Origin of the sequence: Cellulosilyticum sp. WCF-2, from assembly GCF_003990395.1 — a bacterium.
Taxonomy (GTDB): Bacteria; Bacillota; Clostridia; order Lachnospirales; family Cellulosilyticaceae; genus Cellulosilyticum; species Cellulosilyticum lentocellum.
Genome location: NZ_CP034675.1, coordinates 2,750,999 through 2,808,669, shown reverse-complemented (window position 1 = coordinate 2,808,669; position 57,671 = coordinate 2,750,999). Strand labels below are relative to the sequence as shown.

The window sequence follows — 57,671 nt, the reverse complement described above, 5'->3', positions numbered from 1 at the left end:
GGACAAATAGAATGCTTTTAATTATTTACGCAAAAAAATAGGACCCTAGGGCCCTATTTTTTGTGGACTTATCAACTATTTTGCAGCGTTAAATGCATCCATTTGTTTTTGCATTTCAGCTAAGATATCTTGCATACCAGCAGCATTAAATGCTTCAACAGCTTTTGGTAATGCTTCGTCTGGATTTGAAGAACCTACTTGAAGACCAGGTACAAATTCATTCCATACGTTTGTACATTGAGCAATTTGTGTTGTTACAGGAGCTGGATCAAATACAAATCCAAGAGATTGTGTTTTTACACCTGCAGCATTAAATGCTTCAAATTGATCCCATTTATCTGTAGGATCTAACTCTGTTAAGTAGTTAATTAATTGGTTACCAAATGCCCAACCTAGACCTGGATTGTATTTAGCTTGGTTTTCAGTACCTTTAATTTGGTTATCACTAATTTTTGTATAGTGAGTACCTTCGATACCAAAGTTAATTAAGTTGTTAACTACTGGATCTGTGTTGAATAATTCTAAGAACATCATAGCTCTTTCTGGATTTTTAGATGTTGCAGAAATAGCTTGCATTGAACCTGTTGTTTCACGGTTAGAAATAATAGGTGATGTTAATTCAATTTGCATATATGATTGTTGTTGAGAATTTGATTCTTCTTCAGCTTTTGTTGGTTTTAAAGAACGAACAGCACAGAAGATTTTACCAGCTTTTTGGTCTGCATTGTAGTCTGTTACAGATGCAGCATCTTCACGGATGTAACCTTTTTGCATAAAGCTATTCATTAATTTGAAGTGTTCAAGTGTTTCTGGTTGCTCTAATTGGTCAAATACTTTGCTATTATCATCATTGTATACAGCACCTGGTGTTGTATCATTATTAACGATATCAAAGTCTAATATTCTCATTGCAGATTCATTTGGTGTACCTTCTAAAGCATACATATTTGGTTCTTTTTCTTTAATGATTTGGAAAAATGGTTCCATATCAGCAAGTGTTTTAACCCCTGATAAATCCATATTGTATTTTTCAACAATATCTTTACGAACTAAAAGACCCCAAGAGTGAGCTTTTTCTTTGTTAGCAGGAATAGCATAGTTCACGCCATTGATACGAGAACCACTTAAGAAGTCCTCTCCTAAAATTTCTTTTGTTTTTGGAGCGTATTTATCCATTAAATCATTAAGTGGTACAAATGCACCTTTAGCAGATTGTGTATAGTAGTTATTTGACCAGTTTGCTGTAAAGCAAATATCAAATGTTTCACCAGCAGCAATCATTTGTGTGATTCTGTCATTATATGTTCCCCAATCGTAGCATTGAAGTTTAATTGTACAGTTAAGTTTTGTATTCTCAGCAATGTACTTATTAACTTCTGCTTCAACAAGTGCTGTGTCTTCTTGTTGTTGGTTACCTACGAAGTACCATGTAAGTTCAACTGGTGCTAAAGCTTCTTCTGTTGCAGCTGGCGTATCACTAGCTTCTGTTGATGTGCTTGCAGATGGTGATGGTGATGCAGGATCTGTTGATGCTGGTTTATTACAACCAGTTAAAGCCATACTAAGTACACATGCTGTTCCTACAAATACTGTAAGAGTTTTCTTTAATAATTTCATTTAATCTCCTCCTAAAATTGTTTTTAAACTAAATGATATTTATATCAAACCTACTATTCTTTAGTTGCTCCCAAAGTAATACCTTTTTCAAAGTAACGTTGGAAGAATGGATAAGCAAGAACAATAGGTCCAATAGCAACTAGAGCCATAGCCATACGAGCCGTTTCAGATGGTACATTTTTAACAAGTTCTGGATTACCAGCCATCTTCGCTAAATTGGCAATCTTAGATTCGAGTTGGTAAATTAAGTATTGTAAGTTGTATAGTTTTTCACTATCAATGTAAAGCATTGGACCATACCAGTCATTCCAATAAACCAACATGACCATCATAAGCATAGTTGCAATTACTGGTTTTGATAGTGGCAAAACAATTTTAAAGTAAGTCTTAAACTCCCCAGCCCCATCAATTTGAGCTGCTTCAATCAGAGACTTAGAAATACTTGTACGATAATACGTACGAATAATCATAACGTTAAAAGCACTAAATAGGTTCATGAGTACTAAAGCCCCTATTGTATCTTTTAAGTGAAGGATTTTTACATATACCATATAAGTAGGAACAAGTCCACCGGAAAATAACATGGTAATAACCGCAATTAAATTAAATAGTCGACGGTATTTAAAATCATCTCTAGCAAGTGGATATGCATAAAGCGCCATAATAGCTACACCTAAGAGCCCGCCAAATACAGTACAAAAGATGGAAACACCATAAGCATTTAAGATTGCTTTACCATTGGTAAAAATATAGTTAAGTGCTGCCATACTATATTTACTTGGCAGAAGCTTATAGCCTTCTAAAGCAATAGTTGTTTCATCTGTAATGGTAACCATTAAAACAAGTAACATAGGATAAATACATATAATAGATAAGATAATAAAGACGATATGCCAAATTGCATTACTTGTTCTTGTAATCTGAATACTTGAATCTTCATTAACATGTAAATTATTTTTCTTCATCTTTTCCCCCCCTATATAATGCCGGCATTCTTATCATATTTTCTAGCAAGTGCATTAAATGAGAGAACAATGACGAGACCTAGTACAGCCTGGTAAAAACCTGCTGCAGATGCAAGCCCCAAATCACCTGTTTGTCTAAATGCACGGAAAACATAGGTATCAATGGTATTCGTTACATTTTGCAAAGCACCTGTATTCTTTGGTACAGTATAGAAAAGACCCATATCTGTATAGAACATTCTACCTAAACGGATAAGAACTAAGGTAATCATAAGAGGTATCAAACTTGGAATTGTAATATGCCAAATTTGTTGGAAACGAGAAGCGCCATCAACTGCTGCTGCTTCATAAAGTTCTTTATTTATACCAACAATCGTTGCTAGATACATGATGCTATCATATCCAGTCCATTTCCATGTATTAACAATTACTAAAATGTAAGGCCAATACTGTGGTGACTCATACCAGTTCACACGATCTAAGCCCATAGATGTGAGTAATTGGTTAACAACCCCTAACTTACCACTAAGTAAACCAAATACCAAATATTGGATAACTACCCATGATAAGAAATATGGTAAGAAGAATATACTCTGATAAATCTTAGCCCCACGTTTCTGTCTTAACTCATTTAAACCAATTGCAAGCAAGATAGGTAATGTTATACCAATGATGATAAAAATAACATTATAGCCTATCGTGTTTCTTGTCACTTCCCAAGCCTTACTTGTGCCAAATAAGTACTCGAAGTTTTTGAAACCGTTCCAGCCTGATCCAAAAAGTTTAGTATAAGTATCCATCTTTCTAAAAGCAAATACTAAACCAAACATAGGAAGATAATTGTTAAATAGCATAACAATTAATCCAGGTAGCAACATAATGAATAGTGCAATATTCTTTTTAAACTCTTCCAAAACAGTTGAATTTTGTTTTGTTTTTGCTTTATTACTCATTCGCTTCACTCTCCTTACACACATACTATAACTTTTTACTATTTTTATTAATAGAATATGTTGCATTTTTGTATATTTTTGATTAATACAACATTTATAAAATATTACAACAATTATTTGCTAGTTTAATTTTTCTTATCCGCAGTTATTGTGTATATTTTCTTTCTATTTAATTAATTAAAGAAGTAAGTGTGTATTTTTAGCAAAAAAATGACCCCTAAATTTAGGGGTCATTTTTAAGAGGTGTCAAAGTTGACTATCTTTATATTCTGTAGGTGTCATATTCACATATTTCTTAAAAATCTTAGAGAAATAATGGGGATCCTGAATACCTACTAACTCAGCAACTTCATAGGTTTTATACTTATTATCCTTTAGCAATTCTTTAGCTCTATCAATACGTACTTCATTTAAATATTCTACAAAATTCTTACCTAGTTCTTTTTTAAACATACGGCTTAAATAATAAGTGCTCACATAAGTATGTTCAGCTAATTCATTAAGAGTAATCGACATGGTATAATTTTCGCAAATATAGTCCATTGCCTTTTGCAAAATTTGATTAATATTCTTTTTATTATAACGATTAATACGATGCACAACACTCATGGCTACATCTTCTAAAAGGTCTTGTAACTCTTTTACCTGTGTTGCATTATCAATAAGCTTGTACAAACTTGAAATGTCATGGCTTAAATCTTTATCCTGTACTTCTAAGTTTTTAATTGAAATGCGAATCATATTAATCTCATAAATGAGATTCCAATAAAAGGTTTTGATATATTCCGGATCTAGATTGGTTTGTATCACTTTATCATTAATTTTTCCTAATATATGTACTACATCTTCTTCATTTCCGGTTTTAATGGTATTACATAAGACTTTATCAATGCCATCGAAAGCAAGATTATCTTGTCCTTTATAAAATCCAGAAAGGTCACGATATAAAATAATGGAGCTATTTCCCATATAAAAGCGATAAGCTAAGGCATTTTTACACTCCATCATCTTATCATGAAGCTCGTCTACATCCTTTCCTTTGGTACTAATAGCAATGCTTACCGTGAAATCAAAACAACTTTCTACAAGCTGCTGTATACTATGTACTTTTTTATAAACATCTTCTTCTAAAAGTTCTACTGTTTCATGTGTTCCTATTATAAAAGCTATCTGTTTATTATTAAGTACAATTTTTTCCACTTTAAATTCTTCTGCAAACATTTCCTCTACTGTATTGACAATGCCAAACTGGTAAAGCTGTCTTTGATAAGGCTCCTTCTTTTTAGAATCACCATCAATTTCAATCATAATCATTACAAATTCATTGATTTCAATGCCGTATAGTTCAAACCCTTCTTTAATTTCTTCTTCATTAATATTAATTTGAAAAATAATATCGTAAAGAAGTTTCTCCTTTAAAATAGGAATACTTTCTTCAAAACATTTTCTTAGTTTTTTGGCTTCTAACTGATCATCTCGCTGATACTTAAGCTCTATGACAGCACGTTTAACCACTTCACAAATATCTTCAATACTTGAAGGTTTTAAAATATAGTCAAAAGCACCAATTTTAATAGCTTCTTGCATATAACTAAACTCTCTATAACCAGACAAAATGATAAATTTACTGTGGGGAACGATTTGTTTAGCGGATTTAATCATCTCCAAGCCATTAATCTCTGGCATATTAATATCTGCAAAAACTAAGTCTGGCTTGTATGCCTCTATTTTCTCTAACCCTTCAACACCATCACTAGCTTCTCCACAAATTTCACATTGAAACTTCTTCCAGTTAATGATATTAATAAGTCCTTTACGAATGGTTGGTTCATCATCAATAATAAGCACCTTAAACATTATGTTTCCTCCCTTAGTCTCTAATCGGTAAATATAGTTTCATTTTAGTATAAGTTTCATATTCACTTTCTATTTGCAAGCCGTAATCTTTACCAAAGAACAACTTTACCCTTCCGTTGACATTAGCTAACCCAATACTCTTTCGATTATCTCCTAGTATATAATCGTCTCGGTCCTCTTTAAACTTTTGATTTAAGTCCTCAACTTCCTCAGGAAGCATACCTTTTCCGTTATCCATAATTTCTATGTAAATTGTTTCATCTTCTCTACGAATAGTTAACTTAATAGTTCCTTTCTTTCTCATTTTATCTATGCCATGATAAATTGCATTTTCTATAAGTGGTTGCAAAATCAACTTTGGGACCTCTTGTCCCAATAAACTTGTATCAATATCACTTTCATAGCTTAAGCGTTCACCATAGCGATTTTTCATAATCAATAAATAACTGTCAATATACTTTAGTTCTTTACTTAAAGGTACCATAGGACTTCCCTTACCGATACTTGCTTCAATCAGTGCCCCTAGAGAGGTAACCATATCTCTAATTTCTGGTACATTATTGAGCTGAGCCATCCAGTTAATCGATTCTAGTGTATTAAATAAAAAGTGTGGATTAATTTGCGCTTGAAGTGCTTTGAGTTCTGCTTCTCGTCTTGTAAGTTCTTCTTTATAGACACGATTTAATAGATTATCTATCTCTTTAGACATCTTGTTAAAGCACTTACTTAAATAACCCAGCTCATCTTCTCTATCGACAATAACTTCTTGATGAATATTTTCCTCTTCTACCTTTTTAATGCTATGTACTAACCGATTGATTGGACTTAAAATATCCATGGCCATTAAAATACTAAAAATAGAGAGTAATAAAATGGTAAAGGTCATAACAATAATAAACAAAAATCTAAAGTGTCCCATTTCTTCATTAACTAATTGGTTCAAAGATCCCTCCGCAACAATCTTCCACTCTGTCCCTTCGATATTCATAAAAGCCAGTAGACGTTGTTCTTTTTTATCAATTCGATAACCCCAGTTATCTGCTTGATTAGAAATCCACTCATTTTCTTTTTCATTATACCAGTCTTCTTCTGTTCCTATTATCCATTTATTATCCTTAGACAAAATATTGATACTTTGCATAAATTCCGTAGATAAGTCATTATAAACATCCTTGAGCCTTTGCCTATTAATTTGCAAAATAATAAGTCCTCGTTCACTAAAGTCATCACTATCATAAATCATTCGAATAAGATATAAATTGCGTACCTTGTTTTCCTCATCTACCTCTGTATACCAAGTAGGCTTGTGCTGGGCTAGCCTAGCTTTTTCTAACATTGCTTTAAAAGATGCACTACTTTCAATGCTTACACCACCAGCATTTAAGTCATAGCTATATTCATATTCATTTAAAGAAGCTAATGTTATGGACTGGATCTCCTTATTACTTAAACAAATACGCCTAAGTAAATTATAACAATAGTCTCTTAAATCTTCTGTTGCTACTTCTGACTTCTTTTCATCTAAGATAGCATACATCTTGGCATCATATAAAATATCATCTGTAATACTCACTAGATTACTAGAAAAATCATTCATACGTAATTCAATCATTTTCAGCAAATCTGCTGAATAACTCACTGATTTATTTTGAATAATACTTTCTGTATTCTTATAAAACATCATACCCATAAATGCCATAGGGATAATAATCTGTACTGAGAACAGTAAAAGTAATTTCTGTTTAATAGACATCTTTTTGTAAAACCTTTTAATATAATTAAACACACTACTCCCCCTACTTGGCTTATTTCATAGCTGCATATACTTCATCAAAAACCGCTTCAGGTGTCATTGTTCCTTTTAATACATTAGGAAAGCGCTTAATGATGATATTTTCCCATATTCCCCTATTAATAAAGCTATCTACAGGCCCAACTAACTCCTTGGCATTTTCTACTAATTCTTCACCCTTTGTGCTTAATACAGTTGCCGGTGGTGCATAATCTCCCAATTCAATATTGCTTATAAAGCCTGAACCACCTGCAAGAATCCCTACGTTCTCAGGCGATGTAAGTTCCTTTAAAAGCAAGCTGCAACTTTGCCTAAGTTTGGGGTCTTCCCAAGCCTTTTGACTAATATGAAAGATGCCATTACCACATCCATAAATAATAGCTGTTGTATCTGCTTTTCCCCCTGGCATATCAGGAAAAGGAATCACATCCACTGTTGTATCGTCTCCGGACAATGTATTATAGCCTATGAGCCATGAGCCTTGTACAATCATTGCTGCTTCTTTATTAACAAATAATTCATTCCTCTTCTTATCGTCAATATACAACAAACGGTCTGGAAAAGCGCCTGCTTCATAGAGTTGCTTCATATAATACATCCCTTCAATAAAACAAGGTTTGATTTGTCCCTCTTCATCAAATGGATTTTCTATATCTTCTTTTCCACCTAATTTCATTACCATATTTTGATAAATATAACTTCCTTCTGGCGTTTCACTATAAGCAATAGGTATAATCCCTACTTCTTTAAATGCCTTAACAGCATTTAATAGTTCCTCAAAATTAGTTGGCACCTTCACATCGTATTTTTCAAATAAATCTTTATTAATGAAAAGGCCCTCGTAAATAATTTCAATAGGTAAACCATAGATTCGGTCATTAACTGTTACATAATCCCACGTTGCTTCTTTAAATTGATTATACCAAGCTTCATCCGATTTGACTAAATCTGTTAAATCTGCTACTTTATTTTGTTCTACCAACAGATTAAAATCAGAACCTGGCCATAGCCCAAACAAATCAGGTTCATTACCACTAGCAAAATCTGTTTTCAAGATAAACAGAAAATCTTCTCCAGCCATAGAAGAATCTTCAATTTCCAGATAAGGATACTTATCATATAGTTTTTTTAGAATAGATTTTAAACGTTGTGATTTACTATCATAGGCTCCCCAGCTACTAATGAAGCTTATTTTTTCTTTTTGGTTAAAAGCTTCAATTGGTGAAACCGTTACACGTTGCCGATTACTAGATAAATAGACGGCAAATAAAAAAATCAAGCATAATGTAATACTTGTCAAAGCAATAACATATTTCTTCTGCATATTATCTCTATCTGATCCCTAAGATCAGATACCCCCTCTCATTATGACAATACCGAAAAACTATAAATTTTTTTATTTTACCAATAATACATAAATATATTAACATATTTTTATGATTTTTCATATAAATACATAAAAATAATCGATATTTTTGTTATTTTTATTGAAGTAAGTGCAAGATAATTAAAATATTATTTTAAATAAGCTCCTCTTCAGTTATTACTTTTATTCCTTTGTTCATTAAGGCTTGAGCCGTTACGCCATTCCCCTCAATTAAGCACCCTTTAAAGTGCCCATCATAAATTTTCCCCTTACCACAAGAAGGAGACTTTGCTTTTAAAATTGCTTTTTCGATAGGATAATGTTCTAATAAACTCACTACCTTTTCTGCTCCTTTTAAAAAAGCTGCTGTTACATCCATTCCTGTTTTAGTATAAATTTTTGCATTACCTTGTAAAACATCCTGCGCACTGCCACCTATAATTTCAGCAGGTACTCTAGGAGTAGATAGCCCTCCTAGTACTTCTGGGCACACTTTTATATGAGGTTCTCTTTCACATAAAGTCATTACTGCTTCATTCTTGTTATCTCCACCATTATATTTACATTTTTCTCCACATAAACAGCTACTAACTAAAATCATCATGTATCCTCCTCTTTCTTTTATCTTTTTTTTATCATAACAAATTCTCCTTTCATTTGTTAGTCTTTAGTAAGGCCTTCTTTGATTAACTAAAAAGGCATGTCTTTTTAGTGAGACATGCCTTTTTATTACTTTTCTATTCTTACTTTTAATTGCTCATCTTCATAATCTACAACAAATGTAGAAAATGGTTCTACCTCTTCGGCAATTAAAGTTCTTGCAATTAGGGTTTCTACTTTACGTTGTAAGAAACGTTTCAGTGGTCTTGCACCAAATACAGGGTCAAACCCTTGCTCAGCAATATAAGCTTTTGAGGCTTCTGTTAATCTAACATGTAGTTGTTGATCCTCTAAACGTTTATTAAGATCTTTTTCTAACAAGCCAACAATGTGTACAATTTCATGTTGTTGTAGTGGTTTATAAAGTACAATTTCATCTAAACGGTTTAAAAATTCTGGTCTGAAATGCGTCTTCAAAAGATGATTAACCGTTTCTTCTGCTTCTTCTGAAATTTCACCTTGACTATTAATCCCTTCTAATATAGCTTGAGAACCTAGATTAGATGTTAAAATAATAATGGTATTTTTAAAGTCTACTGTACGCCCCTTAGAGTCTGTTATACGCCCATCATCTAAAACTTGTAAAAGAACATTAAACACATCTGGGTGTGCTTTTTCAACCTCATCAAATAAAATAACCGCATAAGGCTTACGTCTTACTGCTTCTGTAAGCTGACCACCTTCTTCATAACCTACATATCCCGGAGGTGCCCCTATTAATCTTGCCACAGCATGCTTCTCCATATATTCACTCATATCAATACGAATCATGCTGTGCTCATCATCAAATAACGCCTCCGCTAAAGCTTTAGCAAGCTCAGTTTTACCAACACCTGTAGGTCCTAAGAAAAGAAAAGAGCCAATAGGTCTTCGTGGATCTTTAATCCCTGCTCTTGAACGTAAGATAGCATCAGTGACTTTATCTACGGCTTCATTTTGACCAATCACACGTTTGTGTAAAATTTCTTCTAAACGAAGTAGTTTATGCCTTTCACCTTCCATTAATTTTGTAATAGGAATTTGAGTCCAACGCGCAATAATTTTTGCTATTTCTTCTTCATTAACCTTGTCTCGCAATAAATTACCTTCACTACCTTTGTAGGCCATGGCTTCCGCTTCTTCTAATTGCTTTTTAAGTCCTGGAATAATACCATATTTTAATTCAGCCGCTTTATTGTAATCATATTCTCTTTCAGCTTTTTGCATATTAGCTGTAGCTGTTTCAATTTCTTCTTTAATACCACGTACTTTCGTAATGACATCTTTTTCATTTTCCCATTGAGTACGCATAGCCTTAAACTTATCACGTAATTCAGCAAGTTCTTTTTGCGTATCTGCCAAGTTTTGTTTAGAAATAGGGTCATCTTCTTTCTTTAAGGCTGTTTCTGCAATCTCTAACTGAAGTACCTTTCTAGCAATCTCATCTAGTTCTGTAGGCATTGAATCAATCTCGGTACGTAGCATTGCACAAGCTTCATCTACTAAGTCGATGGCTTTATCAGGAAGGAATCTATCTGAAATATAACGATCTGATAAAGTTGCAGCTGCAATTAATGCATTATCTTGTATTTGAACCCCATGATAAATTTCATAGCGTTCTTTAATACCACGCAAAATAGCAATGGTATCTTCTACTGTGGGTTCTTCTACCATGACTGGCTGAAAACGTCTGGCTAGGGCTGCATCTTTTTCAATATATTGACGATATTCATTTAAAGTTGTGGCACCAATACAGTGGAGTTCACCACGGGCAAGCATTGGTTTCAGCAAGTTACCTGCATCCATAGACCCTTCTGTTTTACCTGCACCTACAATCGTATGAAGCTCATCAATAAATAAGATGATTTTACCTTCACTTTTCTTAATTTCTTGAAGTACAGCCTTTAGACGTTCCTCAAATTCTCCTCGATATTTAGCTCCTGCAATAAGTGAACCCATATCTAGAGCGAAAATACGACGATCTCTTAAAGTCTCGGGCACATCGCCTCTTACAATACGTTGTGCTAGGCCTTCAGCAATAGCTGTCTTTCCTACACCAGGTTCACCAATTAATACAGGATTATTTTTAGTTTTTCGTGATAAGATACGAATCACATTACGAATTTCACTATCACGTCCTATAACTGGATCAATTTTTTGTTCTTTAGCTCGTTCTACAAGATCATAACCATATTTATTAAGAACATCATAAGTACCCTCCGGCTCTTCACTTGTCACATGTGTATTTCCTCTAATTTCAGCTAATACCGCCATAAATGGCTTTTTGGCTATACCATAAGCCTTGAGTAGTTTTTCGCAATACCCACTACTTACTTCTATTAAAGCAAGCATGATATGTTCTACAGAAATATACTCATCAGACATGCTTTTAGCAATTTTTTCACTTTCACTTAATACTTTATCAACTTCACTAGACACGTACACTTTATCAAGTTCTCTACCAGGTCCACTGACACGCGGCAATTTAGCAATATCCTCACTAACTGATTGCGTCATACTACTAACACTCACATTCATCTTGGTTAAAAGATGAGGAATGAGGCCTTGTTCTTGAGTTAATAAAGCATAGAGTAAATGTAAGCTTTCTATTTGATTATTTTGATTTGAAATAGCGCTTTGCTGAGCGCTTTGAATTGCTTCAATTGATTTCTTTGTAAAATTTTGTGCATTCATTAGGCATCCTCCTTGCTTAAATTATTTTAAATAATTGTTTCATTATTTTTTAAATAAAGCTCATAATGCTTCATTAAAGTTAAGGTTTGATCTTTCTGTGTATCCAGTTGCCCAAAATACAATTTAAGCCCTCCATCTAGCACACTAATATATTCTGAGAGGGCTTCTGCTAGGGCTTCATAAGCAGTGGCATTTTTAAAATCTTTTAATTTAAGGACTCTAAGCCATTTAACCCCTTCTTCTCTTTGCCAATAAGTAGGCCCCACTCGATTTTCTATTGTAGCCCAAATTTGAAAGAACTGCTCTAAATAATGATGAAGTACTTCACTTTGTGTACGAGAGATCACTCGCAGTTCTCCTTTAACCTCTTCTCCTTGTTGATTAAGGTATAAACAATAGCGAATTGTAGGGTTATATTTATAGCGTAAAGCACTCTTGATACTATACATGTGGTCTGCAGCTTGATTTTGGATTTGAAAATGTTGATAGGGCCTTAGGTAATCTGACAGATGAGTAAAAATCGTTTGTAAACGTTGCTCAGGGGTCACAAGCGCCACCTTTTCAGCTAGGATTTGATTAATAAGATTAGATCGACTGGTCTGAAGTGAATAAGCCAGTTCATCAATGGCGGCTACGATATCATCCATCAGCACAAGACTGTAAACGCTTTTTTTCATTGCACCACCTCTTTCTTATAACATTGTATATCCGACTATATAATTTGTCAACATCATTATATAATATCAACAACAAATTATATATTCCTTCTTTGCCTAGTATGAGCTATCAACCTATTTCCTATACCTTACTTATAATTTTTCATTTATTGGTTAGACTACAACTAATCTAATCAATTAAAGGAGTTTTTTATGAAAAAGAAATGTATTACTCTCATATTGAGTCTAGGATTGATTTTAGGAAGTTTTGCTTTTTCTCGGCTAAAAGCAGCAAATGCACCCTTACTTTTACCTGTTACTCCTCCTACATCTTCTTATAAAGGATTAGTGAACGTTAATGCTTTACAAACAACTAATGCCATTTCTACTAAAGTGCTGGATCAAACCAAAATTGATTGGTGGTTAGTCCGCCCCAAAAATCACGTGGCTCCTGGCTTTAATGATAAACTAAAATTTAAGCTAAGTGATTATAGCGCCCTTTGTTTAGGAGACACCTCTAGAAAAGTGGTTTATCTAACCTTTGATGAAGGCTATGAAAATGGCTATACCCCTCAAATATTAGATGTCTTAAAGTCTAATAACGTAAAGGCTATGTTTTTCGTCACTTTACCTTATATGAAGCAAAATGAAGCCTTAATTAAACGTATGGAAGAAGAAGGACACTTAGTATGTAATCATAGTAATCACCATCTTTCTATGCCTACTTTAGTAGCAGATGAAACCAAATTTAACAAGGAACTAACAGATGTTTCAGCAGCTTATAATCAAATAACAGGTAAAACAATGCCTCCTTTTTTCAGACCCCCTATGGGACATTACTCTGAAAAAAGTCTAGCTCTTACTAAAGCCATGGGTTATCAAACTGTTTTTTGGAGCTTTGCTTACTGTGATTGGAAACCCGAAGCACAACCAGAACCTACAGGTGCAAAAAAACTTATGTTAGATGGTCTTCATAATGGAGCAGTTTATTTACTTCATGCTGTCTCTAAAACAAACGCTAACATTTTAGGGGACTTCATCAAAGAAGCTCAACATATGGGCTATACTTTTGAACTTCTACCTTACTAAACCTAAGTCACTTTTTTTATTATTTTATTCTTCTATCACAATAGCAAAAAGGGTTGTTGCCAATTGGCAACAACCCTTTTTACATTATTTATTTTCATTAAACATCCTATTTTCTTTTTCAAAATTAATCTTTTCTTTAATTAAATAAAGTGGTCTATTTTTGCTTTCATCATAAATACGTGCAATATATTCGCCTAAAAGTCCTATAGAAAATAGCTGTACACCACTAAAGAAAGTGATGGTCACCATCAATGAGGTCCATCCTGATACAACTGTTTGAAGGATATATTTTGAAACAAGTGAATATCCCAGAATCAAAATGGCTAATACAATCGTCATAAAGCCTAAACTTTGCACAAGCTTAAGCGGCTTTGTAGAAAAAGCAATAATACCATCTGTTGCAAAACGAATCATTTTTTTCAAAGGGTACTTGGTTTCGCCAGCTAGTCTTTCATCTCGTTCATATTCAATATAGGTTTGGTCAAAGCCTACCCAACTAATCATTCCTCTTACAAAGCGATTCCGTTCGGGCATTTGTTTAAACGCTTCTACTACACATCTGTCAATAAGTCTAAAATCACCTGTATCCATAGGAATCTCTATCTCTGCCATCATGTGCAAGAAGCGGTAAAAACACTTAGCAGTAACTAATTTAAACCAACTTTCGCCTTTACGTTTCTTACGCTTGGCATAAACCACATCATAGCCTTCTTGCCACTTTTCTACCATTTGCACAATAACTTCTGGTGGATCCTGCAAGTCTGCATCAATAACCACTGTAGCATCACCACTACTATGATAAATCCCTGCTGTTACTGCCACTTGATGACCAAAATTACGCGCAAAATCAATCACTTTAACACACCTATCTTTTTCAGCTATCTGTTTAAGCAATGGTAAGGTCTGATCTTTGCTTCCATCATTTACAAAAATGAATTCATACTTCCATTTGTTTTCATCCATCACTATTTTAAGTGCATCATAACAGGCTTCTATCACTGCTTCTTCAAAATAAGCAGGTATAATGACTGTTAGTAAAAATTCTGATTTCACAATTAACACATCCTTAGTATGGCTTTTTTGCTTATTATAGCACAATGCCTTTGTTATTCATAGAAGAAACCAATGTCCCAAGCTTCTATATAAGGTATAGCTCTACCTTTAGTTTCGCCATATTCGTTCAAATCTTCTATCAAATCATCTAAAGTCGCTAATAACGGGTCCAAGTCCTCATATACCTGTTTCATAATCAAATCTTCAAATGCCTTTTCTAAAATAATAGCAAAGGTCTCTTCTATTTCTTCTAAAACCACTTCCACTTCTCTTGTTTCCTTCTCTAGCGATGATACTTTGATCTCTGTACCTACCATTTCTCCTATTACCTTTGTCACCATTATCAAATTCTCACTTAAAGCAAGAAGCATACTGTAAAAAGGGGAGTTTCCCTTCTTTCTTAAAACTTCATTATGTTCTTCCATCCTTTGAGTAAACGTAGTATATTTCATCAGTTCATCCTCCTGTTATTTTTTAAGTAACTAATCCTGATATTATTATACTCATCCTCTTCTTTTTAGCAAAGGCTTAATACCCTATTTCTTCTAATAACCGACTCACTTCTAATACTAATTTCATGTCGCCATCGCTTAAAATCATACAATCACCGTTTTTTCTTATACCATAAGTTTCTAGAAATTTCGATATAGCCTTTAACAGTATGCTATCCTAGTATAAAAGAGAATGATTACTTCCAAAAGGACGATATAAAAAATAGGCTGCTGGCTAGCAACCCATTTAGAATTTACTCAAAAGTTCTTTCAAATAAACTTTGTTCTTCTGTTAAGTCTTTTAAATCTTTCATACCTACTTTTTCAAGTAAGCCTAATAACACTTCACTGTGTACTGGAATTTTAATAGCTGAATCATAAGCTGTTTTTTCTACTGCTCTTTTACCTTCTTCTGCTTTTATAATAGCTTTAGGCCCACCAACGCAGCCTCCTTTGCAACCCATTCCTTCTATAAAACTAGCACTAATCTTCCCCTCTGTTAGCTCTTCTAGTAGAGCTTTACAATCCTTCATGCCATCTACTTGTGTAGCACTAAACAAGTGACGCTTTTCAGGAAAGAGCTGATCCACAATGTCCCATACAGCTTCTGAAACGCCACCGGTTCTTGCATATAAACGACCACCTTTAGAAGCATAGTCAATAGAAGGTATGCCATCCAAATCTTGCGGCTGAATATTAAATGTATCAAAAATCACTTGTAACTCCTCAAAGGTTAATACAGCATCTACATCTCCTATTAGGTCCTTTTCCTTAGCTTCTGCTTTTTTCGCTATACAAGGCCCCACAAAAACAACTTTAACCTCAGGATCTAATAGTTTAAGTATACGTGCCATAGCAATCATAGGAGAGACCGAAGGAGAAACATTAGAAATAACTTGGTTATAAACCTTACGAAGCGCTGCCACCCACATTGGACAACAACAGGAAGTAATCATAAAATCTCCTTCTTGTTTAATATGGTGATTAAATTCTAGGGCCTCTTTTAAGCTTAGGATGTCTGCCGCTACCGCTACTTCCATCATATCAGTAAATCCAAGTTTAATAAAAGCTTCTCTTAATTGATCAAGGTTTACATTTTCACCAAATTGACCCGAAATAGCAGGTGCTACTATAGCAAATACTTTTTTCTTTTCTTGTAATAAAGAGGCAATAGGCAAAAACTGAAGAGTTTCCATATAATTTCCTGCATCACATGCACTCACACATCTGCCACAACTTATACATAAATTTTCATCAATCCACTTATCTTTCCCCTTCCTAACGATGGCATCAAAAGGACAAACACTTTGACACTTACTCTTACCTTCCTTATTTTCACAGTCTTTAGGACATACGCTTACCTTCTGAACAATTTTTTCTCTTACACGTTGTTTAGTCATAGCATCAATCAGTGTTTGAACAAACATGTAATCATCTTCACATTCACCTATCTCTACACCACATAAAGCTCCTAAAATTTCTCTTGCTTCATGAGTATCTGTAAAATCCTCTTTTAGCATTTTTTCAAAAGTCTTTTCAAACTCCTGGTTGTAATAAGCTCTTACTAATTTCCCATACAAAGTTCGATATCTCTCGTTCATTTTAGTCTCCTTTAATACCTTGTGCTTTAGGCTTATTGTAAATAAATCGTCCTATTTTTATACAAAAGCTTAAACATAATATCCCGTCACAGACATTCTAGCTACCTTGGTCCCCCATTCATCTTCTATATCCACTTGGTAAAAACAAATTTTATAGGTTGAAGAAATCACAGAAGCAGTAGCAATCAATTTATCCCCTTGTACCTTTCGCATAAAAGCAATTTGATTATCTAAAGAAACTGCTTTTTTTTCGCCACTATTAGCGGCTACAGCAAAAGCAAAGTCTCCTAATGTAAAAATAGCACCTCCTTGTACCTGTCCTCCAGCATTTCTATGTTTTGCAGTAAGCTCCATACTGCAAATAGCTTGATTTTCTTCTATATGATCAATTCGGATGCCACAATGTTTGGCAAATAAATCCTCTTCAAAAAATGCGCGTACTTCCTCTTCACACATCTTCATTTCTCCCTTCTTAAGAGCCTTTCATCACCTTTTATTGTTTATTGATAATAAATATCTTATGTATTTATAATTAGTAATTTATATTTTTATAATTTACATATTCCTTTTATTTAAAAAATATAAGTTTGATTTTTCTCTTTAAGGATATCTATTTAGAACTTTTATACTTTCTTCCTTTTAACCCACAGTAACCCACACACCCTATGTCTGTTATTTATTAATCTTTAATTTTTGCATAAACTATTTTCAATAAACTGTTGTGAGGATTTTCAACAGTATTTAATTCTATCAAATTAATTTTTTCTAGTAGAGCTGATAACTTTCGACACTTATAATTTCTTGGATCAAACCCTGGCACTCTTTTGCTAAGGTTTACTCCAAGTTCAGCTATATTGATCCATCCATTTTCTTCTGCATTTGTCGAGATAATAGAAATAACTTCTTTTTCAATGTCACTAAGCGTTGGAATACTAACTATTTCTTCAGTAGCTTCTTCAATATCTTGTGCAACCTCATGTTTCTTTTCTTGCGTTGTTACCCTTTTTGTTGTTTTATCTTTTTCTGCTATTTTATCTTCTACAACTGCTTCTGCTTCTGCCAGTGCTTCTTCTCTATACAGTATATCTAGATATTTAAATGTTTCACAAGCGGAAACAAGTGATTTAGGTGTTTTCCCTTCTCCCATTCCGATTACATTCATTCCTGCCTCTTTCAATCTCATAGCAAGTTTAGTAAAATCACTATCAGATGAGACTAAGCAAAAAGCACTTACTTTTCCAGAGTAAAGAATATCCATCGCATCAATAATTAAAGCCGAATCTGATGCACTTTTCCCCGAAGTATAATTACATTGCAATGCTGGTGTAAGTGCATATTCTTGTAAGTTTTTCATCCACGCCATGACGCTTGGATTTGAATAATCTCCATATACCCTTTTATATGTAGCAATACCATAGTTATTAACTTCATCCATAATTAATTTTATATACTTATTTGACACATTTTCTGCATCAATTAATACAGCTATTTTATCTTGTTTACTCATAAAAAATCCTCCTTTTTATTTTCATTATCCAGCCAACTATAGTACATTGTCAACGTCTTAATTTTTAGCAATTAATCTCTATTCTCAAAAATAAAATCAATTTACAAGTTATTATACGCTGCCTTATTGTAAGCATAAAACATCCCCGTGCTTGCCCTATCAACCCGCACTCAGGACTTTCACCCATTAGATTGCGCCATGCTGAGCACACACGCAAAAATAGCCAAGCGACATATATCACTTGGCTATTTTTGCTTACCAGCTCTTCATTATTCACTTTTAAAAACTTATGCTACCATCTCAAAGGGCATGACTGTAGCTCCTCAGGGCAGTATGCACTTTAAGGATAAATAGCACAAGTTATAAAAGTTTAAACGAAGAGTGAGGAGCTCCTTAAAAGTCTTAGCCGGTGCACCCTTGTGATGAGGAAGCTAAGGCTTTAAGACTCTGGTTTAAAACTTTGTTTTTGGTACTACTTCGTGTGTAAAGCCTAATTAAACAACTTATCATTTAAGCGTCTCCCTTTACAGCGCATCAGTGAACATTTTCCTTAAGTCCAGAGGTACCTATAACAATAGATTGAGACTTGGCTGACCCGGTCAGTTCCTCAGATTAAAGCTGTGGTGATTCTGCTTTGGAAAGTTATTTGTTTTATCTTTACACTATTGTATATGTGATCAAAAAGATGATTCCCTAATAAAGTTTTAAAGAATAATGTAGAGTTACAAAAAAGAATGATTAAAATTCTTTACTAACTCTTATTAAAACACAAAGAAGCAAGAACTCTTTGCAAAAAAATGCGATCAAAAAAGTTCTTGCTTTCTTATATTGTTTTTATTTTTTACAATAAAGTTTAAATAAACTATACTATTCACTATACATATTATTTCAAAAATTTAACAATCATTTTTATTATTTATTAAGTTATATAGTTCACAAAACTTATCTATAAAATATTTCCCTATTATACATATTAAAATCAATATAATTACAACTATAATTAAAATAGTTATAATCCAAACAGGTAGTTTAATGGTTTGATTTATCAATTCTTTAAAATCAAAAATCAATTCTGTTGCTTGATTTATAGCTAATCCCACCAAAGCAGCTACTATTATTCCTTCAAAAAGTATTTTTCTCATACTATCAAAAGAATTTAATTGTTCTTTCTCTTTACATTCTTTTTCATATACTCTTTTAAGCTGTTCTAATTCTTTTTGTTTTTCCAACTCTATTTTTTTAGTTATTATTCTTTCATTTAGCATATATTGCTCATCTTTTAAAGCTTTTATCAGTAAGTTTTTTTGATTTTTCGCCAAAGGCTCTTTTACATCGGGAACCCTTAAAAAGTATTCCAGCACTATCTGTTCAACAGCTTCTGTCGCCCCATTTTTTTCTCTTTTCCCCATTATTTTCTCCTCATAATACTATCAATTAACTCATCTAATACAATCCCATCCTTATTTTCTAATCTCACATCGATATTTTGTTGTAATTCTATTTCATTATGAGCAAAGTTATGTTCTTCTAATAAATTTACAACCTCATTGTAGACTGGATTATTTGAATTATGTGGATCTTTTATGGTAATAAGCACACAGAAATCTTGGTATAACTCACTTCCTATTTTTTCTGCTTTCTTTTCTGCCGCATCTCTAAATAGCCCTTCTATTTTTAAAAACCACTTTCTGTCTGCAGATAAATACTTACTTTTATTTGTAGTTGTCATCTCTTCTAAATCTAAAGCATATTTTTTTATAGGATAATACTTATCTCCATACTGGATTAATAATCTTTCTTTCCCTCCAAATTCCCCCTCATAAGACTTTAGCTTTTTCTTACTATAGCAAGATTGTTGTAATATATTTTGTCCATTTTCTTTACCTATTGGGTTCTTTATATAAGCTTTGGTTACATCTCTATAACATTTATTTTCATAGGTTCCTAAAGATACCCTTAGATCTGATTGACAATATTCTATACCTTGTGTAGGGTCTAGTATAGGATTATAAACAACTGTTACTGTAACTTGTCCATAGTAAAACCCATCTTTAATTAATGTATCTGGAAAAGGGAAATCCAAGATTTCTATAAAATCACCCTTTTCAAGCTGGTCTCTCATTATTAAAGTTACCTCATTAGGCGAATTATACAAAATATCTTTAACACTTGGTGGTAATCCAAATCCCATTTGATTAACTTTTTCACTGATTGGCAAGTCAATATTGTGTGGATATTTTGCGCTATGTACTACCAAACCTTTTAATAATAAAGAATCAAACTCCATATTTAATTCATGTTCAACTCCTGCGAGAATACTACTTACTCTAGGTGTTGAATAACTAGTTCCTACACTTTCTATTATTTCTCCATCTACATCAAAAGATCTTATTCCTGTTTGAGATACCTTACCCTCTTGATCTATCCCTACATTTCCACCATAATGCACTAAATCTGGCTTTATAATATATCCTGGCCCTCTACCTATTCGTGTAAAAGGAGATGGGTAGTTTTTTTCAACCATATCTCCTTCCTTCTTATCCTGTGCAATAGAACCTACTACTATAGCTCTTACACTATCTGCCGATTTAGATATTCTACTTTTAGGTGCTCCCTTTAAAAAAGCATTGCTATTCCCAGCAGATTTACATATTAGTACATCGTATTTGTCTTGTAAAGCATCCAATGCCATTCCAAAGTCAGAGAATTGGTCTATATCACTTTCCTCTTTTGTTCCTATAGATAAATTCCATATCTTAATTTTATTCCCATATCTTCTTAATGTAGTTTCAATATTTTGGATTAATATATCTTGATCAATAGCTTCTTTTTCACTAAATATAGCAGCATCAAACACCTTACATCCTTTAATACCAAGATAATTTTTATTTTCAAGTTCATCACCATATGCAATGATTCCTGCAACAAATGTCCCATGTTTCTTTAACAAATACTCTTCAGGAAAACAATAATTTTTCTCTTTATCAATCCACATATCAAGATATTTATTATTTTCAATTCCAGTATCCAATACACCCACAATAGGATATTGTATATTATTCTCTGGTATTTTTACACCAACTTCTGTATATTCTTCTACAAAATTACTTTCTTCAATCATATAACTTGGCATATTCTCAATAGAAAAAATAGATTCGAACTTTAATAACTTTTCTAATATATCAATATCATCCAAACTCAGCTTATATACATTGATGTCTTCTGTATATTGTGTCTTAGTTAGAGAAAGGCTATGTTCCCTGCATAATGCTTCAAATGATAATGCCACAGCACTATCTAATTCATAGTTATCATATGATAGAAGTCTTATTTTTAACGGGTGTCCTACCGGCTCACTAATATTGATGTCTGGTCTAAATAAGTCTATTTCCTCAATTGCTGAAATTGCTTGGGCATTTTTACTCAGTTTCGATAACTCACCTTCTATCTTATATAAGTCATCTAATGTATCTATCTTTATAATGAGTCTATTCTCATCTACTATTCCTATTATATTTTCTTGTTGATTTACGTTAAAGAGTTTAGAGATTTTTTTTCTATGCGATTTAGCAATAGCATCTTCATTTATTGTCGCTTCTATAGCTAATGGTATAAAATCTCGTTTTGGATTTCTTTTCTCAAAATATACTTTTCCCTTTTTAATGCCATTAGCTAATTCCCCTGCCCTTTTTTCTAATTCATCTCCTTGTAATACCCACCGAGGTAACTCTTGATTTCCCATCCCTTCTACTGAACGCTCATCAATAGTTTCCCTTTTACTGAAAATCTGAACTGGTAATTTCTTCTCCATCATTAATTCCTCCCCAATGATATTACTTTTCTAAAATTGTTTTTACTGACCTTAGTGGTATCCCTACTAACTTAAAAATACTCCTTTGTTGTACTCCATACTTATGCAAAAACTTAACTGCATCCTCTATATCTTTTAGGCTATGTTTTCTATATAAATAAATCTCATAAATAAAATTATTATATAATACTTTATCTTCCTCCCTTAAAATAGTTTTTTTAATTGTATTCATACAGATACTTTTTACATCAGCAGCAGCTAGTCCTAATAATGCCTCCGAGCTTAACTCTAACTTTTTTTGGTTATCTCTAAAATCATATTCAACGCTATCTAAATACTGCTTTATCAATACAGATGTTTGCTGTAAATCAGGTGGTAATACTTCAACTGTCATTGAAAATCTTCTCCATATAGCTGCATCTAAAAGTTCATGATGATTTGTAGCTGCTATTAACACATTATTTTTATTAAACTCATCAATGTTTTGTAATAAACTATTAATTACTCTTTTTAGTTCACCCAATTCTTTTTTATCATCTCTTGCTTTTGCTATAGCATCAAATTCATCTAAAAATAGAATACACGGTCTATTATTGGCATATTCAAATACCTTTCTAATGTTTTTAGCTGTATTCCCTAATAATGATGAAACAAGGGCATCCAATCTGACAATTACTAATGGTAGTTTTGTTTTATAAGAAATTAAGTGAGCAATACTTGTTTTTCCTGTACCTGGAATACCATATAATAATAATGACGTAGTACTATCTACTCCAATTTTATTTAACTTATCTCTCTGTTTTATTGATAAAATAAATTCCTCTATTATATTTTCTAAATAACTTGGTAAAACCAAATTTATCTCTTGATTAGGCATTATAATATCAGCAATATTCATCTTAGTTTCTTGATCAATTGGTGTAACTAAAAAATCATCTAAATACATCGGTGTAACATCTTTTTTGTTTATAATATCGACTATTTTATTGGCAAATTTATCTTCTCCATCTTTTTTGAGGTTATCTACCAATAACTTACTATAACTTAATACTTTATTTCTATCTCTATTTATTCCACCTTCTATTATTTTCAAAATTTCATTATACATATTCACCATCCTCTTATTAATTATAGCACCCCACTCCCATTTACACTATACTTTTGTGTTATTTTATTTGATTTCCGTGCTCAAAAATACATTATCGTGTATTATAACGGCTATATTGTGATTTTCATTCAATATTATTATGTTCAAACAATATTCTTATTTTATATAGTTCGTAAAAAAAATAGATTAGAGTTATTTCCCTAATCTATTTTTCTCACATGATTTTTAATTTAATTATATGCTATCCACTACCTTATTAAGTGCACTCATTTTCCTGTTATATTCACGGTGCTGAACTCCTCTACAAGTTCTACATACCCCTCTTAGATAGCCATTACTACGTATATTCCAACTAAAATATTTTTCTGTAAGAGGATATTCTTTTTTGCATTTTATACAAACTCTTTTAATTCCATTATCACAATTATATTCAACAATTTTTTCTTGGCATTTTCTGCAAAGTGTTTTTCCTCTCTCTACATCTACTAACATATCCTTAACATCTTCATACTCTCCACACTCTAAACATCTACACTTATCCTCTTTTAAACATTTACAACATATAGGTTTCTTATCATTTAAAAATTGGCCTGAATAGTTCCACTTACCACATACTGCACATTTTTTTATTCCTAATGCTTTTATAGTTTCTCGCTTGAATTTAGCATGCTCTTTAGCAGTAACTCCTGGTGGCTTCTCTCCGCAATTCAAAAAATCAATAGCTCTCTGCAACACTTCTTCTTGAGTAGAAGTAATGTGGTTTTTTCTGACCATTATCTTCTCTTCTCCTTGCCCCATATGATTTTATTTTCTTGTGATTGACGGTCATTATATACTGCATATAGGGCTAGACTTAATCCCTCTGCTGTATTTTTTGCAACCTTACTCCCTATTAAATACTGTGCAGCTGAAACTACTCCGTTTAAGCCTTTTTCTTTTAGTCGACGTACTAATATAACCTCTTTAATATTTGAATTATAATGTAATAAACGTGCTATTTCTAAAAGTAATGTATGATTAAATCTATCCTTATTAAAAGCATTCATATAAACATCCAAAGCTTTATCTAATAGCTCGCCACCATAATTTTTAAATATTTTCTCTATTGCAGTACATCCTTTTGTATCTTTACCTATCTCTAGACCATGCTTCTTACATATTCTATCGACTTCCATAATTTCTGGATTTCCTGCTACTAAAGCCACCATAAAACTATCTATCGCTTTAGGTTGCTTTCTCTCTTTATTCAGATGTAAATACTTATTAGCTTCATCTTCTAACGTCAACCCTTCATATACTTGACAAGGAATTTCCTTTACCCCTAATTTACACATAGCTAAATATCTGTGTTGTCCATCTGCTATGTAATAGAAGCCATCCTCTCTTTTGCAAACAGTTAAAACGCCTACCTCTTCTGGTTTGAATGATTTAGCGATTTTATCTACTCTACTAGACACAACTTGTCCTTGCACTCTTCTATCAATACGAAGTTTCCTCAAGTCCACTGTATCAAAATAAACTGTTATTTCTGGTTTAATTTGATCTAACAATGAAACCCTCTGTTCATCTTGCTCTGAGTGCAATTTTAATAATTCCTCTTCAAAATTCATGATACTATCTCCTTATTTTGTTTTCTTGATAAGTTAGCTTGTTTTCTTACTAAGTTAGTTTGTTTTCTTACTAAGTTATCAAAAATGGATTTTAGTCAACCTATTGCCCTAAAGAAGTTTTTTTAGTATCATTATCTTGGTTGGTATTGTAATAATACTAAAAAATCTAAGAGGTGAAATATTCCAGTATTTCATCTCTTTATATTCAGTTGACATAAGTATTCTAATTTATTTAAGCCACCTTGTCTATACGCCTCTGTTCTATTCATAATAATAAAATAATTTATATATTTCTATGCTCTCTAAGTTATTAACCAGCCTTATTCAACAACAAATTCATACATTTTTTCAACCTCTTTTTTTAAATCATTATCTAAATGTTTCTTTCTTTTTATTTCTATCTCCTCATCATAACTTAACTGTTCAATATCATACTTCTGCCAAGTCCCCGTATTTTTAATAAGTCCATACAATAATCTTATAATTACTTTTTCCCAATTTTTCTTTTTATTACTCTTTAAAATAAGTGTTGATAATGACTTCTTTTCTCTTTCTATTTCAATAACGACTCGTTCTTTTTCATCTTCCATAATAATTTTACACAAAATATATTTTCTAGGCGTTATTCCATTCTCTAGAAAAGCAAATCTTCCCATCTTAATTTCATTTAATTTATTTGTTAATACTTCAATGTTTTTTATTTTTTGCTCCTCTTTTAACAATCTCATTACTTGTATAAATACTTCACACTGCCCATCTATTTGTATCTCCTTTAAGCTCTTAAATTCTAGACCTCTAACAATATTTTCCCCTCCCTCTTCTCCAAAAGCTCTACGTCCCTTGTCATCATGAAAATACTGCTTAGTAGTACTATCAGATAACACTCTTTTAGGTTCATCTTCTATTCCTTTTTTTCTTATAGTGGGCTTGACAGTATAGCTATGTATAATACTATTGTTTGATATCATTTCAATTCCTTTTGTAGAGCCATCTACGTCTTTTTCTACCTTTAACTCTTCACTTTTAGTATAACTATATGTAATATATTCTCTCTTTTTAATCCCCTTAGTAACACACATACCACCCAACATAGGATGTTCTATTAGTAATTGCTCAATTAAAATTCTTTTCTCTTTCAAGACCAGGATTTCTCTAATAAAGACCTTAGTTCCCTTTATTTTTACACGTGCTCTTATACTAAAATCATTCAATTTAAATTCAAACTTACAAGATTCATTTTCGCCTACCCTATAATTACTGGAAATTTGACAGAACATGGATCTGACTTGATTATTTGTTATAATCCATGCTAAATGATATAACTTTTCATTGCTCAAAAGTTTTTTATTGTATTCATTGCTAAAGTAGATTTTTAAAACATTATCTTCGACCTCATACACAAAGTATTCGGACATAACATCCATAGAAAGCATTAGCCGTAATGTAAAGCTATCTATGCCTAAAACTCCACGTATAATCTCAATACTTGGTATAATATATAACTTATTATCTTTTTTAAAATTAAATGTCCTAGATATTCCTATTTCTTTTGTTCCTTGTATATCCCATGGTCGTTCATTATATTGTGCATATGTATTATCTAAGTTAACATCTATTATAAAAGTCCCTTCTTCCACTTCAGCCTGATTTATAATACCATTACTATAGACTTTCCCCATAGAAAAAAAATGAATGGTAGGCCAATCAACTACAATGCCTTTTGTTTCTTGCCTTGTAATAGATCTAAAATATACCTTAACCACCCACTTTTTATTTTCCTTGAAAGGCTCCCCAATCCATATTAGCTTTGCATTTTCATCCTGTCCAAAAGGCCATTCCTTAAGTCTTACTATTTTACTCATGCATTTATCCCCCACTCATTATGTGTTCATATATTTTTCTAATTCTACTTTTATATTATTGAAAGCAGCTGTACGTATGCCCCCTAGTCGTTGTAATTGCCACAGTTCCAGTGTTTCATTCTCTACCCTTTTTCTATCAATAATTTGCTTACATCTCCTTAACTGAAATGTCTGCACTGTCTCTGCAACCTCCTCTACATACTGTCCCACCTTTGGTAATTGATAAAGCTTACTTTCCAAAAGACTTGTTATACCTAATTCTTTGCCTATTAAAGATTGAGTTATCCTTACAGGCTTTTCTCTTCTCAGAAGCTCTTCACACTTTCGCTTTATCAAGGCTAGGAGTATAGCATCTCTTTCTCTCCAGTTGACATTTGTTCTTTCAATAGGCTTTCTTGTGTGCATAGGTAAATGTTCAAACAGCCATTCCTTATCTTTTCTGTACAAATAAATATATTCTTTTTTGATTAGTTGTCTTAGCTGGGTTCGCGTCAAACTCTTATTAGCTTCTATAGCCTGCAATACTACTAGCCTACAGTCTTCTATACACTTTCCTTGTTGATTAACCTTTGATTTACCGTTTTCTTCTAATTGGTTGCATTCCTCATTCATTGCCATGAAGGCATACAACCCCAACTCTATATCCTTTTTCAATATAGTCTTAGGGTCACAAGACATCTCTCTTGCTATTGCTCTTAATCCCCACTTATGCTGTTGCAAAACCTCCTTTAGCTTATTATCCCATTCATCACCGAAAGCTTTTATCCTCCCTATTCTAGATCGATCCCCCAGTGTCTTATCAGGTCCTTTTCTAGAATAAATAAACCCACAACTACATTTAAAGGTTCCAACTGGCATCCTTGTTTTATAATCTGGTGTTATAGTAACTGATTCAATTACTTCTTCACCATAATGTTTAGCTGATCTATTTAAGCAAGGCCATGGCCCTTTACCAAAAGGATTATATTCTTTGTACGCTTCTTGAAAAAGATTCTCTAAGTCTTCTCCTAAAAAATTAATAAATAGCAAATGTCTAATAGGGTGAACTATTCTTTTAGAATTCCTTGTCATTACCTTGAGCCAATTATATTCATCCTCTAGAACCACATTACTTTCTAATATTTCCAAGGTTTGCTTACTATAAAAGTCTACAAATTCCTTATAAAGTTCCTGTTGCCTAACCCTCCCATTTATAGCTACTAACCCTTTTTGTGCAAGCACCTTTTTATAAGCGTGCAAAAGGCTTTGTTGATTAGCTGTTGTTCTGTTGCATTGTAATAGCCTATATGCTAGCTTAGAAAGCATATAGAGTTCCTCATATACTTTTTTATTCTCTATCCTCTTATACTCCACTACTAGCTTATCTTGCTCTAGTCGTATAAAGGCTATCCTACTGGCATTACGCCTGCTTATTGTATAAGCCTGTAAATATACCCCGTGATGTGGACATACAACTACACCTTGTAGCTGATGCTCTCTATGAATATAAGGTTCTCCATATTTTTCAATATCTTCTTTTGCACAAGCATAACAGTAACATATATCATGCTTTCTACAAATCCCACCTGCCGATATCCCCAACTGAGCATATAACTTAGAGCCACCTTCCTTTTTCATTTCTTCCACTATTTCTCGTCTACGAGCTTCTGGTAAGAACGGTTCATAGAAAGGAAATAGTGTATTGGCCCGTATCAATATATCTGTACTATAACTATTTCCTAAGTGATTTACTAACGTATCTAACAAGCTACCAAAATAAAGATCTGGCACAATGCTTCTCTTCCCAAATAGTTCCTCTAATGTATCTTTATAATCTATATTTCCAACATAGTAATGATATCTTGCACAAGCTGAATATAATAATTCATTTGGGTAAGGGTCCGTAAAAAAAGTTAACATGTTCTATTCCACCTTCAAAAATTCTTCTATAGGCTTTTTAATATAGCCCTTTTTCATGAACACTTCGTAGGGATGTTGTTTATTTTTGCCAGCTTGTTCATAGAGTAACATCAATCCCTGTTGTTCTTCCCCCTGTGACTTGTTAATTGATCTATTTTCTTGGTTATCATTAAGTGCCATTGCCTTTTTTAAAGCCATAAGCTTTAATGCATTATAGTCCTCATTAATTGAGCTTTTCTCTACAACTTGTAAGGCAATTTTCTTTAAGCTACTTATATTTAATTGCGCAAAGATACCTATATCATTTAAATCCATAACCAGGTTCTCTACAAGACTCCTTTGTCGAAGCTCTATATCCTTTTTTCTCTCCTCAAAGCTCTCTTCTAGCTTACCAACTAATGCTATATCTTTTCGATAATTTACTGTCAGTTCATCTATACTGATAGAGATATCTTCATATTTCATAATTTCCTTCATATTATTTGCCTTAAGTGCCTTGAGCATTGGCTGTAACATCCTCAAGTCATTCTTAGCTGTCTGGCGAATTAATTCCACTGAAAGCAGTTCTTCTCCTTCAGCTAGAGCTTTCTCTTGTGCAAGAATAAAGAGAATAACAGCTACGGCTGTAATACCTTGTGTTTCTTCATAGAAGGCCTCCTTTATACTTAAGCTTAAACCTGTATATTCCTTAAGACACTGTAGTTCCCATAAGGTCTCTAAGAAAAAGTCCCATTCATCTTCCTTTTTGTCCATACGATCCCACATAATAGCTCCCTCACTAGCAGCTCTTCTAGCTTGTCTAAAATTCCCTCTAAATAACTGCTGTGCCTTAGATGTACCAATGAGTACCGTTGGAATACTTATGGTGTTACTCAAGGTTACAAAGAAATTAAGCATGTCTTCCATATTATTTTTACTATTAAGAAGGTGTTGGATTTCATCTATTACTAAAACACCTATTCCATAGATACTTGCTAGTGTAGTCATATGTAGCATCATCGACGATGTTACTCTACTTGTATAGCCATACTTTTCGAGATATCTCGTTCCTAAGATATCATCTATTGCTTTAAAGAAGCTTTTGCATAAAGTTGCAAGGTTACCATCATATGGACAATCTATCTTAAGCCATACAAGCTGTGTTCTACTAAAAAGCTGACCCTCATATTCCATATGTTTAATAACCTGTGGATACATAAGCAATAGCCTTTCAATCGCTGTTGTTTTTCCTATACCAGATATCCCTATAATGGCCATACTATCAGCAGTAGACCTCATATAGCTCATTCTATCTTCAATAGCTTCAAGTCCTACTTCTTCTGACGCTCTTAATTCATTAAGTATTCTTACCCGTTTCAAATAGGATTTATCTAGAGGATTTCTTGCTAAATACCCCCTTCTAAGCATAGTAGATAATCTTGATTCAATAATAAAATGAATGGGCAGTGGTTGTACAAAGTTCTTAATTCTTTTAATAACATGATAGCGTATATTAGTAGCTTGACTTCTATCCTCTTCTTTAATGATTGGACTTACAGTAAAGCGCTCAATCACTTCATCTTCATCAAATATAGGTGGAAGAGCTTCAATAAACGGATTACCTTTATATTCATCTAATTCCTGTCTCTTATAGCAAGCTTCTTCTACCTCTCCCTTTAGTACAACTAAGGTATTATCCCTTTCCACGGCTCTCATCTCTTTTCTGTTTTAGCTTATTCATCAGCTTTTGCTTTGCTGTTGGCTCTTCATTTTCACTCACTATCTCACTTTCCTGTTCTTGGAGTATCTCCACTACCTTGCCTGGTTGCTTGAGTGTTAATTCTTCTACCACAAATACTTCCTCTAGCTTATTGAGTTCTTTTTCAATCTTTCTATTCCTTTTAATACTTTTTAACTTTTTTGTTTTACTCTGATCATATAATTTAGGTGTGCTACCTTTTTCTTTTTTTGCCTTACTGACAATAGCTTCTATTTCTTTTTCCAAGTTCACATCATTTTGAAGTTGTGTTTGCTTTTGCTTTTCACGAAGCTCTGACTGCAGCTCTTGCATGAATATAAGTTCTTCCAAAATAACGTCTTTATACTGTTGACTTCCCTCTAACAAATAGCATGTTTCATAGCTTCTACCATCTTCATCTAGTATATAAATATTACTTAAATTTCTTGGATCATATACTACTTCTATGTTCTTTGTAGCTTGCTTGAGAAACCACTGTTCCTGTATAGCCTTTTGGCTACCATACATCAATCCCTTAAACTTAATCCCTGCTCTTGAAACAACAGCCTTGCCTTTTGGTAGCACATTAAGCCTCATTAGCTCTCCATCAATACTTCTAAGACTTCCTTTTTTATTCTCAATTCCCCACTTCCATAGTTCAACAGGTATAGGTACAACACTATCTATAAGCATTTCTTTTTCTACTGGGTATTTGGCAATAAGTGTATTGTTATGATGAAGTACAAGTTGAATATATATTTTCGTAAACTCTTCTAAAGTTAATGTAGCATCCAATCGATAATCTCTATCTCCTCTTTGCCTAAATTCCTTCATAATTGCCCCTGGTGTTTTATGCTTAAGCTTTGTATTAAGTGTTCTAAAGCTTCTTTCCACGATTCCTTTAAGATCACCTCTATAGGGTGGTGTATTCTCAATAGCTATTCCTAAGTTATTAATAAGATTTTCTACTGAATAGCCTTCAAATTCTCCCCTGTCTGCTAAGACTACTTCAGGTAGATGCTTTGCAGGCCACTGATCCTCTTCAATCTCTATACCATATTGCTTACAAAAGGCTACCTTATCCGTCACCATGTTATCTAATGCCATCATAGCACCTATCCATGAAGGCCCTTCTAAGCCTACATAGATACCTGTTACTAGCCTTGAAAAAACATCTATAATCGCATATACAATTGGCCTACCTATAATCCTGTTTCTATCTAATCTACTGACTAAGTAAATATCAGCTATGGTAGCATCAACTTGAAAGCGTGTACCTGGTCCTATTGTCTCATTTATAGAATTTCCTAGTATCGGCCTATACTTTAATTCATATGCCTTACGTCCTTGTCTCTCTATAATACTTTTGGTAGGTTCATCCATCTTTTTGAACCAATAATAAAATTGCCTATAGGTAGGAACACGTTCTTTATCCCATACCTTATATTTCATTTCTCCATCTTCCATATAACGCTCTGAAAAAAAGTCTTTCACTATACTTGTATAGACCTCTGTCAGTGATGTCTGTTTCTTTGTTTGGTAATATCTTTCTATACCATTTTGGAAAAGTGCTTTTATTTCTGATGTAATATTGATTCCAGTACTTCTATTCCCCTCATAATCAGCATTTTTCGGTCTTCCTACCTTATGCTCACTTAAAATCTTGTCCTTTCCTTTTCCCCCTGAGTTCATATAGTCTGGTAATAAAGCATTTTTATTCATTCCTCGTTGCCAAAACCTTGTAAACATTCTTTTTACACTACTTTTAGATACCTTATATTGTTCTTCAATTGTTTCAAACACTTTACCTCTTTGACTTTTAGTTAATAGTGACACTTTTTCATTTTCCCAATAATAACTTATAAGCTTCCAGTCTGAATCTCTTTTCTCTCTGGTCTTAACTGATAGCTCACTTTCTTCTATTCGTTTTATATATTGGTCAGGTACCCTTAAAACAATACCTTGTTCTATCTCATCTAAAAAGCTATTCATATCGTAAATACTTGGCATACTAAATTGTGTGTGCAGATTAACATAGTAAAATATGTTCTTATCTTGTGAAATAGTGATACTCCTTATAAGCGCATCCTTGTTTTTCCCCTCTACATACTTATAGACCTCATTGACAAAAATCATCCTATCTGGCTCCTCTCCTCAGCCTTCTTAATATTTAAGTTCAATTCAATATGCTTGTTGAAATCAAGCTTTCCCTTTAGTTCTGCAATAAGTATTTTATGACCTATTAAATGCTTCAATAAAGCGATTCCACTACCTCTTTCTAGCTCCATTGTCTGGTCAAACTGCATACATAGGTTTCTAAGTGTCCCCTTATAAGCTACGCATCTACTTATAAAGGCTTGCAGCAAATCTTCTAAGGTTTCTTTTTCTAAAACTTTAAAGGCCTCTAACTCACTTATATCATAATAAGCATGTAAATCAGCTATAGCTTGAGCCATATCAATTGGTATTTCTTGTTCTGTTACGATTCCCCACTCTATCCCTTGTCTTTCAAAAAATATCCTCTCCAGCTCAAACTTCTCTATAACACGTTTTTTTAGTAGCTCATCCTTGTATTTTAATGTTCTTGCAACTTCCTTCAGCTCTCCTGTAGGCATTTGCAGGGTTATGAGAAAATCTGTTGTCATAACAATAGGCTCTTTGGTTTGTGGGTTTGTAGGATGTTCAATCCCTAATTCTTGAGCAATTAACAGTGTCTCTTCAAGTGGTAAAAGTGGAAATTGTTCTCGTATATCAATAATACTCTCTGCAAACTCTAGTAAATAAAAATAATTTCGTTCTAAATCAGATAAAAACTCATGCTGCCTATTGGTCTTTATTCCTTTTATTCTCGTTACACGCCCACTTGAAGGAAAATCCTGTATAGTAATCCAAGGTTTATAATTCTCTCTCCTACCTTCCCCTCTTCCTTCTTGTTGTTTCCGCTCGGTGTTAAGTGCTTTACTTCTTTTAGACATAAAAAAAATCACCTCTTAAGCTTAGTATAGCTTAAAAGATGATTTTTATCATACTTTTTTGTAAATTATCTATCTTTTTTGTAAAAAGTCAAACTTTGTTGTAAATGCTCAATCTTTTTTATAAAACAACAAATAAAGCTACTGAGTTTCATTCACTATTCTACTGTAACCGATTTTGCAAGATTACGTGGTTTATCAACATCATTGCCTCTAGCAATAGATACATAATAAGAAATAAGCTGAGTAGGAATAACAGATAATACTGGCATTAATAAATCATCAGCTCCTGGGATATAAATGACATCATCAGCCACTTTAGCTACTTCTGTATTTCCTTTTCTAGTAATGGCAATAACAAAAGCCCCTCTTGCTTTAACTTCTTTGATATTAGAAATCATTTTTTCTTCCAACGCTTCTTGTGTCACAATACAAAGTACTGGTGTACCTTGATCAATTAACGCAATAGGACCATGTTTCAATTCTCCAGCTGCAAAAGCTTCTGTGTAAATATAAGAAATCTCTTTTAATTTAAGAGCTGCTTCTCTAGCTGTTGTATAATCAACTCCTCTACCAAGGTAAAAGGCATTTTGTGCATCTTTCATGTCCATAGCTATTTTTTCAATTTCATCTTTGTCTGCTAAAATCTCTTGAACAAGCGGTGCTAAAGCTTCAATCTTTTTAATCGTTTTATGATAAGCCTCTAAAGTAATCGTTCCTTTTTTATAAGCAAAATCTAAAGCAATCATATAAAAAGCAATCATCTGTGCTGTATACGCTTTAGTAGATGCTACAGCAATTTCTGGACCTGCCCATGTATAAAATACATCATGAGCCTCTCTAGCTACTGATGAGCCAACCACGTTAGTAATTGCAAGTACTCTTGCACCCTTTGCTTTAGCAAGTTTCATAGCTGCTAATGTATCTGCTGTTTCGCCTGATTGAGAAACAACAATAAGCATGGTGTGTTCATCAATAAATGGATCGCTATATCTGAATTCTGAAGCAATGTCTACTTCAACAGGTACTTTAGCTAATTTTTCAATTGCATATTTACCTACAAGGCCTGCATGATAAGCTGTACCACATGCCACAATATACATTTTAGTAATACCATCTAAATCTTCTTTTGTAAGTTTGATATCATCTAAATGAATCATACCATTTTCATCAAGTCTTCTCATCAGTGTATCATGAATAGCTTGTGGTTGGTCATAAATTTCTTTCATCATAAAATGGTCAAAACCACCTTTAGAAGCTGCTTCAATATCCCATTCTACAACTTTAAGTTCTTTATCAACAACCTTTTGCTCCCCATCTAAAATAGTTAACTTGCCATCCTTAACATAAACCACTTCATCATTTTCTAAATAATAAACATTTCTAGTATATTTTAAGATAGCTGGTACATCAGAGGCAATAAAATATTCACCTTCACCCACGCCAACAATTAATGGACTTTCTTTTCTTACGGCTACTAATTCACCTGGGTGATTGGCTGATACAACCCCAAGAGCATAAGCACCTCTAAATTGCTCTACTGCTTTATAAACAGCTGTTAATAAATCTCCTTCATAGAATTTATCAATTAAGTGAACTGCTACTTCTGTATCTGTTTCTGATTTGAAAACATATCCTTCTGCTATAAGCATCTCACGAAGTTCCATATAATTTTCAATGATTCCATTATGAACAACAGCAATAGTCTCTGCTGCATTTAAATGAGGATGAGAATTTAAGTCTGATGGCGCCCCGTGTGTAGCCCATCTTGTATGGCCTATTCCTACCGTTCCCTCTACTGGCTTCTTAGCAAGAATGGCTTCTAACCCACTTAATCTTCCTTGTTTTTTAGCCCAACTAATTTTGTCATCACCATTTACAACTGCAACTCCTGCTGAATCATAACCTCTGTATTCTAGTTTTTCTAATCCGTCAATAATAACGTCTGATGCTTGTTTTGAACCGATATAACCTACAATTCCGCACATAACAAATAAACCTCCTTGATATTTAAAATAAAATCAGGGAAATTCACGATAAACCCTTTGTCCTAAAAATCACTTTTTAGTTTTGTTGGCTTATTTAGGGTGTGAACCCTCTAGAGCATCCGCCGAATTTTCGATCACTCTAGTCCTCGTCAACTTAACATTTTTCACGTAACTGTCAAGTTCTGGCGCTTTTTATTTTCTATTTCCCTTCGCCTATTATACCATAATATTATATGAATGCTAGCCTAAATTATAAAGTTGTCTTTTTATATAATATTTTTATTATTTTATTCATTCAATAAAACTGTTGATTAACATGTAACCAACAGTTTTATTGAGCATTATGAATTGATTATTTACTTTTTGGAAGCCAATTTTTAATGGTTTGTTTAATAGCCGCCTTAAGTTGTTTTGCTTGTTCACAAGTAAGTTGTTTGTTTTTAACAGCTTGATCTACTACTCTATTATATTCTTTAATCACACATTTTTTGAATTTGCGTGTAGAAATCTTCTCAGCTTTTAAAACATCCTCTAACTTCTTACCTTCCTTAATATATGAAGTAAGTTTAGCTTCATCTACACCAAGCCCAGCTAAAGTATTTGCAATTACTTTAAAATTATCTAACATAAAAGGTTTAGCTTTTTGATCTGGTGTTGGTTTAGTACATGGTGCTGGTTTTGTACATGGTCCTGGTTTTGTAGAAGGTACCATCGTTGGTGCTGGTTTTGTAGTCGGTGCCATCGTTGGTACTGGTTTTGTAGTTGGTGCCATCGTTGGTACTGGTTTTGTAGTTGGTGCCATCGTTGGTGCTGGTTTTGTAGTTGGTGCCATCGTTGGTACTGGTTTTGTAGTTGGTGCTACTGTTGGCACTGGTTTTGCACTTGGTGATGCTATTGGTGATGGACTAGGAGCTGGTACATTTCTATTTACTGAACCGAAAGTTGTACTTGCTAACACACTTATCATTAAGGCAATGGTAAGTCCTTGCCATTTTTGTTTATTCATCATGAACCTCCTAATTTTAAAATGTTAGTAATAGCATATGGAAATTCACATTTTCTATACTGTCAATATAAGGTAGTTATCTTTTATTTATGCATATTTCTAGAAAAATTGGACATAGTAATTTTAATCTTAAAATCACTTAAAAGAGGTGAATGCTATGATTAAACATTTATTATGTACGAATTGTGGTTATGATATGGTAGGTGCTGAGTACCTTTCTAATACAGTAGATTCTTCCTTATGCAATGATGGTCCTATGTATAGTAATAGCACCCTACTTGACCTCAATGTAAAGCCTTATCATCAAATTGTTTGCCCTTACTGTCATACTACTGGTCAGTGGAGTAATTAAAAAAACATCCCATTATGGGATGTTTTTTTAATTACTCTTCTTTTAAATAATAAATCATTACACAATCATACTTTTCTTCACTATAACAACTATAACTTTCATCTAATACTTCATATAGCTGCTCAGCTACTTCTTCTTCATCCCAATGCCACTGACTTTGTTTTTGCAAAATAAGTGTACCATTTCCTTTTTGCTGACTTTTAACCTTTTCAATGCCAGCTTCTAGTTCATTCGGTGATGCTACTTTTGTTACCTGACTCACACTAACAGGACTATTAGGAAATGTATAGGTTAGCGTAACAGCTTTGGGATACTGACTTTTATCCCAAACGTGATCTTGTGCCATATAAGTATCTTGTTCATTAATATAGTCATATAAGCCCAATGTTTCAAAATGTTGATCTGCCCAAGTACTATCTACATGATAATAGGCCCCTTGGATTTTAATTAAATTCCACGCATGCCCTACACTTTCTCCTAAACTATCTGTAGAAGTTCCTGTTATTAATTGTGTAGGTACCCCAACCATATTCATCAAATGCATAAACGTTTTGGCATAGCCATCACATACAATCCTTTTCTCTCCTATAAAAGCACCTTGTAAGGTATGTGTCATAGATGTCGCATTAATACTAGCATCTTCATGAAGTGAATAAGTTACTTGATTCATTAGCCCCATAAGCAAAGCCTGCTCTATTTCGTAATCCTTCATATAAGGCTTAACTAATGTATTCACCATATTAGCCATACCACTTAATGCTTGTGTGTCATATTTCTTCAAGGTATTGGTAACTTGAAGAGGATATTTAAAGTTGACCTGTGCACTCAGATTTCCTTTACTATCTTGAGAAAGCTTACCATAATAATTTTGTATCATGAGCATGGGGTAGGTATCCGTTACCTTTTGAATATGCTTGGACAAAATAGCTTCTACTTGGTCCATACTCGTTTGGTATTTAAAGTTAATAGTTACTGATTTTTGATAGTTTTCTAAACAGCTTTTGATGGCCTCATTTAAATCACTTTCTTTTGTAATAGTCCAGTTACTTTTCGTCTGGCTTTTTATTTTAAAAGTTTCTACTCTAAGTCCTGTAGCTTCGTATACACTTAAATAATAAGTTCCTGGTTTAGTGATTTTAGTTCCTGAAACAACAGGCACAGCTAGGCTACCATCTCTGCTTAATAACGCTTTATCTCCCGAAAATTGAATGGTATAGCTTTTACCATCGCAAGGTACAGACGTCATTAGATTGGTTTGTGCATATAGACCTGTACATAGCCATAAACTTACTAGTAAACTAAGCAATACTCCTTTTACATATTGTTTTTTCCCCATATCTCCCCTCTTTTCCTTAATAAAACTAAATGATATCTAACTTGCAAGCTGTTCTTTTTCAATAGCCATAATACTTTGTTCTACACTCCAGAAGAAATTTTCTTCCCCAACAGTTTCCATTAATCCACTTCGTTCCATTAAATGTTTTACCTTAGGTTGTAAGCCTGAAAATAATACGGTTGTCCCTTGCGCTTTGAAGCTTTCATTTAACTCACTAAAAAGTTGTGTACCAGTAGCATCTAAAAGAGGAACTCCCCTCATAGAAAAAATAATATATTCTAAATCAGTTAATTGACTGATTTCTGCTTTAATTTTTTCTGTGGTTGTAAAGAAGACCGGCCCTGTTAAATAAACGACCTTTGTTTTTTCGTGATCATGTTCAATATGTAAGCCATTAGATGCAAGTCTTGCAGGGTCAATATCACTTAAATTAATTTCAATGCCCGAAATATTTACTACAAAGAATAAAATAGAGAACATAACACCTAATAAAATAGCTAAGGTTAAATCAAAAATAACAGTTGCTAACATAGTAATACAAAACTGTGCAATAGCTGTTTTTAGTTTTTTACTAAAGATAAAGCGAATACTCTCCCATTCATTCATTCGCCACGCCGTCACCATCAACACCCCAGCCAAAGCTGATAAAGGAATCTGTGACATAACACCTCCTAACAAAAACATAGATGCTAATAAACCTACTGCATGGAAAATCCCTGTTAATCTTGTTTGTGCACCTGACTTAATAGCAACACTGGTACGTGCAATAGCTGCTGTCGAAGGTACTCCCCCGAAAAAAGGAATAATCATATTACCTATGCCTTGTGCCACTAATTCACGATCTGCATTAAGTTTTTCATCTTTCATTCGTCCTGCAGATGCCCCACATAATAAACTTTCAATCATTCCTAGTGCTGCAATACTAATAGATGAACTAAAAAGTAAATTGATTTTCTCCATGGATAAATCAGACAAACTTAAACGTGTTGCTGGTAGCAAGGTTTTAGGAATATCTCCTACCATAGCAACATTCTTCTTTAAAATCATACTAACTACTAAAGCTATAATGATACCTACTAATGAAGAAGGTACCTTCGCATTCCATTTTTTAGGCCAAGCCAGCATAATAACTATAACAAGCGTTCCTAAGCCTACCGCATACCAATTAGGCTGAAAACCTAATGTACCATAAGAAAGAAGCTTTTCAATATTAGTACTTCCTTGAGAAGTCACACCAAAAAAGTTATCAATCTGTCCAAGAGCAATAATAATAGCAATTCCTGAAGTAAAGCCTGTGATAACTGGACTTGGAATAAGTGAAACTAGTTTACCAATCTTTAACAGACCTGCAATAAGTAAAATAATACCTGCTAATAAAGTAGCAATAAATACCCCTTCCATCTGATATTTAGCTACAAGCCCTATTAAGATAGCAGTCATAGCCCCTGTAGGTCCTGATATTTGATAGGAAGCTCCTGATAAAGCACTCATTAAAAATCCTGATAAAATAGCTGTAATAAGCCCTGCTGCCGCATCTGCGCCACTACTCACCCCAAAAGCTAACGCTAACGGCAAGGCAACGGCTGTTACTGTTAGACCAGCCAAAGCATCTTGTGATAATTTTTTGCCGTTATAATCTTTAAATTCTTTTTTGAGGTCAACGATATACTGCTTAAACATTTTTTTCCCACCTTATTTCCCATTCTATTATATTTTAATAAACGTTTTTAGTATACCTTGTTAAATTCATATTTTCTATATTTTTATATATTTGTATTAAAAATTCATTACATTTATCTAATAAAATATCATTTATCTTAAGAATTATGTTTAAAAAGACTATAGTAAAGATTGAATGAATTGCTTAGCAACTCGCCCTGAGCGCCCACCATGAGCTAATTCCCATTGAATAGCTTTTTCTCTAAGCCTATTAGCATCTATGTCTACTCCATATTGCGCAGCTAAAGCTGTTACAATTTCCAAATAAGCATTCTGAGCAGGTGAGGTAAAAGTTAGACTTAATCCAAAGCGATCGGATAAGGATAGTTTCTCTTGTCTCGTATCTATAATATGTATATCTTGGCCTTGTCGCTCCTCCCAAGTTTCTCTAATCAAATGTCTTCTATTAGAAGTAGCATAAATAAGCACATTATTAGGCTTAACTTCCACACCTCCTTCTATAAGAGCCTTCATATATTTATATTCGGTTTCAAACTCTTCAAAAGATAAATCATCCAAAAAAATAATATAGTGAAGCCCTCTATTTCTTAGAAGTGGCAAAATACGATTAAAATACATAAAATCTGCTTTTGAAAGATCAATGATTCTAAGCCCTTGATCATAATAAGCATTCAGCAAAGCTTTTACCATAGATGATTTACCTGTGCCACTATCTCCAAATAAAAGTGCATTATTAGCAGGTTTTCCTTGTAAGAAGTTTTCTGTATTTTTAATAAGTGCTTCTTTTTGATAGTTACATCCAATTAATTCTTTCAGCGTAATAGGATCACACTCACTAATCCCAATAAGGCCTTTATCTTGTTGCCACTTAAAGGCCTTGTAGCGGTTCATATTACCACATCCATATTGTTTATAATACGCTATAAGGGTATGTAAAAATGACTCAGGGCTTGGCTCTTTTTCCAAAGCTTCGTAAAGTTTATAGTAGGACTCAGTCTTCTCTTGTTTTTTTACACTTAATGTTATGACTTGGCTATGAAAAAGCTGAATAAGAGTTGTTAAGTCTTTAAGAACTAATGCCTTAAGATTATCATCCATCCCTTCTCCCTCTTTTTCCGCTGTTAGTGAAAATGCATTTTCATCATTCGCCACTAAAAAACAGAGATACATTTTAAAAAGATCTTGGCCTAGCTTTAAATGGTAGCTTTGCTCTAAAAGCTCTCCTAAAATCTTTTGATAAAGCACCTCATCTTTTTCTTCTTGCAAGGTTTGAGCTCCTTTTAAGATAGCTACTTCATTAAGTCGTCTATAAAATATGAACTGCATGCTGCTTGCCTCCTAAGTAAGATTATTTTATTACAAGCTATTATAGTACAAAATTTATACATTGACTATTTTTAAATTTCATAATTATAATAAATGATGTATACAATACCATTTATTTTCAGCTTAAAGGAGGCTTACCCATGATTGCAGACAAAATGCAGCAGCTTTCCTCCGCTATTTTTTCGGAGCTTAATGAACAAAAAAAAGCCCTTATGAAGGCAGGGCGTTCAATGATTGATTTTAGTATCGGTACACCTGATTCACCTCCCTCAGACCGTGTCATGAAACTTCTTTCTGAGGCAACTGGAGATCCTCTTAACTACCGTTATGCTATTTCTGATACTCAAGAGCTTATTGATGCCGTGTGTCATTGGTATCATCAGCGCTATCAAGTTACTTTGGAAACAGATGAAGTCATTTCCTTATTAGGTTCTCAAAGCGGCTTTACTGAATTAGCCCTTTGTTTAATTAATCCTGGTGACATCGTCCTCGTGCCTAGTCCAAGTTATCCGATTTTTACAATTGGCCCTCATTTGGCAGGTGCGCTCTTACATAAAATGCCACTTTTAAAAGAAAACGATTACCTTATTGACTTCGAAGCTATTCCAAAGGATGTAGCCATAGCTGCTAAACTGATGATTGTTTCATATCCTAATAACCCTACAGCAGCTACAGCTAACCCTGAATTTTATAAAGCATTAGTTGCTTTTGCTAAACGCTATAACATTATGGTTCTTCATGATAATGCCTATAGTGAACTTTTATTTGATGGTCAAAGAGGTGAAAGCTTTCTTAGTATCCCTGGTGCTAAAGAGGTGGGTATCGAATTTAATTCGCTTTCTAAAACCTATAGTATTCCAGGCTGTCGCACAGCTTTTGCTGTAGGTAACAAAGAAATGGTCAGTGCTTTAAAAACACTTAAATCACATGTTGACTACGGCATGTTTTTACCTTTCCAAAAAGTTGCTGTCTCTCTTTTAACAGGACCTCAAGATGAAGTCAAATTCATTCATGATTTATATGAAACAAGAGGCCAGTTTTTAATCCAAGGTTTAAAAGAAATCGGTTGGAATATCCCTTTACCTAAAGGTAGTATGTTTGTATGGGCCCCCATTCCTAGCCATTATACTTCTTCTATGAACTTTACACAGGATTTAATGCATCAAGCCGGTGTAGTTGTTGTCCCTGGCATTAGCTTCGGCGAAGAAGGTGAAGGCTATGTGCGCATTGCCTTAGTTCAAAATGAAGAAGCTATGGCCAAAGCTATTAAGCAAATACAAGCAAGCAGTATTTTAAATACCTAGGCAACCCTTGTAAAAATTAAAACGGCTATAAAGTATCAATTGACTATTTACGAACAAAACCATGCATTCCTAGACACTGATTCTAGCGGTATGCATGGTTTTTCTTAATACAGATCTTTGGTGATCACTGATGTCTTAAATTCTTCTTCAGATTACATGAATTGACTAGCGAATCCATACGGTACTCCCTACCGGAATATGCTGATAAAGCCATGCACTATCTTCTTCTGATAAACGAATACAACCATGAGAAGCCTTCTGGCCTAACTCATATTGTCCACTTTTAATATATTTCCCAGTTTTATCAAACAAAATTGAGTGAAACATATAATCTCTATAAAAAACCAAAGCATTTTTACAACGGTAGCCTTTATCCATTCCAATAAAGGGAATTGTATATTGTACTTCATAAAGGCCCTGTGGCGTTGGATTAATATTTTTACCGGTGGAGCAAACAAAAGTTTTCTCTAAATGCCATATTCCTTCTTGCTTCTTTAAGACATGCGTACGCTGACGATAGATATCCGTCCATAATAAATAAGATGTCTTACTTTCTAACTGATTTAATGTTACAAAATCTTCTATATCAGCCGCACTTGGCTTAGAGCTTAAAGTTCCCCAGTCTCCATCAATATGAATACTATTATAGGGTACTTGAAACTTCTTACCTTTTTTATCCTTGACCACAAAATAGCTTCTTTTTTCTGCTCGCCATAATTCTATATGAGACTTTGCTTCTAAACTACCTATTGTGTATTTCATCATTGCTCTAATGGTATACCGAGGAAAAAGTTGATTTAAAGCTTCGCTTCTAACAACTGCTGTATAATGCATAAAAAAAGAAGTATCCTTTTGACCAAAAGTATCTGCTATATCTAATAGTTCTTCATTAACACAGGTCAATAAAGTCGTCACATAAGTAAGCCCTTTTCCATTTGGTTCTTCTAATAATCTACTTTCTCCAGGTTCAAAGAGCACTTCCCTTTTTGGTAGTTCTATAAAAGCCTTACCATTCCAAAATAAACTCACCCAAGAAATACGCATGACATGATTACTGCTATTTTTAATAGTTGTTTCTGTTATTTCAATAAGGTTATCATCACTTAAATTGATTTTTTCTCTTGCTTCATAAGCACCTTCATGAGGCTTAATCATCCAAAGTCCTTTTAAAGCTGCTACTGGAATAAGTAGTTCTTCTCTTGTTTTAAGGGCATAGCTCCTTATATTGCCACAGTAAACTGGAGTGTCATTCATATAAGCTAGAGCATCTTTTAAATTTACGGCAAGCTTATATGTCCCTCTTTCTTTAGTTTCTTGTAAGTAAGTAATACCTTCTATTTCCTTAATGCTTATACCGGCCTGCTGTAGGTAGCTTAATGGAATATAGTCATCGTGACGTACCTTAACAATAGGATAAAGGTGCTGTTCTATAATAAGATAACGTTCTGCTTCTTCTACAACCCCTATTAAAACGGTTTCGTAATGCCTCTGACAACTTATAGGTTTACTCCCTAATAAAAAAACACTGCTTAAAATGAAGATTACTGTTAAACTGATTGATTTTACTCTTTTCATAGTATCCTCCTCAGCTTTAGCATATCCCTAAATCGTAAAATGTATAACCTCAAATATATTTTTACATTTGGTGATTGTTTCTTTGTTACCTATTACACAATAATGATTGTGACTACTCATAGCTTTAAATAATTGACTTGCTTTTTGTAAACTTTCAGGTGTTGTATTTAATATTTCATCATAAATTTGCTGACGCTCTTTCGGGCCCGTATGAGTTATAAGATAGTGGCAAAGCCTCTCGCTTCTTCTCTCCATACTAATAGGTGCTAACATTGTTCCTAGAGTACTCACTATATAACGTTCTAGCAAATCTGGTTCTATTTCAAGCTGTTCTAAATACATTCCAATACCTTCATAAACCTCTAAGGTCTTTTTTAAATGGGGGTCACAGTATGAAGAAATTGCTAGATAACCCTCCTCACTTAAAAATATTTCACAGCCGTATGCACCGCCTTGTAAACGTACCCGATCCCATAAATACGTATTCTCTAAAATATTGGAAATCACCTCTAAACTGCCATCATACCTGTAACCTTGCTTCTTAAAGTCAAACCCCGCCGCAATAGCTTGTACTTCTTGTCCTACACAAAATGCTTCTTTAGTCTCCTGCACCTTAAATGTATACGTATAGTCTACTCCCTTTTCTCCAGGCAAATGGGTTATAAGTGATCTTATAGTATAAAGAACCTTTTGCTTTTGATGCTTCCCTATTGTCATAGCAAGGCGCACATTAGATTTTCTAATAACCTTTTCAAGTACTGATTTTAAAGCTTTACTCAGTTGTTCAAACTGTTCTTCAAAATGCTCGTAAAGTGGCTTGATAAAATGATAAAAAGCCAAACCAGATACCTGGTCTTCATAGCTTCCTTCTTCTGAAAAATACGTATAAAGCCTCTGCATACTACGGTATTCTGGTGCTCCTATATAGCTTCTTTCCATTTCATACACCATATGACCTAATGCTTCTTTTATTTTAGCTTTTTCTTTAAAGGTGGTATTCAAAAACAAATCTGTCATTAAGGCTTCAAATGCACCTAGTGCTTCTGTTAATACCTTGCAGCTTACTTTAAAAATAGGACTATAGCCATCTTCATTGAATAAATGATACGCATGAATAGCACTATGTATGCCCCCAGTATGAGTATTGATCGTATTTTCAATTGCCACATAATCCTTTGTTTCGGTTCCCACATAAGTAAATAAGTGAGCTAAAATGCCTAAGTAAGGTAAATCCTCCTGAGGAACACCTCTAGCATTAAAAAGAAAGTGAATATATGCAATATCCTTGGTGTCTGCTTCTTCTATTAACACCTCGCAATCTTCTAGAGTTAATTGCTCTAGTTTGGGTACTTTTAAAAGCTTTGGCATCTGTCTTTTTGTCAAATGAGGTAAAAGACCTAAGCCCTCCTTAGTATTTTCTATTAACTGCTCATTTTTAAGACGTTTGTTATCTTGAATAAGTTTTTGAAACTGTGCCTTTGTCATAGCTGACTTTGCTACTTCAAGTATTTTTATCTTTTGTTCTTCATTAGCTCTCCCTAAGGCTTCACTAGGAATCAATGTCATACAAAGACTATGAGGATTATTTAAGAGATACTTTTCAATCAAAGTTTCAAAATAGCCCTCATGCCTCAACTCGTTGAGTTTTTCAAAAGCTTTTTCATAATATAAAGGTTCAAAAGTCCCTTGTCCATAAAAGCAACTGCTTAATACCATTTCACTATATTGAATTCCTATAGGTTCATAGCTAGCATCTACTTCTTTTAACTCAAAAGCTAATGTTTGTAAACTTGCTTCTATTAAATCTTTAGGAATGCCTTCTTTGACTAATGTGCGAAGCACTCGAAATACACTGCTTTCAAACTGCATTCCTGCTTCTTCTTCACAGCCCTTTAATGTAATCGTAAAGACAGGTTGCTTTCTAGAAGTATCATAACCACCGTCACTTAAACTAACACCCAACTCTTCCTCTATCACTAAGGTTTTTAAAAGAGGAGAGGCTGCACTTCTAAGTAACATATGTTCTAAAACTTCAAAGCTTAAACGAAGATCCTGATCACTAGAATCTCCTATAACAAAACTCAAACAGATTAAAGTCTCTGCTTCTTCCTCTACTTCAACTGGATAATAAGCAGTACGTCGTTGTAAAGCTTTAAAAGGCTCCTGACAAGGTAGTATGGCTTTATAATCTCCTTTGGGTACTTGTTGTAAACCATTTTCATTTAAATAGTGAAGTTGATCCTTGAGATTACCATCTCCATAGAGGATAATGATACAATTACTTCCCTGATAATATTTTTGATGAAAAGCTAAAAAAGCTTCTTCTGTTAAATTGGGAATAGCTTCTGGTAATCCTCCTGAATCATATCGATATGGTGTATCTGGAAATAAAGCCTTTTGTTTTTGGTTCTCTAAATGGGTAATAGCCTCAGCATATTCTCCTTCCATTTCATGGTAAACTACACCGCTATAGCTTAAATTGCCATCTTCTTCTACATGATAATGCCAGCCTTCTTGCTTAAAGTAATCACTATTCTCATAAATAAGCGGATGAAATACTAAATCTAGATAGACTTTAGCAACTCCCATTAAATCTTCTTCATGAGGACTTGCTGCATAATAAATGGTCATATCAGGATACGTACACGCATTCATAGTTGTGCAAATAGAGCCTTGTCCTAAAGCTACAAAAGTTTCTTTTAACGGGTAATGTTTTGAAGCACAACAGACAGCATGTTCTACAATATGTGCGGCTCCCGTCTCATCCATCGGTAAAGTTTGAAAACCCATTGCAAATACTTGATGAGGGTCTTGGTTCTTTAAGCTAACAACACGAACCCCACTTTTTTCATGCTCAAATACCCTACCTATTCCTCCTATTTCTGAAATTGTTTGTTCTTCTATTAAACGAAAGCCACTCATGCTTTCTCCTATTTTTAATTGCATACACATCCCTTTCCTAATCACTTTACCCAAAACCCTAAAAGTGCCGGTGCTGCAGAACCATTAGGTAACATATAGTCTAACTGTTTTGTTTCTCCCTTCTTCAGTTTACCAATTTCAATACACTCTTTTTTTCTCTTAAATGAGTGAGAACGCTCTACTAAATGTAAACTTCCATCGTCCCATCTCACTACACCTTGAAAAATGCCACCTCTCGGACATAAAATAACCGTTGTATCAGCCTTGGCTGTTATTCGAATATGCTCCATTATACCATAATTTCCTTCATTAAGTGCATTTTCTCCTGTAAGTTCATCTATACCTTTAACCCAATCTTTAGGAGTTCCTAATAAGTGGTAATAATATCCTATTTCTGCTGGAACCTCCATGGTATAAGTACGTTCTAATATATTAAAACTCCCTCTGGGTGCCAAATCTTTTTCTAAAATCTTCAAGTTAGTTGCTTCTTTCTCTGACTCGTTTGATATAGCTTTATAAGTAACAGTCATAAGTCCTGTTGCTTCTACATCCATCATTCCCGAAAGCAAACTCCCTTTTGTCCATAGCTTTCCTTCTGAATCATAAAGTATCCATTTTTCCTCTGGTTGAAGATAATAAAGCTCATCACTTACTGAATTAAAGTAATCTCTAAGTAATGTTTGTCCTGTTTTGAGAAACCGATAAGATGGTCCATCTACAACAGCTTTCCTAATACGTAATAACTGGGGAGTCTTTTCTTGATTTACAATTTCTATGACTAATCGTAAATTCTTTTCTTCGCTTTCATTGACATGATGATAAAGCAATCTGCCTTTACCCCAGAGTTCACCTTGATATAAAACACCAACTTCTTTAACATCTTCTGGGGAATTGCTCATCAAAAGAACACCACTTTCTTCCTCAAGCCTTTGCTTTTCTAAAAGTATATAATGTGCATAGGTTTTAAGAGGTTGTGCCGAATAGGGTTTAATGAGTAGAAACATAGCCACACATAAAATAAAACCTTTTTTTAAATGCTGCATATCTGCCTCCTTTCAGTTTTAGGATATGCTACCCTTTATGGTTTTACTCTTATAGCTTTTTCCAGTCTCTTATCTTCTAAAAAATAGTACCCTTATTATATTTTCAACAAAGAATATCTTATGAACTATTAACAAAAAAGGGGATTGCACAACATTTCTTGTTATACAATCCCCTCTTTCTTGGTTATGCTTTAACCATTTGTCTCATTTTTTCAATAGTTAAGGCTGGTTGATGACTATGAAGGATATGATGACAATTATGACAAATAGGCACTAAATCCTCTATTGGATGTGTATTGGGTAAGATCTCTTCATGTGACTCATCTTTAATATTGTGTACTTCTATAGCCATTTCATAAGCTTCTCCATAAGTATAGCCATAGTCAAAACCACAAATATCACAAATAGCTCCATAATAACTAATGCATTCTGCTTTGATTTGTTCTTTTGTAAGCTGTTTTGTTTTATCCTCTTCCATTTCTTTTTCATCTTCTTTTATGATGGCTATTGGTGTAGTAGCTTGTGGTAATTCTTCTTTTGGTGTATTCATTTTACTTTTCTGTGTTAAGTTTTCTTGGGTTACCGGCGGTTCACTTTTTGCTTTAGGCATCATAATGGCTTCAAATAAGCGGTCAAAATCTGATAAATCATTATCTTCTTCTAGTTTCTCTGGCACTTTCAATGCTTTTTCTTTTATATCTAGTAAACTTTTATGTGTATGAACGGTTAGCTGCTCTACTTGAAATTTACCTTCTTCTATCATTTGTTTGATCGCCATTCTTAAATCACTTCTTAAACTCCATTCAAAGCAACTATTATCCTTTACACCACCTACAAATAAAATATGCCACCATAAAGGTTTGCCCTCTATACTTATTGGTGCTTCTATTTTTAAATAAGCTTTAATCCGCTTAGCCATAGCAGCTACTACCTCATTATAAGGATATGTTGCTAAATAGCCTTCTTCTTTTGAAAGTTCTTCCGGTGTCACAGCATCTCCCATCAAATAGATTCTAAGTAATAAATCTAGATTTTTTTGAGAAATCAACTGAGTATTTTGTAGTACCTCTTCCCACATGGCTTGTGTAATAGCTATACCTTCTGAATAAAGCATATAAGGTGACTCTATGGTTTCTCCAGTATTTTCCTCCTGATTTTCCTCTGCTAGAGTGGTCAATATCCCGTTCTTAGTGAATAATGGCTCTTCTTCATAAAATGTTATCGGTTCTTCTTTTACTTCTTCTTCAATCTTATTAGGTGCATAGCTATATTCCTCTAATTTTCTATCGCAATATTTAACAATCTCCTCCATAAACAGCTGACGATAGCGATTATTGGTAATAAGTGCTTCTACACTTAAGTCTAACCTTTCATTCTCCCAAAGTACCGCAAAATCCTGTACATTATTTTCAGTCGTAATATATTTGACTGCTGCTTCATAACCACCATATTTATTAATAAGGTCCATCAAACGAGGTGACTTATATCTCAGTTCTTTTGTCATACGCTTATAAAGTGCAATCATTTCTTGATGAAATGCTTTTTTAAGTTGTTCACTGTCTAATTGTGCCATGTCATTACCTCTACTTTTAGTTGTCTATTTATAAGATAAAGTGGGACATTAAAATGACACTGTAAAGTGCCAGTGTCATTTTAATAGAATATCCTATTTTTATAAAAATATAAGCCTTTCTTATCATCCGTTATACATCTACTTTTTACGAGTAGTAGTTCTTTATCTCTTCCCATTTGTTCAGTAAATTGATTATATCACATTTTACAACACAACTCTAGTTCTAACCATATGTTTAAATTCAATTGCTTTTCTATGTTCAATATTGGATTCAATAATTAAATAAAAAATTATATATTATTTATAATACTATATATCACATTTGCCCCATCAAGAATTGCTCAGAGAAAGAAACTTTTATCTGCACTAAAAATAGCTTATTTACTCAAGATTATCTTAGCCTATTTGATTTTTTTAAAACTCATAGAAATAACTAAAAAACAAAAGGTGTTAATAGCATCTATGCTACTAACACCTTTTGTTTTCTCATTATTAAAATTCTTGCGCTGCAAGACGTTTGTAACTTGCTAAACGGTCTTTTGCTTGTTTTTCTGCCATTTCGAATAGTTCTTCTGCTTGTTCTGGGTATTGTTTCTTAATTGCTGAATAACGTACTTGTCCCATAATAAAATCTCTGAAGCTTTCTGTTGGTTCTTTTGAATCCAAGGTAAATGGATTTTTACCCTGTTCCTCAAGAAGTGGATTATAGCGATATAAATGCCAGTAACCTGATTTAACAGCATCTCCCATGTGTGAAATAGATTTACCCATACCAGCTTTTAAACCATGGCTAATACATGTTGCATAAGCAATGATAATAGATGGTCCTTCATAAGCTTCAGCTTCAAGCATAGCTTTAACTAATTGATTTTTATCTGCACCCATTGCTACTTGTGCTACATATACATTACCATAAGCCATCATCATACGGCCAAGATCTTTTTTACGTGTGCGTTTACCAGCTGCTGCAAATTTCGCCATTGCTGCCATTGGCGTAGATTTAGAAGATTGACCACCTGTATTTGAGTAAATTTCTGTATCAAATACCAAGACATTAATATTCTCACCTGATGCAAGAACATGATCTAACCCACCATAACCAATGTCATAAGCCCATCCATCACCACCAATGATCCATTGTGAGCGTTTTACAAGATAATCTCTTCTTTCTTCCACTTGTTTAAGTGCTTCTTTTGCATCTTCTAAAGTAATCACATCATTATCAAGAATAGCTTCGATTTCACGGCTATATACCTTTGAAAGTTCACCATTTTCTTTGTTTTCAAGCCAGTTGTTAATACTTTCTTTTGCTTTTTCATCGATTGGAAGTGCTATAATTTCTCTTAAGCGCTCTGCAATACGATCTCTCATTTGGTTAACTGCAAGCATCATACCAAGTCCATATTCAGCATTATCTTCAAAAAGTGAATTTGCCCAAGCTGGACCTTTACCTTCATGATTTGTTGTATAAGGTGTGCTAGGTGCAGACCCACCCCAAATGGATGAACATCCTGTTGCATTTGCAATCATCATGCGATCTCCGAAAAGTTGTGTTAAAAGTTTCATATAAGGTGTTTCACCACAACCTGCACATGCACCTGAAAATTCCATAAGTGGTGTTTTAAATTGGCTGTCTTTTACTGTTGTTCCTTTTACAAGGTCTCCCTTATAAGCCACTTTATCTGAAACAGCAAATTCCCAATTTGGAATTTCTTTTTCTACTTGTGTAGCAAGTGGTTTCATAACGAGAGATTTAACTTTTGTAGGGCAAATATCTACACAGTTACCGCATCCTGTACAGTCCATAGTACTTACTTGCATTCTAAATACAAGTCCTTCAAGACCTTTACCTACTGCCTTTTTAGCTTCAAATCCTTCTGGTGCATCTTTCATTTCGTCCTCTGATACAAGTACTGGACGAATACATGCATGTGGACACACAAAACTACATTGATTACATTGAATACATGTATCAATATTCCATTCTGGTACATCAATTCCTACACCACGTTTTTCATAAGCAGCAGTACCTGCTGGGAAAGTACCATCTTCATAGCCATTAAAAGCACTTACTGGAAGATGATCTCCCTCTTGACGATTAATAGGTTCTACAATGTTTTTAATGAAATCTGGCTTATTATTTTCTACCACTTCTTCATCTACAACATTTTCCCATGCTGCTGGTACATCAATTTTAACAAGTGATGTGAAACCTGCTTCTACTGCCTTATAATTCATTTCTACAACATCTTGTCCTTTTTTACCATATGTTTTCTCTATAGATTGTTTAAGGTAAGAAATAGCATCTTCTTCTGAAATGATATGAGCAAGTTTGAAGAATGCGGCTTGCATAATCATGTTAACACGTTTACCAAGGCCAATGCTTGCTGCAATACCTACAGCATCAATTGTATAGAAATTAATTTTATTTTTTGCAATATAACGTTTCATTTTAGCTGGTAATTTTGTTTCAAGTTCTTCTGCTGACCATAGGCAGTTAAGTACAAAGTTACCACCTTTTTTAAGACCTTTTAGAAGATCATATTCATTTACATAAGCTTGTTGTGAACAAGCAATGTAATCTGCTTCATCAATTAAATAGGTTGAACGAATAGGCTCATTTCCAAATCGTAAGTGTGACATAGTAATTCCACCAGATTTTTTAGAGTCATATGCAAAATACGCTTGTACGTATTTGTTAGTATGTTCACCAATAATCTTTACAGCTTGCTTATTAGCACCTACAGTACCATCTGAACCAAGTCCCCAGAACTTACATCTTACTGTACCTTCTGTTGAAATTCTAAGTTCATCATTTATTGGAATAGAAGTAAATGTAACATCGTCATTAATACCTACTGTAAATTGGCTCTTTGTATCAGCAACTTTTAAATGCTCAAATACTGCTTTAATATCAGTTGGCGTAACGTCTTTTGAACCTAGTCCATAACGTCCACCAATAATTTCTGGTGCATTATCTACATCATAAAAAGCAGAACGTACATCTAAGTAAAGTGGCTCACCAATTGAACCTGGTTCCTTTGTACGATCAAGAACAGCTATCTTTTTCACTGTTTTTGGCATTGCTGCTAAGAAATGTTTTTCTGAGAATGGACGGAATAAATGTACCTTGATTAATCCATATTTTTCTCCTTGTGCATTAAGAGCATCAATTGTTTCTTCAATTGTTTCTGTCACAGAACCAATTGCAACTACTACATACGCTGCGTCTTCTGCACCATAATAATTAAATAATCCATAATTTCTTCCTGTAAGACTATTCATTTTTTGCATATATTCTTCTACAATTGGAATAATATTATTATAAAATTTATTTGAAGCTTCTCTTGTTTGGAAATAGATATCTGAATTTTGAGCTGTTCCTCTTGTTACCGGATGATTAGGTGAAAGTGCTCTTGATCTAAACTCAGCTAATGCTTCTTGATCTAGTAATGCTGCATAGTCACTATATTCCAATACTTCTACTTTTTGAATTTCATGAGATGTTCTAAAACCATCAAAGAAATGAACAAAAGGAAGTCTACCTTTAATAGCAGCAAGATGTGCCACTGGTGCAAGGTCTGCTACTTCTTGTACAGAACCAGAAGCAAGCATTACGCAACCACTTTGTCTGGCTGCCATAACATCTTGATGGTCACCAAAAATAGATAAAGCTTGTGCTGCAAGTGCACGCGCGCTTACATGAAATACTCCTGGTAAAAGTTCACCTGCTACTTTATACATATTTGGAATCATTAGAAGAAGTCCTTGTGAAGCTGTAAAAGTAGTTGTTAAAGCTCCTGCTTGCAGTGAACCATGGAAAGTTCCTGCTGCACCTGCTTCTGATTGCATTTCTACAACCTTAACTTTTTGTCCAAAAATATTTTTTCTATTTTGTGCCGCCCAATCATCTACTACTTCTGCCATAGTAGATGAAGGTGTAATTGGATAAATAGCTGCTACATCTGTAAAAGCATAAGCAACATGAGCTGCTGCAGTATTACCATCTATTGTCATTAATTGTTTTGCCATAAGATGACCTTCTTTCTTTAATAATATAATGTATACTTATAAAATAAATTAATATTTTTATCTTAAAGCGATTAAAGATTTTTTACTTCTTTATCCTTCGCCTTATCCAAGTAATAATAATTATTATCTGAAATATATTATATACTTTTTTCTCAGATTTTCCAGTATTTTTTTTAGTACAATCCATTTTCTGTGATTTTCTTGACAACCCATGCATTTATTCTATAATAATTATTATCAAATGAAATTATTTTAAATTAATACACAATGTATATTATTTGTAGAGGAGTTGTTTACATGTCCGATATATTAAATGTAACACCAGATTTTTATTGGGTAGGGGCTCTTGATCCAACCCTTCGTACTTTCGATATTGTAATGGAAACTGAATTTGGTACTACCTATAATGCTTATCTTTTAGAAGGTAGTGAAGGTATTGCCCTCTTTGAAACTGTTAAAGACAAGTGTTTTGATAAGTACCTTGAAAAACTAAAAAAAATAGTGGCTCTTGAGGATATTAAGTATATAATTGTAGATCACACAGAACCTGATCATGCTGGGAGTGTAGCTAAATTACTTCCTTATACACCAAATGCTACTGTTGTAGGTAGTGCTTTAGCTATTAGGTTTATGAGCCAAATCATCAATGCTCCTTTTAAAAGCCTTGTTGTTAAAGATGGAGAAACTCTTTCTTTAGGAAATAAAACTATTCGCTTTTTAAGTGTTCCTCAACTTCATTGGCCTGATACGATGTACTCTTATATAGAAGAAGATGGCCTTTTAATTACCTGTGACTCTTTTGGAGCCCATTACTCTGATGAACGTATTTTTAAAAATGCTTTAGAGACTGATCGTGAAGCTGACTATGAGTCTGCTTATAAATATTATTTTGATATGATTATGGGACCTTTTAAACCCTTTGTTTTAAAGGCCTTAGATAAAATTAAAGATTTGTCTATCAAATTTATTTGCCCTGGTCATGGTATGATTCTAGATGAAACTAATATGCAAAAATACTTAGATTTCTATAAAACTTGGAGTACACCAAAAGCACTTTCACCTAAGATTGTTGTAGCTTATGTATCTGCCTACGGTTATACAAAAGAAATGGCTGAAACCATTTGCAAAGGTATTGATGCTAGTGATTATACAGGAGAAGTTGTTCTTCTCAACTTAGAAACAGATAGCCTTGCTGATGCGATGGCACATATTGAGACCGCTGAAGGACTTCTTTTAGGTTCTCCTACTATTTTAGCAGATGCACTTCCTCCTATTTGGAATGTACTTACTTCTCTTAACCCAGTAGTTCATAGACACTTAACTGTTGGAACATTTGGTTCTTATGGCTGGAGTGGTGAAGCACTTCCTCATATACAAGAACGCTTTAAACAGCTAAAATGTCGTATACCTCTTCAACCGTTAGCTTGCGTTTTTAAACTAGGTGAGACTAATTTACAAGAGGCTTTTAATTTTGGTAAAGATTTTGCTACAACGCTTGTTAAATAACTTTATAATGATTAGGACAAATAAAAGGGTAACCCATATGGATTACCCTTTTATTTGTCCTAATCATCTACTTATATTTCTATCTTAACTTGATGTCTTAACTCAAATACAATCTCAGTACCTTTTCGTAAAATTATTTATTTTCCCTTTGCCCTTATGCTATACTTAAAGTATACATAAAATATATTTTCCAGGAGGTGCTGTATGTTTGATTTTAACTTTAACTGGGATGGCCGTCTGGCACTGGGAATTGAACAAATAGATAGTCAACATCAAGTTTTTTTTCAAATAGGTCGACATATAGAGCAATTATTACTTATTCAATGTATAGGTGTTACCGAGCAAGAATTAATGAATATTTTATATGATCTCAGAGAATATGTTACTTATCATTTTTATGATGAGGAGACTTTTATGAAAACAATTCATTATCCTCATATCATGCAACATATAGCTGAACATGAATCCTTTAAAAACTATATTAATAGTATCGATTATACTGCCTTTTGTGCTTCTCCTTATAAAGAATTAACACATCTTAGAAATGCTATTGTTGAATGGGTTTTTGAACATATAGTTAAGCAAGATAAAGATATAGAAGCCTATTATCAGCAACTATCAAGTTAATATTAAAAGGAGGGATTAATTTCTATTAATCCCTCCTTTTAATATTACATTTTCTTTTTAGGTGAATCATATGATTCTTTCAACACTCGTTTTGAATTAACTTCTACTATTTGATTACTTTGTAATTCATAAGCTGCATTAATCAACTCTGTTTTATGGGGTCTATTAAATAAATTTAATTGGGGATGATTGGGAAAATATTTTTCTAATAATTCTTCCTCTAAATCACCTTGCGTTTGTAAGTGACCATCATGTAAAATGTGGTACATCTTATAGCCTCTAAAGGCTAGAGCTCTTCCTACTAAGGTACTTCTATGGCAATCACTAGGTGCTTTTTCCGCACACATAAAAGCAATCTGATAGCCAGCCTCAATCCCTCTTATAATGGTTTCTATTCCTTCTTGAAAGCTAGGAAGTTCTGCTATCTTCACGAAATCCAGATAACCTGCTTGATTTAAAAGTCGGCTACTAGGTCTAATAATGCCAAAGGCTTCTTGCATTTGACGATACAAAATATTTTCTGTATTAAGAAAATGCTTAATTGGTTCTTTATTAAATTGTGGGTGAAAATTAGAATAAGCCATTGTTCTTACGTCAATGACGCAATTGATGTGATACTTTTTAATTAAAGCTAAAAAGCTTTCTTGAGTATGATGCGCATAACCTATAGTATAAGCACATTTTTCCATCTGTTGTCTCCTTTATCTAGCTCACGTTCTAGCCATTACTACCCATTATGCAGATAAATAATCCTTTTTTAAAGATGTTGCTGGTTTTAAAATCTGTGGGTTATAGTTTTGAATAATACTTCCTCTTAGTTGATTCTTGTCATATAACATGGTTACATAAATACTTCTTTCTCCACCTCGTGCACGATAGTAGCACATTGTTTCTCCTGCCTTCATATATTCTCCTCCACTTCGTATATCTCATTTGATTTATCCTTATTATACACAATATCGAACATATGTTCTAGTCTTTTTTTGTACTACTATTCAACAAAAATTTCTTTTTGTTGGCTATCTTTTTTGTTAATTATTAACTAGTTTATTGAGCTTAGTTTTAATGATGAGTTACCATCAGAATATACCTTTCTTCTTTAATAAATAAGTCTTGTATTTGTACTGTAGAAACATGCATACACTCTCCTACTACAGTATTGCCTTCAGCTAATGGAGTAGCTTGCCTTTTAGGTTTTATAACTGTATGTTCCCAGTTAAAAATAGGTTTATTCATTAAAGTACTACCTATTCTTATCAATTGCACAGCATTATTTAGTAGCTGCTTCTTTTGTTTCAACTCACTTAGTGATTCTTGAAGTTGTTTGATTTGTTTAGCTGTGGGCTTTAAATGATCTAAGTGGTAATCCTCTATGATTTCATCCTCTAATTTCTTTTTTGGAAACTTTTCAATTTTCCACTCCACTACTTCGGCTTTATAATAAGAAACTGGTAAGGTGTAATCTAGTCCTTGTTGCTTTGTTTCGAATAAGCCTTTTTCATTAATATGAAAACGCTCGTAAAGCTTAAGTTGCTTTTTGGTAAGTGGCTGCATAGGTTGAAAAATATTTTTTAAATATTTCCTGATGTAACTCTCCCTAAGCTTTAATATCTCTAATTCATAAAGATACCCGGCTACTTGTTCTGCTGTTATTTGCTCTATGATCCTAGCATTTACTACTTTCAGCTTCTCTAATTGAAGTTTGTGGAATACTTTCTTATCTTGCTTAAATGCCACCTTAATAACACCTTGTTTTCTTAACTGAGCTCTCACTTTTCTAGATAACTCAGTGATGAGATATTTAGTATTCAGATTACCATTCACTATAATATTATATTCCCTGTAAACAGCAGCATCTAACTTTAAGTGGGTTTTAAGTTCCTCTACTTGCCCATTTATCTTCACTTGTACCCCTATGTTAAGTTTTTTGCTTCCAATACAGACTTTTTCTATTTCTCCATACCCCAAAGTAGGCTTTATAAAAGCATATGCTAGTTCTTCCTTCCTATAAGCCGGCCCAATCCTTTCGTAAGGATAACTATAATCCCAAAATAGCTTAGATTCTGCATCATTTAAAATGATAGAAAGTATCTCTAGTAAACACAATGGTTCTTCTCTCTTTAAAGTTTGCCTATCTATGAT

General features: G+C 33.5%; 42 protein-coding genes (1 of these 42 cut by a window edge). 5 read left to right on the top strand and 37 right to left on the bottom strand.

Features of this window, described 5'->3' with window-relative positions; all coding sequences use genetic code 11:
- Positions 1-75: 75 nt before the first annotated feature.
- From EKH84_RS12430 to EKH84_RS12390, 9 genes are all read right to left on the bottom strand, one after another.
- Entirely contained in the window at positions 76-1,617 is a 1,542-nt protein-coding gene (locus EKH84_RS12430; protein ID WP_127066558.1) for an ABC transporter substrate-binding protein, read from the bottom strand.
- Between the two features lie 53 nt (positions 1,618-1,670).
- Positions 1,671-2,582, bottom strand: a complete 912-nt coding sequence (locus EKH84_RS12425) for a carbohydrate ABC transporter permease (RefSeq protein WP_127066557.1) — start codon at positions 2,580-2,582, stop codon at positions 1,671-1,673.
- Positions 2,583-2,593: 11 nt separating this feature from the next.
- The gene (locus EKH84_RS12420; protein WP_127066556.1) at positions 2,594-3,535 is read right to left on the bottom strand and encodes an ABC transporter permease; all 942 of its coding nucleotides are present in this window, start codon (positions 3,533-3,535) and stop codon (positions 2,594-2,596) included.
- A 246-nt stretch (positions 3,536-3,781) separates the two neighbouring features.
- A complete protein-coding gene (locus EKH84_RS12415) occupies positions 3,782-5,392 on the bottom strand; it encodes a response regulator (RefSeq protein WP_127066555.1) in 1,611 nt (536 codons plus the stop codon).
- Positions 5,393-5,405: 13 nt separating this feature from the next.
- Entirely contained in the window at positions 5,406-7,178 is a 1,773-nt protein-coding gene (locus tag EKH84_RS12410) for a cache domain-containing sensor histidine kinase (RefSeq protein ID WP_127066554.1), read from the bottom strand.
- A gap of 19 nt (positions 7,179-7,197) precedes the next feature.
- A complete protein-coding gene (locus EKH84_RS12405; protein WP_127066553.1) occupies positions 7,198-8,508 on the bottom strand; it encodes an ABC transporter substrate-binding protein in 1,311 nt (436 codons plus the stop codon).
- A gap of 196 nt (positions 8,509-8,704) precedes the next feature.
- The gene (locus EKH84_RS12400) at positions 8,705-9,151 is read right to left on the bottom strand and encodes a DUF523 domain-containing protein (protein ID WP_127066552.1); all 447 of its coding nucleotides are present in this window, start codon (positions 9,149-9,151) and stop codon (positions 8,705-8,707) included.
- A 128-nt stretch (positions 9,152-9,279) separates the two neighbouring features.
- On the bottom strand, positions 9,280-11,883 hold the full coding sequence (gene clpB, locus EKH84_RS12395) for an ATP-dependent chaperone ClpB (protein WP_127066551.1): 2,604 nt from the start codon (positions 11,881-11,883) through the stop codon (positions 9,280-9,282).
- Between the two features lie 26 nt (positions 11,884-11,909).
- Positions 11,910-12,560, bottom strand: coding sequence for a hypothetical protein (locus EKH84_RS12390; RefSeq protein WP_127066550.1), 651 nt, complete (start codon positions 12,558-12,560; stop codon positions 11,910-11,912).
- A 192-nt stretch (positions 12,561-12,752) separates the two neighbouring features.
- On the opposite strand from EKH84_RS12390, the gene pdaA reads away from it, so the two are divergent.
- On the top strand, positions 12,753-13,628 hold the full coding sequence (gene pdaA, locus EKH84_RS12385) for a delta-lactam-biosynthetic de-N-acetylase (RefSeq protein ID WP_127066549.1): 876 nt from the start codon (positions 12,753-12,755) through the stop codon (positions 13,626-13,628).
- An 84-nt stretch (positions 13,629-13,712) separates the two neighbouring features.
- Here the strand turns inward: pdaA and EKH84_RS12380 are convergent, their stop codons facing one another.
- From EKH84_RS12380 to EKH84_RS12300, 17 genes are all read right to left on the bottom strand, one after another.
- Positions 13,713-14,681, bottom strand: coding sequence for a glycosyltransferase family 2 protein (locus EKH84_RS12380; protein WP_013657051.1), 969 nt, complete (start codon positions 14,679-14,681; stop codon positions 13,713-13,715).
- Positions 14,682-14,734: 53 nt separating this feature from the next.
- A complete protein-coding gene (locus EKH84_RS12375) occupies positions 14,735-15,133 on the bottom strand; it encodes a hypothetical protein (RefSeq protein WP_127066548.1) in 399 nt (132 codons plus the stop codon).
- A 293-nt stretch (positions 15,134-15,426) separates the two neighbouring features.
- Positions 15,427-16,773, bottom strand: a complete 1,347-nt coding sequence (locus EKH84_RS12370; protein ID WP_127066547.1) for a [Fe-Fe] hydrogenase large subunit C-terminal domain-containing protein — start codon at positions 16,771-16,773, stop codon at positions 15,427-15,429.
- 69 nt (positions 16,774-16,842) lie between these two features.
- Complete coding sequence (locus tag EKH84_RS12365) at positions 16,843-17,235, bottom strand: PaaI family thioesterase (RefSeq protein ID WP_127066546.1); 393 nt, start codon at positions 17,233-17,235, stop codon at positions 16,843-16,845.
- A gap of 217 nt (positions 17,236-17,452) precedes the next feature.
- A complete protein-coding gene (locus EKH84_RS12360; protein WP_127066545.1) occupies positions 17,453-18,280 on the bottom strand; it encodes an NYN domain-containing protein in 828 nt (275 codons plus the stop codon).
- Positions 18,281-19,176: 896 nt separating this feature from the next.
- Complete coding sequence (locus EKH84_RS12355; RefSeq protein ID WP_127066544.1) at positions 19,177-19,689, bottom strand: hypothetical protein; 513 nt, start codon at positions 19,687-19,689, stop codon at positions 19,177-19,179.
- Positions 19,689-22,091 carry a S8 family peptidase gene (locus EKH84_RS12350; RefSeq protein WP_127066543.1) on the bottom strand — a complete coding sequence of 801 codons (2,403 nt, stop codon included), beginning with the start codon at positions 22,089-22,091 and terminating at the stop codon, positions 19,689-19,691. The genes EKH84_RS12355 and EKH84_RS12350 overlap by 1 nt, the downstream gene beginning before the upstream one ends.
- A gap of 22 nt (positions 22,092-22,113) precedes the next feature.
- Complete coding sequence (locus EKH84_RS12345) at positions 22,114-23,199, bottom strand: AAA family ATPase (protein WP_127066542.1); 1,086 nt, start codon at positions 23,197-23,199, stop codon at positions 22,114-22,116.
- Positions 23,200-23,433: 234 nt separating this feature from the next.
- Positions 23,434-23,973, bottom strand: a complete 540-nt coding sequence (locus EKH84_RS12340) for a hypothetical protein (protein ID WP_127066541.1) — start codon at positions 23,971-23,973, stop codon at positions 23,434-23,436.
- The gene (locus EKH84_RS12335; RefSeq protein WP_127066540.1) at positions 23,973-24,809 is read right to left on the bottom strand and encodes a ParB/Srx family N-terminal domain-containing protein; all 837 of its coding nucleotides are present in this window, start codon (positions 24,807-24,809) and stop codon (positions 23,973-23,975) included. The genes EKH84_RS12340 and EKH84_RS12335 overlap by 1 nt, the downstream gene beginning before the upstream one ends.
- Before the next feature lie 320 nt (positions 24,810-25,129).
- The gene (locus tag EKH84_RS12330; RefSeq protein ID WP_127066539.1) at positions 25,130-26,671 is read right to left on the bottom strand and encodes a Tn7-like element transposition protein TnsE; all 1,542 of its coding nucleotides are present in this window, start codon (positions 26,669-26,671) and stop codon (positions 25,130-25,132) included.
- Between the two features lie 18 nt (positions 26,672-26,689).
- Entirely contained in the window at positions 26,690-28,570 is a 1,881-nt protein-coding gene (locus EKH84_RS12325; protein ID WP_127066538.1) for a TnsD family Tn7-like transposition protein, read from the bottom strand.
- Positions 28,571-28,573: 3 nt separating this feature from the next.
- Positions 28,574-30,256, bottom strand: coding sequence for an ATP-binding protein (locus tag EKH84_RS12320; protein ID WP_330547541.1), 1,683 nt, complete (start codon positions 30,254-30,256; stop codon positions 28,574-28,576).
- On the bottom strand, positions 30,243-32,423 hold the full coding sequence (locus tag EKH84_RS12315) for a Mu transposase C-terminal domain-containing protein (protein WP_127066536.1): 2,181 nt from the start codon (positions 32,421-32,423) through the stop codon (positions 30,243-30,245). Before EKH84_RS12315 ends, EKH84_RS12320 begins: the two co-directional genes overlap by 14 nt.
- Positions 32,420-33,262 (bottom strand): TnsA endonuclease N-terminal domain-containing protein, encoded by an 843-nt coding sequence (locus tag EKH84_RS12310; protein WP_127066535.1) that lies wholly within the window; start codon positions 33,260-33,262, stop codon positions 32,420-32,422. Before EKH84_RS12310 ends, EKH84_RS12315 begins: the two co-directional genes overlap by 4 nt.
- A gap of 155 nt (positions 33,263-33,417) precedes the next feature.
- A complete protein-coding gene (gene glmS / locus EKH84_RS12305) occupies positions 33,418-35,247 on the bottom strand; it encodes a glutamine--fructose-6-phosphate transaminase (isomerizing) (protein ID WP_127066534.1) in 1,830 nt (609 codons plus the stop codon).
- A gap of 352 nt (positions 35,248-35,599) precedes the next feature.
- Positions 35,600-36,253: a hypothetical protein gene (locus EKH84_RS12300; protein WP_127066533.1), complete on the bottom strand. Its 654-nt coding sequence runs from the start codon at positions 36,251-36,253 to the stop codon at positions 35,600-35,602.
- 157 nt (positions 36,254-36,410) lie between these two features.
- Here EKH84_RS12300 and EKH84_RS12295 point away from each other — a divergent pair, with 157 nt between their 5' ends.
- The gene (locus tag EKH84_RS12295) at positions 36,411-36,605 is read left to right on the top strand and encodes a hypothetical protein (RefSeq protein WP_127066532.1); all 195 of its coding nucleotides are present in this window, start codon (positions 36,411-36,413) and stop codon (positions 36,603-36,605) included.
- A gap of 31 nt (positions 36,606-36,636) precedes the next feature.
- Here EKH84_RS12295 and EKH84_RS12290 read toward each other — a convergent pair whose 3' ends face one another.
- The 3 genes from EKH84_RS12290 to EKH84_RS12280 all read right to left on the bottom strand — a co-directional run bounded on the left by EKH84_RS12290 (position 36,637) and on the right by EKH84_RS12280 (position 40,947).
- Entirely contained in the window at positions 36,637-37,941 is a 1,305-nt protein-coding gene (locus tag EKH84_RS12290) for a transglutaminase domain-containing protein (protein WP_127066531.1), read from the bottom strand.
- A gap of 36 nt (positions 37,942-37,977) precedes the next feature.
- The gene (locus tag EKH84_RS12285; protein ID WP_127066530.1) at positions 37,978-39,621 is read right to left on the bottom strand and encodes a SulP family inorganic anion transporter; all 1,644 of its coding nucleotides are present in this window, start codon (positions 39,619-39,621) and stop codon (positions 37,978-37,980) included.
- 159 nt (positions 39,622-39,780) lie between these two features.
- Positions 39,781-40,947, bottom strand: coding sequence for an ATP-binding protein (locus EKH84_RS12280; protein ID WP_127066529.1), 1,167 nt, complete (start codon positions 40,945-40,947; stop codon positions 39,781-39,783).
- A 140-nt stretch (positions 40,948-41,087) separates the two neighbouring features.
- Here EKH84_RS12280 and EKH84_RS12275 point away from each other — a divergent pair, with 140 nt between their 5' ends.
- The gene (locus tag EKH84_RS12275) at positions 41,088-42,251 is read left to right on the top strand and encodes an aminotransferase class I/II-fold pyridoxal phosphate-dependent enzyme (RefSeq protein ID WP_127066528.1); all 1,164 of its coding nucleotides are present in this window, start codon (positions 41,088-41,090) and stop codon (positions 42,249-42,251) included.
- A 165-nt stretch (positions 42,252-42,416) separates the two neighbouring features.
- Here the strand turns inward: EKH84_RS12275 and EKH84_RS12270 are convergent, their stop codons facing one another.
- From EKH84_RS12270 to nifJ, 5 genes are all read right to left on the bottom strand, one after another.
- Positions 42,417-43,826: a L,D-transpeptidase gene (locus tag EKH84_RS12270; RefSeq protein WP_127066527.1), complete on the bottom strand. Its 1,410-nt coding sequence runs from the start codon at positions 43,824-43,826 to the stop codon at positions 42,417-42,419.
- A 27-nt stretch (positions 43,827-43,853) separates the two neighbouring features.
- A complete protein-coding gene (locus EKH84_RS12265) occupies positions 43,854-46,748 on the bottom strand; it encodes an insulinase family protein (protein WP_190283318.1) in 2,895 nt (964 codons plus the stop codon).
- Between the two features lie 41 nt (positions 46,749-46,789).
- Positions 46,790-47,791 (bottom strand): hypothetical protein, encoded by a 1,002-nt coding sequence (locus EKH84_RS12260; protein WP_127066525.1) that lies wholly within the window; start codon positions 47,789-47,791, stop codon positions 46,790-46,792.
- A gap of 184 nt (positions 47,792-47,975) precedes the next feature.
- Positions 47,976-49,364, bottom strand: a complete 1,389-nt coding sequence (locus EKH84_RS12255; protein WP_127066524.1) for an HNH endonuclease — start codon at positions 49,362-49,364, stop codon at positions 47,976-47,978.
- A 492-nt stretch (positions 49,365-49,856) separates the two neighbouring features.
- Positions 49,857-53,396, bottom strand: coding sequence for a pyruvate:ferredoxin (flavodoxin) oxidoreductase (gene nifJ, locus EKH84_RS12250; RefSeq protein WP_127066523.1), 3,540 nt, complete (start codon positions 53,394-53,396; stop codon positions 49,857-49,859).
- Between the two features lie 297 nt (positions 53,397-53,693).
- Here nifJ and EKH84_RS12245 point away from each other — a divergent pair, with 297 nt between their 5' ends.
- Both EKH84_RS12245 and EKH84_RS12240 read left to right on the top strand, forming a co-directional pair.
- Positions 53,694-54,902 (top strand): FprA family A-type flavoprotein, encoded by a 1,209-nt coding sequence (locus tag EKH84_RS12245; RefSeq protein WP_127066522.1) that lies wholly within the window; start codon positions 53,694-53,696, stop codon positions 54,900-54,902.
- A 204-nt stretch (positions 54,903-55,106) separates the two neighbouring features.
- On the top strand, positions 55,107-55,529 hold the full coding sequence (locus EKH84_RS12240; protein WP_127066521.1) for a bacteriohemerythrin: 423 nt from the start codon (positions 55,107-55,109) through the stop codon (positions 55,527-55,529).
- 44 nt (positions 55,530-55,573) lie between these two features.
- Here the strand turns inward: EKH84_RS12240 and EKH84_RS12235 are convergent, their stop codons facing one another.
- The 3 genes from EKH84_RS12235 to EKH84_RS12230 all read right to left on the bottom strand — a co-directional run.
- Positions 55,574-56,218: a DUF488 domain-containing protein gene (locus EKH84_RS12235; RefSeq protein ID WP_127066520.1), complete on the bottom strand. Its 645-nt coding sequence runs from the start codon at positions 56,216-56,218 to the stop codon at positions 55,574-55,576.
- A gap of 45 nt (positions 56,219-56,263) precedes the next feature.
- A complete protein-coding gene (locus EKH84_RS22065; protein WP_190283317.1) occupies positions 56,264-56,434 on the bottom strand; it encodes a hypothetical protein in 171 nt (56 codons plus the stop codon).
- A gap of 157 nt (positions 56,435-56,591) precedes the next feature.
- Positions 56,592-57,671, bottom strand: the 3' portion of a protein-coding gene (locus EKH84_RS12230) for a VWA domain-containing protein (RefSeq protein WP_127066519.1). Its footprint extends 1,095 nt past the window's final position; only the last 1,080 of its 2,175 coding nucleotides appear in the window; its start codon lies beyond the right edge, outside the window; it ends in the stop codon at positions 56,592-56,594.

What these genes read in the sequence shown, in the direction of transcription:
- EKH84_RS12365 (WP_127066546.1), bottom strand. Translation starts at nt 17,235, where the DNA reads ATGAAGATGTGTGAAGAGGAAGTACGCGCATTTTTTGAAGAGGATTTA.
- EKH84_RS12360 (WP_127066545.1), bottom strand. Translation starts at nt 18,280, where the DNA reads ATGAGTAAACAAGATAAAATAGCTGTATTAATTGATGCAGAAAATGTG.
- EKH84_RS12375 (WP_127066548.1), bottom strand. Translation starts at nt 15,133, where the DNA reads ATGAAATATACTACGTTTACTCAAAGGATGGAAGAACATAATGAAGTT.
- EKH84_RS12390 (WP_127066550.1), bottom strand. Translation starts at nt 12,560, where the DNA reads ATGAAAAAAAGCGTTTACAGTCTTGTGCTGATGGATGATATCGTAGCC.
- EKH84_RS22065 (WP_190283317.1), bottom strand. Translation starts at nt 56,434, where the DNA reads ATGAAGGCAGGAGAAACAATGTGCTACTATCGTGCACGAGGTGGAGAA.
- glmS (WP_127066534.1), bottom strand. Translation starts at nt 35,247, where the DNA reads ATGTGCGGAATTGTAGGTTATATCGGTTCAAAACAAGCATCAGACGTT.
- EKH84_RS12270 (WP_127066527.1), bottom strand. Translation starts at nt 43,826, where the DNA reads ATGAAAAGAGTAAAATCAATCAGTTTAACAGTAATCTTCATTTTAAGC.
- EKH84_RS12430 (WP_127066558.1), bottom strand. Translation starts at nt 1,617, where the DNA reads ATGAAATTATTAAAGAAAACTCTTACAGTATTTGTAGGAACAGCATGT.
- EKH84_RS12330 (WP_127066539.1), bottom strand. Translation starts at nt 26,671, where the DNA reads ATGAGTAAAATAGTAAGACTTAAGGAATGGCCTTTTGGACAGGATGAA.
- EKH84_RS12235 (WP_127066520.1), bottom strand. Translation starts at nt 56,218, where the DNA reads ATGGAAAAATGTGCTTATACTATAGGTTATGCGCATCATACTCAAGAA.
- EKH84_RS12240 (WP_127066521.1), top strand. Translation starts at nt 55,107, where the DNA reads ATGTTTGATTTTAACTTTAACTGGGATGGCCGTCTGGCACTGGGAATT.
- EKH84_RS12400 (WP_127066552.1), bottom strand. Translation starts at nt 9,151, where the DNA reads ATGATTTTAGTTAGTAGCTGTTTATGTGGAGAAAAATGTAAATATAAT.
- EKH84_RS12420 (WP_127066556.1), bottom strand. Translation starts at nt 3,535, where the DNA reads ATGAGTAATAAAGCAAAAACAAAACAAAATTCAACTGTTTTGGAAGAG.
- EKH84_RS12290 (WP_127066531.1), bottom strand. Translation starts at nt 37,941, where the DNA reads ATGGGGAAAAAACAATATGTAAAAGGAGTATTGCTTAGTTTACTAGTA.
- EKH84_RS12315 (WP_127066536.1), bottom strand. Translation starts at nt 32,423, where the DNA reads ATGATTTTTGTCAATGAGGTCTATAAGTATGTAGAGGGGAAAAACAAG.
- EKH84_RS12370 (WP_127066547.1), bottom strand. Translation starts at nt 16,773, where the DNA reads ATGAACGAGAGATATCGAACTTTGTATGGGAAATTAGTAAGAGCTTAT.
- EKH84_RS12275 (WP_127066528.1), top strand. Translation starts at nt 41,088, where the DNA reads ATGATTGCAGACAAAATGCAGCAGCTTTCCTCCGCTATTTTTTCGGAG.
- EKH84_RS12300 (WP_127066533.1), bottom strand. Translation starts at nt 36,253, where the DNA reads ATGAATAAACAAAAATGGCAAGGACTTACCATTGCCTTAATGATAAGT.
- EKH84_RS12295 (WP_127066532.1), top strand. Translation starts at nt 36,411, where the DNA reads ATGATTAAACATTTATTATGTACGAATTGTGGTTATGATATGGTAGGT.
- EKH84_RS12255 (WP_127066524.1), bottom strand. Translation starts at nt 49,364, where the DNA reads ATGGCACAATTAGACAGTGAACAACTTAAAAAAGCATTTCATCAAGAA.
- EKH84_RS12355 (WP_127066544.1), bottom strand. Translation starts at nt 19,689, where the DNA reads ATGGGGAAAAGAGAAAAAAATGGGGCGACAGAAGCTGTTGAACAGATA.
- clpB (WP_127066551.1), bottom strand. Translation starts at nt 11,883, where the DNA reads ATGAATGCACAAAATTTTACAAAGAAATCAATTGAAGCAATTCAAAGC.
- nifJ (WP_127066523.1), bottom strand. Translation starts at nt 53,396, where the DNA reads ATGGCAAAACAATTAATGACAATAGATGGTAATACTGCAGCAGCTCAT.
- EKH84_RS12280 (WP_127066529.1), bottom strand. Translation starts at nt 40,947, where the DNA reads ATGCAGTTCATATTTTATAGACGACTTAATGAAGTAGCTATCTTAAAA.
- EKH84_RS12325 (WP_127066538.1), bottom strand. Translation starts at nt 28,570, where the DNA reads ATGTTAACTTTTTTTACGGACCCTTACCCAAATGAATTATTATATTCA.
- EKH84_RS12415 (WP_127066555.1), bottom strand. Translation starts at nt 5,392, where the DNA reads ATGTTTAAGGTGCTTATTATTGATGATGAACCAACCATTCGTAAAGGA.
- EKH84_RS12405 (WP_127066553.1), bottom strand. Translation starts at nt 8,508, where the DNA reads ATGCAGAAGAAATATGTTATTGCTTTGACAAGTATTACATTATGCTTG.
- EKH84_RS12345 (WP_127066542.1), bottom strand. Translation starts at nt 23,199, where the DNA reads ATGTATAATGAAATTTTGAAAATAATAGAAGGTGGAATAAATAGAGAT.
- pdaA (WP_127066549.1), top strand. Translation starts at nt 12,753, where the DNA reads ATGAAAAAGAAATGTATTACTCTCATATTGAGTCTAGGATTGATTTTA.
- EKH84_RS12335 (WP_127066540.1), bottom strand. Translation starts at nt 24,809, where the DNA reads ATGAATTTTGAAGAGGAATTATTAAAATTGCACTCAGAGCAAGATGAA.
- EKH84_RS12340 (WP_127066541.1), bottom strand. Translation starts at nt 23,973, where the DNA reads ATGGTCAGAAAAAACCACATTACTTCTACTCAAGAAGAAGTGTTGCAG.
- EKH84_RS12260 (WP_127066525.1), bottom strand. Translation starts at nt 47,791, where the DNA reads ATGCAGCATTTAAAAAAAGGTTTTATTTTATGTGTGGCTATGTTTCTA.
- EKH84_RS12310 (WP_127066535.1), bottom strand. Translation starts at nt 33,262, where the DNA reads ATGTCTAAAAGAAGTAAAGCACTTAACACCGAGCGGAAACAACAAGAA.
- EKH84_RS12350 (WP_127066543.1), bottom strand. Translation starts at nt 22,091, where the DNA reads ATGGAGAAGAAATTACCAGTTCAGATTTTCAGTAAAAGGGAAACTATT.
- EKH84_RS12285 (WP_127066530.1), bottom strand. Translation starts at nt 39,621, where the DNA reads ATGTTTAAGCAGTATATCGTTGACCTCAAAAAAGAATTTAAAGATTAT.
- EKH84_RS12425 (WP_127066557.1), bottom strand. Translation starts at nt 2,582, where the DNA reads ATGAAGAAAAATAATTTACATGTTAATGAAGATTCAAGTATTCAGATT.
- EKH84_RS12265 (WP_190283318.1), bottom strand. Translation starts at nt 46,748, where the DNA reads ATGAGTGGCTTTCGTTTAATAGAAGAACAAACAATTTCAGAAATAGGA.
- EKH84_RS12245 (WP_127066522.1), top strand. Translation starts at nt 53,694, where the DNA reads ATGTCCGATATATTAAATGTAACACCAGATTTTTATTGGGTAGGGGCT.